Source organism: Catenulispora sp. EB89, assembly GCF_041261445.1.
GTDB lineage: Bacteria > Actinomycetota > Actinomycetes > Streptomycetales > Catenulisporaceae > Catenulispora.
The window spans coordinates 173,015-230,685 of the sequence record NZ_JBGCCU010000018.1 but is presented as its reverse complement, the minus strand read 5'-3'; the positions used below and the strand labels follow the sequence as shown (position 1 = coordinate 230,685).

General features: G+C 70.1%; 39 protein-coding genes (2 of these 39 running past the window's edge). 16 read left to right on the top strand and 23 right to left on the bottom strand.

All coding sequences use genetic code 11. From position 1 onward, the window contains the following. Together ABH920_RS32645 and ABH920_RS32640 are read left to right on the top strand one after the other, a co-directional pair. Positions 1-60: the 3' portion of a hypothetical protein gene (locus ABH920_RS32645; protein ID WP_370353071.1), read on the top strand. 1,158 nt of this gene lie to the left of the window's left edge; 60 of the gene's 1,218 nt are visible here — the last part of the coding sequence; its start codon lies beyond the left edge, outside the window; its stop codon occupies positions 58-60. A 107-nt stretch (positions 61-167) separates the two neighbouring features. Then, a complete protein-coding gene (locus ABH920_RS32640) occupies positions 168-707 on the top strand; it encodes a hypothetical protein (RefSeq protein WP_370353070.1) in 540 nt (179 codons plus the stop codon). Between the two features lie 37 nt (positions 708-744). Here ABH920_RS32640 and ABH920_RS32635 read toward each other — a convergent pair whose 3' ends face one another. Both ABH920_RS32635 and ABH920_RS32630 read right to left on the bottom strand, forming a co-directional pair. Then, entirely contained in the window at positions 745-1,578 is an 834-nt protein-coding gene (locus ABH920_RS32635) for a response regulator (RefSeq protein ID WP_370353069.1), read from the bottom strand. Positions 1,579-1,990: 412 nt separating this feature from the next. Next, complete coding sequence (locus ABH920_RS32630) at positions 1,991-8,428, bottom strand: RHS repeat-associated core domain-containing protein (RefSeq protein ID WP_370353068.1); 6,438 nt, start codon at positions 8,426-8,428, stop codon at positions 1,991-1,993. Between the two features lie 351 nt (positions 8,429-8,779). Between ABH920_RS32630 and ABH920_RS32625 the strand changes: the two genes are divergently transcribed. From ABH920_RS32625 to ABH920_RS32600, 6 genes are all read left to right on the top strand, one after another. Further along, positions 8,780-13,006 (top strand): ricin-type beta-trefoil lectin domain protein, encoded by a 4,227-nt coding sequence (locus tag ABH920_RS32625; RefSeq protein WP_370353067.1) that lies wholly within the window; start codon positions 8,780-8,782, stop codon positions 13,004-13,006. Between the two features lie 95 nt (positions 13,007-13,101). Further along, positions 13,102-13,383 carry a hypothetical protein gene (locus ABH920_RS32620; protein ID WP_370353066.1) on the top strand — a complete coding sequence of 94 codons (282 nt, stop codon included), beginning with the start codon at positions 13,102-13,104 and terminating at the stop codon, positions 13,381-13,383. A gap of 589 nt (positions 13,384-13,972) precedes the next feature. Further along, a complete protein-coding gene (locus ABH920_RS32615; RefSeq protein ID WP_370353065.1) occupies positions 13,973-14,158 on the top strand; it encodes a DUF3761 domain-containing protein in 186 nt (61 codons plus the stop codon). A gap of 235 nt (positions 14,159-14,393) precedes the next feature. Next, positions 14,394-14,768: a DUF485 domain-containing protein gene (locus tag ABH920_RS32610; RefSeq protein ID WP_370353064.1), complete on the top strand. Its 375-nt coding sequence runs from the start codon at positions 14,394-14,396 to the stop codon at positions 14,766-14,768. 47 nt (positions 14,769-14,815) lie between these two features. Then, positions 14,816-16,519 (top strand): cation acetate symporter, encoded by a 1,704-nt coding sequence (locus ABH920_RS32605; protein ID WP_370353087.1) that lies wholly within the window; start codon positions 14,816-14,818, stop codon positions 16,517-16,519. 252 nt (positions 16,520-16,771) lie between these two features. After that, positions 16,772-19,804 carry a BTAD domain-containing putative transcriptional regulator gene (locus ABH920_RS32600; RefSeq protein ID WP_370353063.1) on the top strand — a complete coding sequence of 1,011 codons (3,033 nt, stop codon included), beginning with the start codon at positions 16,772-16,774 and terminating at the stop codon, positions 19,802-19,804. Between the two features lie 24 nt (positions 19,805-19,828). On the opposite strand, the gene ABH920_RS32595 is transcribed toward ABH920_RS32600, so the two are convergent. Genes ABH920_RS32595 through ABH920_RS32580 form a run of 4 tightly spaced genes read right to left on the bottom strand, consistent with a single transcriptional unit; the run spans position 19,829 to position 24,233 of the window. Next, positions 19,829-21,016, bottom strand: a complete 1,188-nt coding sequence (locus ABH920_RS32595; RefSeq protein ID WP_370353062.1) for an acetyl-CoA carboxylase biotin carboxylase subunit family protein — start codon at positions 21,014-21,016, stop codon at positions 19,829-19,831. Beyond that, positions 21,013-22,263, bottom strand: a complete 1,251-nt coding sequence (locus tag ABH920_RS32590) for an MFS transporter (RefSeq protein WP_370353060.1) — start codon at positions 22,261-22,263, stop codon at positions 21,013-21,015. Before ABH920_RS32590 ends, ABH920_RS32595 begins: the two co-directional genes overlap by 4 nt. After that, entirely contained in the window at positions 22,250-23,599 is a 1,350-nt protein-coding gene (locus ABH920_RS32585) for an acetyl-CoA carboxylase biotin carboxylase subunit family protein (protein ID WP_370353059.1), read from the bottom strand. Before ABH920_RS32585 ends, ABH920_RS32590 begins: the two co-directional genes overlap by 14 nt. Before the next feature lie 34 nt (positions 23,600-23,633). Beyond that, positions 23,634-24,233, bottom strand: a complete 600-nt coding sequence (locus tag ABH920_RS32580) for a hypothetical protein (RefSeq protein ID WP_370353058.1) — start codon at positions 24,231-24,233, stop codon at positions 23,634-23,636. 93 nt (positions 24,234-24,326) lie between these two features. Between ABH920_RS32580 and ABH920_RS32575 the strand changes: the two genes are divergently transcribed. Then, on the top strand, positions 24,327-25,700 hold the full coding sequence (locus ABH920_RS32575; RefSeq protein WP_370353057.1) for an FAD-binding oxidoreductase: 1,374 nt from the start codon (positions 24,327-24,329) through the stop codon (positions 25,698-25,700). Here ABH920_RS32575 and ABH920_RS32570 read toward each other — a convergent pair. Both ABH920_RS32570 and ABH920_RS32565 read right to left on the bottom strand, forming a co-directional pair. Then, complete coding sequence (locus ABH920_RS32570; RefSeq protein ID WP_370353056.1) at positions 25,682-28,438, bottom strand: BTAD domain-containing putative transcriptional regulator; 2,757 nt, start codon at positions 28,436-28,438, stop codon at positions 25,682-25,684. The genes ABH920_RS32575 and ABH920_RS32570 overlap by 19 nt on opposite strands. A 186-nt stretch (positions 28,439-28,624) precedes the next feature. Beyond that, positions 28,625-30,637, bottom strand: coding sequence for a protein kinase (locus ABH920_RS32565; protein ID WP_370353055.1), 2,013 nt, complete (start codon positions 30,635-30,637; stop codon positions 28,625-28,627). Between the two features lie 163 nt (positions 30,638-30,800). Here ABH920_RS32565 and eccD point away from each other — a divergent pair, with 163 nt between their 5' ends. Genes eccD through ABH920_RS32540 form a run of 5 tightly spaced genes read left to right on the top strand, consistent with a single transcriptional unit; the run spans position 30,801 to position 38,483 of the window. Beyond that, complete coding sequence (gene eccD, locus ABH920_RS32560) at positions 30,801-32,357, top strand: type VII secretion integral membrane protein EccD (RefSeq protein WP_370353054.1); 1,557 nt, start codon at positions 30,801-30,803, stop codon at positions 32,355-32,357. A gap of 52 nt (positions 32,358-32,409) precedes the next feature. Then, on the top strand, positions 32,410-33,759 hold the full coding sequence (eccB, locus tag ABH920_RS32555; RefSeq protein WP_370353053.1) for a type VII secretion protein EccB: 1,350 nt from the start codon (positions 32,410-32,412) through the stop codon (positions 33,757-33,759). Continuing rightward, entirely contained in the window at positions 33,756-37,631 is a 3,876-nt protein-coding gene (gene eccCa, locus ABH920_RS32550; RefSeq protein WP_370353052.1) for a type VII secretion protein EccCa, read from the top strand. Before eccB ends, eccCa begins: the two co-directional genes overlap by 4 nt. 5 nt (positions 37,632-37,636) lie before the next feature. After that, on the top strand, positions 37,637-38,188 hold the full coding sequence (locus ABH920_RS32545; RefSeq protein WP_370353051.1) for a YbaB/EbfC family nucleoid-associated protein: 552 nt from the start codon (positions 37,637-37,639) through the stop codon (positions 38,186-38,188). Continuing rightward, positions 38,181-38,483, top strand: a complete 303-nt coding sequence (locus tag ABH920_RS32540) for a YbaB/EbfC family nucleoid-associated protein (RefSeq protein WP_370353050.1) — start codon at positions 38,181-38,183, stop codon at positions 38,481-38,483. The genes ABH920_RS32545 and ABH920_RS32540 overlap by 8 nt, the downstream gene beginning before the upstream one ends. Positions 38,484-38,543: 60 nt before the next feature. On the opposite strand, the gene mycP is transcribed toward ABH920_RS32540, so the two are convergent. From mycP to ABH920_RS32485, 11 genes are all read right to left on the bottom strand, one after another. Beyond that, the gene (gene mycP / locus ABH920_RS32535) at positions 38,544-39,851 is read right to left on the bottom strand and encodes a type VII secretion-associated serine protease mycosin (RefSeq protein ID WP_370353048.1); all 1,308 of its coding nucleotides are present in this window, start codon (positions 39,849-39,851) and stop codon (positions 38,544-38,546) included. Continuing rightward, positions 39,848-40,783: a hypothetical protein gene (locus ABH920_RS32530; RefSeq protein ID WP_370353047.1), complete on the bottom strand. Its 936-nt coding sequence runs from the start codon at positions 40,781-40,783 to the stop codon at positions 39,848-39,850. The genes mycP and ABH920_RS32530 overlap by 4 nt, the downstream gene beginning before the upstream one ends. Further along, the gene (locus tag ABH920_RS32525) at positions 40,773-41,246 is read right to left on the bottom strand and encodes a hypothetical protein (protein ID WP_370353046.1); all 474 of its coding nucleotides are present in this window, start codon (positions 41,244-41,246) and stop codon (positions 40,773-40,775) included. The genes ABH920_RS32530 and ABH920_RS32525 overlap by 11 nt, the downstream gene beginning before the upstream one ends. Beyond that, positions 41,243-48,208: a hypothetical protein gene (locus tag ABH920_RS32520; RefSeq protein ID WP_370353045.1), complete on the bottom strand. Its 6,966-nt coding sequence runs from the start codon at positions 48,206-48,208 to the stop codon at positions 41,243-41,245. Before ABH920_RS32520 ends, ABH920_RS32525 begins: the two co-directional genes overlap by 4 nt. Next, positions 48,205-48,597 carry a WXG100 family type VII secretion target gene (locus ABH920_RS32515; RefSeq protein WP_370353044.1) on the bottom strand — a complete coding sequence of 131 codons (393 nt, stop codon included), beginning with the start codon at positions 48,595-48,597 and terminating at the stop codon, positions 48,205-48,207. Before ABH920_RS32515 ends, ABH920_RS32520 begins: the two co-directional genes overlap by 4 nt. Before the next feature lie 82 nt (positions 48,598-48,679). Continuing rightward, complete coding sequence (locus tag ABH920_RS32510; protein WP_370353043.1) at positions 48,680-49,984, bottom strand: WXG100 family type VII secretion target; 1,305 nt, start codon at positions 49,982-49,984, stop codon at positions 48,680-48,682. Between the two features lie 23 nt (positions 49,985-50,007). After that, positions 50,008-50,406: a hypothetical protein gene (locus tag ABH920_RS32505; protein WP_370353042.1), complete on the bottom strand. Its 399-nt coding sequence runs from the start codon at positions 50,404-50,406 to the stop codon at positions 50,008-50,010. Next, positions 50,407-50,715 carry a WXG100 family type VII secretion target gene (locus ABH920_RS32500; protein ID WP_370353041.1) on the bottom strand — a complete coding sequence of 103 codons (309 nt, stop codon included), beginning with the start codon at positions 50,713-50,715 and terminating at the stop codon, positions 50,407-50,409. It abuts the gene before it with no gap. Positions 50,716-50,770: 55 nt separating this feature from the next. Next, complete coding sequence (locus ABH920_RS32495; RefSeq protein WP_370353040.1) at positions 50,771-51,103, bottom strand: WXG100 family type VII secretion target; 333 nt, start codon at positions 51,101-51,103, stop codon at positions 50,771-50,773. Positions 51,104-51,226: 123 nt separating this feature from the next. After that, positions 51,227-51,760: a LuxR C-terminal-related transcriptional regulator gene (locus ABH920_RS32490; protein ID WP_370353039.1), complete on the bottom strand. Its 534-nt coding sequence runs from the start codon at positions 51,758-51,760 to the stop codon at positions 51,227-51,229. Positions 51,761-51,818: 58 nt separating this feature from the next. Next, entirely contained in the window at positions 51,819-52,703 is an 885-nt protein-coding gene (locus ABH920_RS32485) for a response regulator transcription factor (RefSeq protein ID WP_370353038.1), read from the bottom strand. A 711-nt stretch (positions 52,704-53,414) separates the two neighbouring features. On the opposite strand from ABH920_RS32485, the gene ABH920_RS32480 reads away from it, so the two are divergent. After that, a complete protein-coding gene (locus ABH920_RS32480) occupies positions 53,415-53,720 on the top strand; it encodes a hypothetical protein (protein WP_370353037.1) in 306 nt (101 codons plus the stop codon). 95 nt (positions 53,721-53,815) lie between these two features. Here ABH920_RS32480 and ABH920_RS32475 read toward each other — a convergent pair whose 3' ends face one another. From ABH920_RS32475 to ABH920_RS32465, 3 genes are all read right to left on the bottom strand, one after another. Then, positions 53,816-53,950 carry a hypothetical protein gene (locus ABH920_RS32475; RefSeq protein ID WP_370353036.1) on the bottom strand — a complete coding sequence of 45 codons (135 nt, stop codon included), beginning with the start codon at positions 53,948-53,950 and terminating at the stop codon, positions 53,816-53,818. 48 nt (positions 53,951-53,998) lie between these two features. After that, a complete protein-coding gene (locus ABH920_RS32470; RefSeq protein ID WP_370353035.1) occupies positions 53,999-54,700 on the bottom strand; it encodes a hypothetical protein in 702 nt (233 codons plus the stop codon). Between the two features lie 315 nt (positions 54,701-55,015). Next, positions 55,016-56,311, bottom strand: a complete 1,296-nt coding sequence (locus ABH920_RS32465; protein ID WP_370353034.1) for a M23 family metallopeptidase — start codon at positions 56,309-56,311, stop codon at positions 55,016-55,018. 223 nt (positions 56,312-56,534) lie between these two features. On the opposite strand from ABH920_RS32465, the gene ABH920_RS32460 reads away from it, so the two are divergent. After that, positions 56,535-56,981 (top strand): hypothetical protein, encoded by a 447-nt coding sequence (locus ABH920_RS32460; protein WP_370353033.1) that lies wholly within the window; start codon positions 56,535-56,537, stop codon positions 56,979-56,981. Here ABH920_RS32460 and ABH920_RS32455 read toward each other — a convergent pair. Then, on the bottom strand, positions 56,978-57,671 hold the end of the coding sequence (locus ABH920_RS32455; RefSeq protein ID WP_370353032.1) for an iron-containing redox enzyme family protein. Its footprint extends 1,601 nt past the window's final position; 694 of the gene's 2,295 nt are visible here — the last part of the coding sequence; the start codon falls outside the window, past its right edge; the stop codon is at positions 56,978-56,980. The genes ABH920_RS32460 and ABH920_RS32455 overlap by 4 nt on opposite strands.

The window sequence follows — 57,671 nt, the reverse complement described above, 5'->3', positions numbered from 1 at the left end:
ACAGAGGCGACACCTGGCCTCATCGACTGCGACCAACCCGCCGCACTCACCGTCGGCTGACCCCACAGCCTTGACGGAAAAACGATGACCAGCGGTCGTGGCGTCGGCGGTAATGTCGCGGGTGGAGCAAGGTGTCTCGTCACCGGCGTTGCATGAAAGGAGTCCGCGTGAAGACTCCACTCACAGTCGAATTCGTCAATGTTTCAGACCGCGCGTGCCTGGCCCGTGCTCGGCGCGCTGACGCAGCCATGATCGAGACGACGGCCACGACCAAGGGCGGCGTGCCTCACGATCTCGAGCACCTGATTGTCGAGGCGGCGCTCGATTGCCATCAGGGATTCTGGGGGAGGGTGTGGCGTGGCGCCGAGTTCGCGAACATCGACGTCACCCGCAACGGCCCGCGGCGGCGCCCACGGTCGCACAATCGGGAGTTGACCAAGGGATACACTGGTTGGAATGAGGACCTGGTGACCAAGGTCGCCGCCGTACTCGACGAGGCGACGGCGCGGGGGTGGTCCCCTCCGGATCGACTCCCCGACGTGCCGGCCTTGGCAGTCCTGCTCGACGCTCGCCGCCGTCCCCCCGTGGACGCGACCATCGACCGGGGCCGCGTAACCACCGCGGTCACCGAACTGGTCGAGGCACGCCGGGCCTGGTTGAAGCTGCCCGTCGGCAGATCGCTCACCCGCACGTGGCGACGCTGTTGATGCGCGCTGACTAGCCGGACGAGGCGTTGGATCGCGTTCACACCGCACGAGCGCGGCCCAGTCGCTGCCCTCCGTGAAGACGGCTGCGGTCAACACCGTCAGAACGGCCATGGCTACCGTGTGCGCCATCGCAGTCGCCAGAGATCTGGGAGTCCTCCCGATCGGCAGGCACATGAGCGCGCTGGTCGACTGCCTCAGGCCCAGGAGCGATCAGGCCGGTCTCGTAGGCGACCACCACGGCTTGAGCCCTTGTCGTGACTCCGAGTTTGGCCAGCGTGCGGCTCAGATGAGTCTTGACGGTGGACTCGCTGATCATGAAGTACTCGGCGATTTCGGTGTTGGTCGCGCCACGGCCGACGTGCCGAAGGACATCCAGCTCCCGGGGTGTCAACGCGGCCAGGGCGGCGGACGCTCGGCGAGCGGATACCGGTCGGCCGATGTAAGCCTCGACCAGTCGTCCGGCGACAGCCGGGGAGAACACCTTGTCGCCCGAGGCGACGGCGCGGATAGCGGCGAGCAGCCGGTCGGGGTGGGTCTGTTTGTGCAGGAAACCGGATGCGCCGGCACCGAGCGCGGCTCGGACGTACTCGTCCATGTCGGACGCGGTGAGAATAAGGACCCTGGAGCGCTCTCCCCTGGAGGCGGCGGCGGTCAGAATCAGTTCCGTGGCGACGGCGCCGTCGACGCCGGGCATATGGATATCCATCAGGACAACATCCGGATGGAGGGCGGCGGCCTGGGCCACCGCTTCCTGTCCGGTCGAGGCTTGTCCGACCGCCCGCAGTCCGGGCGCGGCGTCGATAAGCGCGGCCAGACCGGCTCGGATCAGGTCCTGCTCGTCGACGAGCAGGACGCCGGTGGCCTCGGTCATGCGGCCTTCCCCTGCCCCCGAGGCGTCCGCGAACGGTGCGTGGTCGTGTCGATCGGGACCGCTGTCGGGCCATCGCACGCAACTATACCGCGGCGTCGATCTTGCTTCCCCATGGTTTCCTCCGTTGGTCGGACCCGCGGGTACAGGTCACTCGGCCCGTTGTACTGCCGGAGGGTTGTCAGGGGTCGGTGCCCAGACGCCTGACAACAAAGGCCTGACAACGGCCGGGAAGCAACGGATCAGATCTGGGCACGAGTGGAGCGGCCAGCCCTTGGCCGGCCGCTCCATGACGACCTGAGGCAACAGAAGCCTGTGGTCCGAACCGACGCCTCAGGGCTTTGAATCCGGGAGGCGGTTCACATCAGCTTCGATCCATGCTCGTGACACACTTGGATTGGAATCGGGCCCTGGATCAGAACGCGTACCAGTCGTTCTTGATGCTGTATATGCTCTGCGCGATCCCGATCGATCCCGAAACAACGACATTAACGGTGAAATCCGCCATTTTGGCAGCATACCTGTCGATACTTTCGTCGACAGTCATCCGCTCGGACTCCTCCGCTATCTCCGGCACAGTGCGACTAAGACCCAACGTGAGGAGTCCGGCGACGTCGGATGCCGTACTGGTAGTGTCGAAATGCCCGTTGAGCCCTTGGTTGGCCAGGTCTGCCAGAGATCCGTCGAGTGCTGCGCTACCGGATACCTCCCCGAACGCCGCACTGCACTCAGGGCCGACGACTATGCAGCCTCCTGCTATCAATGCTGTGACAGTGGAGATGTATCCATCCCACTGCGAGATGTCGTGCGTCGCACGCTTGGCGAAATTCAGCAGGTTCTTCGACGTCACGAACTTCGGCAGCAGGCTCATCGGCTTCACCGGCACCAGATCGCAGTACGCGCCGCCGACCCTGCCGCAGAGGACGGGATTCTCCTCCAGGTAGCCGGTATTGGCCTTCGCGGCGGGCGGTGGCGGCGCAGGTGCCACTAGTGCGAAGCACAGCACGCAGGTGCGGTAGTTGTTCACGATGCCGCCGAAATAGTAGCCCGGGTAGCCGGCCGAGTAGCCGCTTTCGCCCATGCCGCGGTAGCCGCCGTTCGAGTGCAGGCCGTTGAGGTAGGACGTTTCGCAGGCACCGTAGCAGTCGGCGGGACGCAGGCCGGTGGGGTCGCTCTTGGCTATGGGATTGTCGCCGGAGTAGGTGTAGCCGTTCTCCTCCTGCGACGAGTCGGCTTCGAACAGCGGGTCGACGGAGAGGAATCGGCCGGTGGCCGGGTCGTACCATCGGGCACCGATGTTGGTAAGGCCGGTGGACGTATCGTCGGGGTCGTTGAGGAAGCCCTTGTTGTCCGGCCAGGTAGCCGACAGGGCACCGCGGGGCGCGCCGTAGGCGGTGAACTGTCGCCAGGTCGGCACGGTCAGGGTGCTGTCGAGAACCAGCAACCCGGTGCCCTGGGAGTTGGTGATCTCGAAGCTGTAGTTCGGGCCGGCACCGCTGCGCACGGCTTGGCCGCCGCCAGGTAGGGCGTAGTAGCGGTTGCCGGTGATCGCGCCGGTGCTGGTGTCGAGTTGGAGTTCTTCCTGCGGCAGGTAGAGCGTGGTCCGGCCGAGATCCTTCTGGAGCAGCAGAGTGCCGCTGGCGCCATAAATGTAGCTGGAGGCGCCCGACGTGGTGGCCACGGAGGTGAGTTGTCCGGCATCGGACCAGGTGAGGCTCTGATCACCGTTGGCGGATGTGTCGCGGGTCGTGGTGTTGCCTGCGGAGTCGGCGCCGTAGCTCGTGGCCGATGTGCCCGCTGGGCCGGTCGTGGTGGTGGCGGTAAGAGTGTTGGGTTGGGTTGTGCCGTAGGTGTAGGTGGTAACGGCGTCCTGGGCGCCGGCGATGCCGTGGTTGACCTGCTTGGTGGGCTGGCCCAGGGGGTCGAAGGTCCAACTGGTCCAGTACGCGCTGCCGGTGATGCCGTCGCCGATGGTGGCCCCGTCGTTTGTGGTGGGGTCGGCGGCGCAACTGTCGGTGGCGGTCCAGGCCTGGGTGAGTCGGTCGAGGCTGTCGTAACCGAAACACTGGGTTTCGGCGGTGACCGTGCCGGCGGTGAGGCGTTTGTCGGTCTGGTCGGTGGGGTTTCCTGCCGGGTCGTAGAAGTAGCTGGTGTCGTCCAGCGGTGTCGCGGACACCGTGATGTTGGTGACCTGTGCGTCGGTGAGCGAGCGGGTGTGCGGGTCGTAGGTGTTGGTCAGGTCGGCGTGAGCTCCCTGGTTGAGGCCGAGTTCGAGCTCGGCGACCTGCCTGTCGGGGGTGTAGTCGGCATTGTCGCTGTAGCTGGCCAGTCCGCCTGGCCCGACGGGTAGGTCAAGTGAGGTCTCGTAGGCGTGGGTGACGGTTTCGGCGGGCAGTGCCCCGCCACCGGGCGATGCCGGATAGCTGTCGTGGTCGGGCAGGGCGGTGCCGCTGGTATAGGTGTGGGTGAACGCGTAGGACCCGGCCAGCGCGCCTTCGGCGGCGGGAATCGTGATGGTCTCGCCGAGGGATTCCCCGTTGGCGTTGAATCCGCTTTGCTGGTCGACGTAGGCGTTTGCACCGACATAGCTGGTCGCGGTCGTGAGCTTGCCGATCGGATCGCTCATCCCGGCGACGGCGTTGTTGGCGTTGTCGTAGACCCAGCCGATGAGTTGGTTGTCAGGCACCTGACCGGGCACCGGCGCGTCGAACTCACCGGTCTTGCGGTTCAGGCCGTCGTAGGTGAACGAGATCGTCTTGTTCCGCGAGTCGGTTGTCTGGAGTACGTTGCCGGCCGGGTCGTACGCCATCGTGGATGTGCCGGCGTCGGGGTCCGTCTTGGTGACCGTCTGGCCCAGCAGGTTGTAGCCGGAGCTCCAGTCCTCGCCGGTCGTGACGTCCTTGACGTCGGTCTGCTGTCCTACTGTGTTGTACACATACTGCGTCGCCTGCGTGCTGCCGCCGGTGATCGCGACAGTGGTGATCGCGCTGGCCGTGACCGTGACGGTGGGGAGCGTGGTGTAGTCGTCCTTCTCCACAGTGCGGCCCAGCGCGTCGGTGACGGTGGCGGTCGCGGCACCCCCGGCGAACGGCTGGCCGGTGGCGTTCAGCGGCACAGTGACTGTTTTGTCGCCTGTGTATGCCGTCGCGGTTTGCGATCGGATGGCAGACCTGTCGTACGAAGTGTCCAGGACGGGTTGTCCCGAGCCGTTGAACGCGGTCACGTCCTGGTCGTCCACCTGGGAGTCCGGCACGGTGACCAGCGTGGCGCCCGGTGTGGTCGTCGGATCCCACCAGTTGGTGTTCTTCTTGCCCACCCAGCCACGGCTGTCGTAGAACGTGTCGGTGACCAGGCGTCCGCCCTGCGGGGTGGGCTGCTGAGTCTGGCGAACGCGCAGCAGCCCGTCGTACAGCGTGGTCGCCGCGTTGTACTGCTCTTGGTCGTTCATAACCTTCCTGGTGACCACCGTCGGGGCAGTCTGCGAGACCTGGTAACCGAATAGCGAGTTCGCCGGAGCGGTGGTCGGCCGGCCGTACTCCCAGACCGCGATCAGCCGGCCCAGTCCGTCGTAGTGCGTGGTGGTGGTGATGCCGTTCGGGTCGGTACTGGCGGTGGCCGCACCGCGTAGTGGATCGAGGGTCTGGCTGGTGGTCTGGCCGAGCGGGTTGGTGGTCTTGACGGCGGTGGTCAGGCCGTTGGTCGTCGTGTAGCTGGTCTGGGTGTCGCGCCCCAGCGGGTCAAACGAGTCCAACGGGCGCCCGATGGTGTCGTAGGTGTCGGCCTTGTTGACCTGATAGGTGAACGCGCCCGCGGTGTAACCGTTGGCCTGCAGGACTTCGGACACGTCACCCTTGGTGGGGACAGCTTTGGTGGGCAGGGTCGACGGTTGCGGCCAGGTTTGCGCGAGCGCCGGGTCGTCGTAGATGGTGCGGGTGTCGGACACCACGTCAGTGGGTCGGTTCACCGATGCCGGCGCGGTGAGCGCGTTCAGTTGCGTCGCGGTGGGAACCGTGGCGCCGGCCGGATTCGTGCCACCGCAGGGATCGGCGTCGACTTCGACCTCGGATGCCAGGCCAACGAGGTTCGCGGTCGTGTCGGCCGGTGCGTACGTGGTGGTCGTGCAGCGTTGCTGGGTGGGGTCGGCCAGGTCGCCATGCGCGAACTGGACCAGCGGTTCGCCAAAGGTGGCGTCAGACGTGCCGGTGTCGTAGGCGGTGTCGCTTTCGGTCTTGCGCCACGTGGTCGGGCCGTCGGTGATCGCGGTGCGGGTCCACTGCTCGACCTGGCCGGTAGCGTTGGCCGTCAACGTCGGCAGCCCGGTTCGGGCGCGGGTGGCGACGGCCGCGGACACCCAGTAGGAATCGATGGTCGAGCCGAGAATCGAACCGCCGGCGAAATCGTAGTCAGTGGTCTCCAAGGTCTTCCCGGCCAGCCGGTCGAGGTCGTCGTGTTTGCCGCCCTGTGAGTCGGTCAACGTCACGTCGTTGGTGTCGTTGTCGTCGGACATGCCTCGGTAGTAGGTGGTCTCGGCCTCGGTCTGGGCGTCGTTGCCCTGGCCGGTGAAGGTCTGCACATCACCGAAGCCACGCCACTGCCCGTAGGTGCGGTACTTGGCCTTGACGACCTCGTTGTCGTCGTAGTGCCATCCGCCACCACCGAGGTACTTGTACACAGTGGACATCACGGGGGCGCCACCGGTCGGGTCGGCCACGGTGACCTGCTGGACCTGGTACTTGATGAACCAGTCCTGCATCGGTTTGGGGTAGCCGAACGGCGTCCAGTACACCGGGTAGCACGACGACGTGTTCGACGACGCTGTGATCGACACTGGCGAGGAACAGGCGGTGACTTGTTCGTACCCGACGCCGATCACCGCGCCGCTCTCGTTGGTGATCGCGGCGATCCGGTTTCGGGTCAGGATGGGCAGTCCGTCGTGGGTGGCCACCCGGTTCTGCAGGTCGATCGGCGTGAAGCTGACGCTCGGCAACGTGACCGAGGAGCCGCCCGCGGTGGTGTCCGCGCCGGTGTGGGTGATCGACGACAGCCACAGCGTCGGCGACGTGCCGTCCCCGGTCGCCGGCATGGACTGATCGAGCCTCCACGAATCCACCTGCGCGTATGCCGACCCGGTCCACTGCCGGGTTGTGATGCCGACCAGGCGCACGGTCGAGTAGAACGACGGGCCGTTCACCTTGCACGTGGCCTTCGCCGTGCACTGCAGGTCTTCCGGCACGTCCGGCCAGTTCTTCGCGTTCGCGGAGTTCAGCGGGTCACAAGTGCCCGACAGGCAGCGGTCGGCGGTGGCATACACCACCTGGTCCGGCGCGTGGCCGCCGTTGACCGAATAGGCGTTGGTCGCGGTCAGTCCGTAGTCGATGCGGCTGAGGTGGGAGTCCCGCACGTAGCTGGTGGCGCTGGTGGTGTCACCGTTCTCGCCGTAGGCGTTGGTGTCCTGAGTGTAGTAGTAGGCCATCGCGTTCTCATGGATGTCGGTGACGAAGTCCAGGTTCCACCGGTAGGCCATCGTGCAGACCGAATTCGCCCAGTCAGCGTCGTAGCACGGATCGCCGGCATGGGCGGAGAACACCGGTACCGAGTCCACCGAGTCGGTCGCGGCGTCCGACGCGGACCAGCCGGGCAGGTGATTGAGCCCGAAGTAGTAGCTCGTACCGGTGCGGTCGGTGATCTTCCAGTAGTCCATGTCGTGCGTTCCCGATCCGTTGTCCGAACCGGTTATTCGGGTGACCACATCGCCGTTGTCTTTCTCGGTCTTGTAGGTCTTCTTCCCCGAATCCCACACCAGCGCGGTGGACGTGCCGTTCATTGAGAGCGTCAGGATCGGTCCGTCGTAGCACTCGTCGCTGGTTGACTGGGGCGCGGCGGAGCCCTCCGGGCTGTCGGAGCAAGCGGCGAAGGACTGCTCGATGAACGACTGTCCGGTGGACCAGCCGTCGCCGGCCCACGAAGCCTGCGCCTGGGTCGCCGCGGTCTGGCCGTCCACGGTGCCTGAGTCATAGGACAGCCCGACCGTCGGGGTCAGCTTCGAGGCGGCTGGCGGGACGCTGATGGGGTAGTCGTAGGTGAAGGAGCCAGTCGATCCGCCCGCTGCCCACGAGCCGGACGGCTTGAGAGTGGTGGCCGAGTACGTGCCGGCCGACCCGCCGCCGTCGCCGCCGGCGGCCGTGCTGGTCGCCGCGACCACCATCGGCGAGCTGCTCACACGGCCGGCAGGCATCAGGGCCGATACGCTGCGGGCGCTGACATCGTTGAGCGCACCGGCCAACGGGGTCGCAGTGCGGCAGGCTTGCACCTGTGGGGTGGTCAGCGCGCAGCCCGGCAGCTCGACCAGCCGCAACCGGGATCCATAGTTCCCGCCGTAGGCGTCTTCGAAGCCGGCGTAGTTCACGCCGATCCTCAGCGCGCCCCGCGATGCTGCCGGGACGGGACCGTCCGGTGTGACGGTGAACGCCACACCGGTGACACCGGCGGCAATCGCGGCCTGATGGCTGGTCATCCGCACGGTCAGCTTGGCAGGGTTCTGAGCAGGATTCTGAACACTGTCGTCTGAGCTGCCGGCCTGCTGCACCCACACCGGCATGCCGGTGACAGGAACCGCCCGGGCCTGGCTTCGGGTCAGATCAGCCACTCCGACGGACGCAGCCGGCCATGACACCGTCGTGGCCTGATAGGGCTGCTCGACGGAGTGAGCAGACAGCCGAGGGGCTTGGTAGGCGAACGCACGCACGCCCTGCGAGGCCGACATCGTCGGCACCGAAGGCAAACGCGGCGCGGCGGCGGCAGCCGGATGCCCGGCAGACACCAGCGTGGCGCCGACGGTTGCCAGCGCAATCATCCCGATCACGGGACGGGATCGGCTGATCCGCCCGATCCTTCTTTCCATCCAGCCTGTTCCGCGCACCACGACCACCTTCATGTGTCGTCCGAATACCTGCGAACAGATGCGCAACAAAGGCTATGAGTGTCGATATCCGAAGTCGTCCCACCACGGATGCACATCAGAGGTCGACCACAGCGGCAGCGCCCCGTCCTGTATATCGCTCAGGTCGACCCTGACCTCCTGTCCTGGTCCGACGACATATAGCGAGCGCTTTTCTAGTCTTTGTGCGGTCACACGCGGTGAGAATTCAGATCTCCGCAGGACTCGGCAATGAAGGGAACCACCCTGATGCGCCAGCGTTCACCCATGTTCCCCTGGGCACGCGCCCGGGCCCGGATCATCCTGGCAGTCGCGGTGGCGGCTGCGTGTGCCCTCGCTATCAGTGCGCCTTCGCAAGCCACAGCGACGCAGCCGAGCGCCGGGACGTCCACTGGCGCTCAATCCTCGGGGGCGGCACAGCAGGCATCGCTCACCGAGCGAGCCGAGTCGGCGGCGTCGGCGCGAGCCCGAAGCAGCGGCGCACGGGTCACCGTGGACGCGCTGACCACGCCTACCTCGATGGTGGCCGCAAACCCGAGCGGCACCTTCACGCTGACACAGTCCCTCCAGCCGACGCGCACCAAGCGAGACGGGGCTTGGGTGAACCTTGATGCCACGCTGCACCGCGACGCCGACGGGACTGTGTCGCCGAACGCGACCGAAAACGCCGTGACGCTGTCCGGTGGTGGAAGCTCGCCGCTCGCGGTGCTGACCGATGCTGGCTACAGCCTGTCCATCATTTGGCCGGCCGCCCTGCCGCGACCCACCCTCTCCGGTGCGCGCGCCGACTATGCCAACGTGCTACCGGGGGTCGACCTGGAGGTCACCGCGACGGATCAGGGCGGGCTGGCCGAGGTTCTGATCGTGCGCAACGCCAGCGCAGCCGCGGACCCGGCGCTCGGGACGTTGCGCATGCGGTTGCGTACCAAGGGGATAACCGTGTCTCAGGACGCCGAGGGCAACCTGACCGCGAGGGCCGGCGCCGGCGGGCTGCCAGTGTTCTCCGCAGCCGCACCCATCATGTGGGACTCCGCCACCAACGCGCTGCCGACCCCAACGAGCGCACGCGCTACCACCGTCTCCAGCGAATCCGGGCCCGGCCGCGCGGCACACACCGCACCTGTCACCGGTTCGCTGTCCCCCGCGCCGCCCACCACTCGTGCTAACCAGAGCGTCGAGAGCGATACGACGCTCGCCCTGGCGCCCAATCGGGTGATGCTGACCGGCAAGGCCACGGTGTTCCCGATCTATATCGACCCCACCTGGAATCCGCTTCCGTCCGGCGGTGCCCGGCAGGCGTGGGGCTCGGTGTCCACGCTGTACCCAGGCAACAACGAATACGACAACTCCACCGATCCGGACGCCAACATCCTGCAGGTCGGCAACAGCAGCTACTACACCGCCCGCTCGTTCATCCGGTTCGGCGTCTCCTCGGTCCTCAGCGGCGCGACGATCTTCTCCTCCGACGTGAAGTTCACCTCGGCCGGCGACGTCTGCAAGTCCTCGGCCACCGAGGTGGATCTGTACTGGACCGGCCCGATCAGAAACCCCCTCACCTGGAACAACATGCCGGCCATGAGCAACAAGGTCGCGTCGGCAAACGGTACCGACTGTCCGAACACCAGCGTCGACTTCAACGTCACCACTTTCATGCGGGCACACGTCGGCGCCACCGACATGACCTTCGGACTGCGCGCACCGGACGAGTCCGACAACGCGCAGTGGAAGGAGTTCCTGAGCAACAATGGCGCCGCGAGCATGTCCACTGAGTACAAGCACGCCCCGAGCCTGCCCCGCCTGCCGTCCACCTCGCCCGGCGGGATCTGCAACACCGGCAGCCCTTCGGCGGTCACCATCGGCAATGACGACGTCACGTTCTCCGTCATTCCCAATGACGTCGACGGCGGACAACTCGGCACCCAGCTCGTCATCAAGGATTACGGCAGCGGAACGACGGTCTACGACTCAGGGCCGGCGGCCAGCGCGATCTCGGCGCTCACCACCACCTCGGGCTCCCCGCAGCCGATCGTCATCCCCCGCACCAAGATCCAGGGATGGAATCCGAACGGCGCCACTCAGGCGTATCAATACTCGTGGTACGTCATCACCAGCGACGGCAAGCTCTACAACCCCACCAACGGCCCCGGAACCAGCGGCCAACCGTGCACCTTCACCTACAATCCCGCCCAGCCTTCGGCGCCCGGGGTCGCCGTGCCCTCGACCATCCCCGACCTCGGGCAGTCGATAGCCATCACCCTGGGCCCGTGTGCCGGCTCGCTCGCCACCCCTCCCACCGCCTGCACCGGACCTGCGCCGACCCGCTACGTCTACCAACTGAACGAATCCGCACCGGCCTCGGTCACCGCCGTCACCGGCGCCGAGACGGTCGCCCTGCCGCTGCATCACGCGGGCGCCAACATCCTCACCGTCTACGCCCTGTCAGCCGGCGCAAACCCGGGCAGCGTCACCTCCACAACCTTCGACGTCGGCATCCCCGGCGCGAGCTACGCCGACGGTGACATCAACGGGGACGGAAATCCCGACTTCCTGCACAACGGCGCCGGCGGGAACGCCGGGCTGTGGCTCGGAACCAGCGACGGCCACGGGAACCTCGCCACCCCGATCGACATCGGCGCGCTCGGTACCGGCGCCAGCTCCACCCCCAGCCCCGCCGAATGGACCGGGGCCGACATCCTGCACGGCGACTTCACCGGCGACCACGTCCAGGACATCGCCGCCTACTATCCGACCGGCACCGCGGCAGGCAACGCCGACCTGCTGTTCGGCAACGGCGACGCCACCGCGCTGAGCCCATACGCCTACGCGCAGCAGGAGATCACCGCGCCGAACCTCGCCGACACCGCCCTCAACGCCGCCGGCGACAATCCGGCCGACCTGGTGGCCGCCGGCAACGCCACGCTGGCCGGCAACCCCGTCCCGGACCTGATCGGCATCGTCGGCGACGCGACGAACGGCTACCAGCTCGACATGTACACCAGCCCGGACGGGAGATTCGGCGACTACACCTACGGCCAGACCATTGCCACTCCCGGCCAAAGTCCTGACGGCACGAACGACTGGCACAACTACACGCTGGCCGCCACCCAGACCCCCGGCATGACGGTGTTGTTCGCCCTCAACACCCTCAGCGGAACGCTGTACGAGTCCGCCAACCCCGATCAGAGCACTACGACACCCATAGGCAGCCCCGGCACCTGGACAGCGATCACCCAGTGGCAGTCGGCGGGCAACGTGGCCGGCCTCCCGGTACTTGTCAGCGCCGACGTCACCACCGCACCCGGCACCCCGACCATCGAAATCTGGACCACAGACTCCAGCAACGCCACAGCCACCGACTACTTCCTGACCGGCGGCACCCTCACCGCGCAGCACACCACCAGTCTGCTCGCTCCCGGCCACTCCTGGCCCCTGTCCGACGGCGGAAACGCCACCACCGCCGCCGACACCAGTGGCGCCACCCCGGCCACGCTGGAAGGCGGGGCGACCTGGACCACCGACCCGCTTCTCAAACGGCCGGTCCTGGCCCTGGACGGCAGCACCGGCTACCTGGGCCTGCCGACGGGCCTGGTCAAATCCTCCGACACCCTGACGATCTCGCTGTCGTTCAAGGCGTCACCCGGCACCACGGGGATCCTGGTCAGCACCGGCAATGACGTACCCGCCAACCTCAACCCCGCCACCATGCCGGTGATGTACATCGGCACCGACGGCCGGCTGTACGCCCAGTTCTGGAACGGCTCCGTCCGCCCGATGGTCTCCGCCGCGCCCGTCAACGACGGCCAGTGGCACAAGGCCACCCTGGCCAGCGACGGCACCAACCAGAGCCTGTTCGTCGACAACGACCTGCGCGTCGGCATGGCCGGCAGCCCGCCGGTCACCAACGAGGATCCGTTCAACTACATCGGCGCCGGCGTCTTCCCTGCCAACACCAGCACCAAGAGCTGGATCAACGCGCCCGGCAACAGCACCGTGGCTCGGGCCAGCTACTTCACCGGCCAGATCTCCGACGTCTCCTACTACGCGGCCTATCTGACCCCCGACGAAGTCACACCATTCCACAACCCCCAGCCGATCACCGGGGCGATCACCTCGGCCCTGTCCAATGCCCTGTGCATTGACGACCGCTCCGGCAACACCGCCGACGGCAACCCCATCCAGATCTACACCTGCAACAACAGCGCGGCGCAGCAATGGACCATCACGCCCCAGCCCGGTGGCGTCCTCAACACCATCACCACGAGCGGCAAATGCCTCACGGTAGCCGGCAGCGGCACCGCGAGCGGGACCGGCATCGACCTCTACACCTGCAACGGGACTCCGGCGGACTACTGGACCATCGACTCCGACGGCCAGCTGTGGAACCCGCACTCGCAGATGTGCCTGGCCGACCCGGCCAGCACCACCATCCCGGGGACCCAACTCATCATCTACGCGTGCGACTACGGCAATGAGCAGAACTGGCACCGTCCCTGAGACACGCCAGGGGGCCATCGCGCCGGCCGGGCTTCCTCCTCCCGGCTCGGCGCGACGGCGCTTCAACCGCGCGGCTGCCGGTGCGGAGCCCGGGGATGTACCGCTGCCGCTGCCAGCCACACGCGCTACTTCCGGGACTTCGGCTGCACCTGCTGTGCACGCTGGGCGGGCTGCCGATCGCGTTCACTCCGACCTGGGCGAAGGCCGACGAACGCAAGACTCCCCTCGATATCTTCGCCACCGAACCCACGCTCGTCCCAGACCGACCACCTGGACAGACGCTGATCGGCGACAAGAACTACTCCGGCTGCGAGTTCGAGTCGCAGCCGGCCGACCTGAACATCGAACTAACCGATACACCACTTCCCACGACGTGACCGAGACCGTCAAAGTCGCCACATGGCGGCTCTGACGGAGTTCGACCACCATTGAAGCGTGATCACGACAGAGATTCCTTGCCCGCCTGCAAGCCCCACGTTTGGGGGCCACTTGGGAGCCACACGGGATGCGCCATCATGAACGACCTGCGGGTGGGTACTCGCGACGCCCGGCCGACGGGAGGGGCATTGCGTGCATGACGTGCAGCAACAGTTACCACATAGACCTGGGGGTCAAGGGGTCGCAGGTTCAAATCCTGTCAGCCCGACGGTAACGTCGCAGGTCAGGGCCTCAATCCGAAGGATCGGATTGAGGCCCTTGATATGTTTTGGGGGCCAATTCGTGGCCCCCAGCGGCGCCATGGCGCGCATCTGGAGCTGCCTCAGCTCCCGCACCAATGCCATGACCTGTACCTTCTGTACAACGGCGCTAACCTCGTTGACCGAAGGTCAAGTGCGGCAATGGCGTCGCGTTCCTTGAGCAATTCGTGTAGCGCTTGACCTGTCGGAACCGTGGGGTCGCGACGTTGAGGTCATGGAAGCTGCGCTGGATTCATGGGCGGCTGTCCTGTTCGGGTAGGACGCCGATGTGGTGCTGGCTGGACTCCCGCCGCGGGGCGTCCACGGCCTGCCAGTCGGCGAAGACCGGACCTGTGGCAGCGAGCCGCATCCAGATGGCACCACAGCCCCCTGCCACGGTGGCACCTACAGCTCCAGCACGACGTGGCAGGGTACCTGCTCGCAGTACAGCGGTGTTGAAGTCTGGTCCTCCTGACGCCGCAGCGACCCGTCGGGCCGTCATCCATCGACGTAAATCACTGTTCGATCCGCCGTTGATCGCGCGTCCATCCTGAAGACCGAGAGTTTTGCCGTCCCCGCCGGGGACCAGATGTCCCGCCCCGCCGCCGTACCCCCAGGCAAGTCCCCGATCACGGCGGGAGGGGCGGGACATTCCCTTGTGCGCCTGAGCCCCTTGCGACGGCCATCAACTCTCGACTTGAAGGAGTACCGTGTCCGACCCTGCCCGGATCGCTGACGATCCGCGCTTCGCCGAACTCAGAGGCGCCTACCGGCGTTTCGTGTTCCCGGTGACCGTCGCTTTCCTCGTCTGGTTCCTCACCTACGTGATCTGCTCCGCCTACGCACGCGGCTTCATGGCGCACGAGCTGGTCGGGAACATCAACGTGGCCCTCGTGTTCGGGCTGCTGCAGTTCGTCTCCACCTTCGGCATCGCCGCGGCCTACGCGCGCTACGCCGGCCGCCGGCTCGACCCGCTGGCCGCAGCGCTGCGGGCGGAGGCTGAAACCGGTCTCAGGGTCCCGGCCCCCCGCCACGCCGCCGGGGGTCCGCTGCCCGACGTCCGACTCGCTGAGGAAACCGCATGAACCACCACGACCTGCTGCTCGCCGCGGTCGAGCCGACGTTGCATTCGATGAAGACCCCGGCCTCGAACAAGGCGCTGACCGTCGGGATCTTCGCGGTTCTGGTGCTCGCCACCCTCGGCATCACCTTCTGGGCCCGGCGCAGCGCTAAGGGCACCGGCGGCTTCTACACCGCCTCCGGCGAGTTCTCCGCGCTGCAGAACGGCATCGCCCTGTCCGGCGACTATCTGTCCGCGGCCTCGTTCCTTGGCATCGCCGGGATCATCGCGCTGTCCGGCTACGACGGATTCCTGTACTCGATCGGTTTCCTGGTCGCGTGGCTGGTCGCGCTGCTGCTGGTCGCCGAATTGCTGCGCAATACCGGCCGCTTCACCATGGCCGATGTGCTTGCCGCACGGCTGCGCAGCGGGCCGATGCGCACTGCGGCCGGCGTGTCCACCATCGTCGTGTCGATCTTCTACCTGGTCGCGCAGATGGTCGGCGCCTCGACCATCGTCGGGCAGCTGCTCGACGTCCAGGGCACCGGTGCGCAGATCTGGACCATCGTCGGCGTCGGCGTCTTGATGATCGTTTACGTCGTGGTCGGCGGGATGAAGGGCACCACCTGGGTACAGATCGTCAAGGCCGGCCTGCTGATCGTCGGCACCCTGACCATGACCGTGTGGGTGCTCGCCAAGTACGGGTTCAACGTCAGCCACCTGCTCGGCGATGCCGCCGCGCAGTCCGGTAAGAAGGACGCGTTCCTGCAGCCCGGCCAGAAGTACGGCGCCACCGACGGCTGGTCCAAGCTCGACCTGATCAGCCTGGGCGTGGCGCTGGTGCTCGGCACCGCGGCGCTCCCGCACGTGCTGGTCCGCTTCTACACCGTCCCGACCGGCCGCGACGCCCGCAAGTCGGTGAACTGGGCCATCGGCATCATCGGCGTGTTCTACCTGATGACGCTGGTCCTGGGCTTCGGCGCGGCGGCGATCGTGCACACCGCGGTCATCAAGGAGAAGGACCCGTCCGGCAACACCGCTGCCACGATGCTGGCCGAGCACCTGGGCGGCGGGGCCGGCAGTACCGGCGGCTCGATGATGCTGGCGTTCATCGCCGCCGTCGCGTTCGCCACCATCCTGGCGGTGGTGGCGGGCCTGACGCTGACGTCGTCCTCCTCGTTCGCGCACGACCTGTACGCGAACGTCATCAAGAAGGGCCGGGCCACCGAGAAGCAGGAGCTGTTCACGGCGAAGCTCGCCGCCATCGTGATCGGCGCGGTCGCGATCGTGCTGTCCATCCTGGCCCGGGAGCAGAACGTCGCCTTCCTGGTGGCCCTGGCCTTCGCCATCGCCGCCTCGGCGAACCTGCCGGCGATCCTGTTCACGCTGTTCTGGAAGCGCTTCACCACTTTCGGCGCCAAGTGCGGTATCTACGCCGGGCTGATCGCCTCGGTCGGCCTGGTGCTGCTGTCGCCGATCTGCTGGGGCGGCGCCACGGGCACCGTGCACGCCAGCAAGCTCACCGCCAAGCAGGCCGCGGACTGCGGGGTGTCGGAGAAGAGCAAGGAGGTCGGAAACGCCACCGCACTGTTCTCCTGCACCGTCAAGGCACCGGTACCGCTGCAGAACCCGGGTCTGATCTCGATCCCGGTCGGCTTCGCCGCCGCGGTCGTCGGTACGCTGATCGGCGGCCGGCGCCGGGACGAGGAGCAGCGGGACGCTGAGAACTTCGAGGCGCTGGAGGTGCGGGCGCTGACCGGGATCGGGGCGGTCTGAGGACAGGATCCTGATCGACGTGTAGTGCGACGGGGCGTACGGCCGGCAAGCGCCGGCCGTACGCCCCGTCGGCCTTCGCAGCACGAACCGCAGCTTGCTTTCGAACGGACCGCGCAGACCATGGCCGAGATGGTGCCGCCGAGATGATGGCGCGGATGGCCTGGCCGGCTCCCAGCTCCCAGCCCTTGAAACCTTGATCCTTCGACCCTTCGATCCGGTTAGCATGAACCGTGGGCAAGGGGGATGTTGATCATGGGTGACGGGCTGCGCTTCGGCGTCCTGGGGCCGGTGGAGGCGTGGCGAGGTGACAGCGAGCCGGTGGCGCTCGGCTCTCCTCAGCAGGTCGCGGTATTGGTTCGGTTGTTGCTGGCCGGTTCGTGGGCGGTGACCGCCGACGAGATCATCCACGCGGTATGGGGCGAGGAGCCCGCCGACGGCGCCCTGGGCATCGTGCGCACCTACGTCGCCCGGCTACGCAAACGCTTGGAGCCCGAGCGGGCCCGTGGAGCGACCGGCGGGCTGCTGGCCTCGGTCGGCTCCGGATACGTCCTGAAGGCAGATGCCGATGCGCTCGACCTGGCCGTCTTCAACGACCTGACCACGCGGGCAGCCGAGGTGCGGGGCGCCGGCAGCGTCGGCGAGGCAGCCGAATTGTATCGGCGCGGACTCGCGCTTTGGCGGGGTGTCCCGCTCGCCGGCGTCCCGGGGCCGTACGCGGAGACGCAGCGAACCTGGCTGGTCGAGGCCAGTCTGAACGCCAGGCAAGCGCTGCTGGAGTGCGAGCTGGAGCTCGGCCGGCACCGCGACGTCGTGGCGGAGGCGTCGGTGATGATCGCCGAGCATCCGCTGCGCGAGCAGCTGTATGAAGCGTTGATGCTCGCTCTTTACCGGTCCGGACGGCAGGCTGAGGCGCTGGCCGCCTACGCGGACGCCCGACGGCTCCTGGACGAGGAACTCGGCGTCGAGCCCGGGCTCGGGCTCCGGGAGATGCACCGGAAGATCCTCTGCGCCGACCCGGCGCTCGCGGCCCCCGTGTGGCCCGGAGTGGTGGACATCAGAACGGCCTGGGCCGCTGGGCCGCCGCCGACCGCCGCGCAGGAACAAGCACTCGCGAAACACAGCCAGGCGCCCCGAATACCCGTTCCCGCACAGCTCCCGGCCGATCTGCCCGACTTCTCCGGCCGCCGCGCCGCCATCGAGAAGATCCGTGACGCGCTCACGCACGCCTCGGTGTCCGATTCCGCGGTGATCGTGACGGTGTCCGGCATGGGCGGCGTCGGGAAGTCGACGCTGGCCACGCACGCGGCGCACGCCGTCGCCGACCGGTTCCCGGACGGCTGCCTGTACGTCGACCTGCGCGGCGCGGACGACCGGCCCGCCGACCCGGCCGACGTCCTCGGACGGTTCCTCACAGCACTCGGTACCGCCCCGAACACCGTGCCCACGACGCTCGAAGAGCGTGCCGCGCTGTTCCGCACGATCCTCACCTCTCGCCGAGTCCTGATCCTGCTCGACAACGCCTCCGACGCCGCGCAGGTCCGGCCGCTGCTGCCCGGCGCGCCGGGCAACGCCGCTCTGGTCACCAGCCGGCCGCACCTGGTCGGCCTGCCGACCGCCGCGAGCGTCGACCTGGAGGTCATGGACGGCGCGGAGGCCGCCGAGCTGCTGGGCCGGATCGTCGGCCCGGAGCGGACCGGCATCGCCGGCCCGGCGGCGGCCGAGCTGGTCGCCGCCTGCGGGTACCTGCCGTTGGCAGTCCGCATCGTCGGCGCGCGGCTGGCCGCGCGGCCGAACTGGACCGTCCAGGACATCGCCCGGCGGCTGGCCGACGAACAGCGGCGGCTCCGGGAGCTGCGGACCGGCGACCTGTCCATCGAAGGGTGCTTCGCCCTGAGCTACCACCAGCTGGATCCCGACGCCGCCCAAGCGTTCCGGCTGCTGGCCACCGTGTCCTTCCCCGACATGGGGTTGGCGGGCGCGGCGTCGATCATCGGCCTGGACCCGCTGGACGCCGGCGAGACCGAGGATCTGCTGGAATCGCTGGTGGACCTGGGGCTGCTGGAGTCCCCGCTCCCCGGCCGCTACCGCTACCACGACCTGGTGCACGTCTACGCCCGCGATCTGGCCCTGGCGATCGACGGCCCGCAGGAGGCCGACGCCTGTCTGGCCAGGCTGCTGGACATGATCCAGGCCACGGCGCTCAACGGGTTCCGGCTCGCACAGCCGGGCAGCATGATCCCGGACAGCCTGGAACCGGCGCGGTCGCCGGGCCAGACGTTCGCCGATGCCGCCGAGACCCGCGCCATCCTGGCCGTGCGACTGCCGGCGACCCTGGCCGTGCTCCGCCAGGCCATCGCCGGCACCGCCGAGCATCTGAGCGCCGCGGCGCGGGCCCTGGTACTGCTGCCCGTGGACCCGCAGTGGCAGCGCAACATGGTGACATCCGTGGCCGAAGCGCTCGTCGACGCTGCCGCCCGCACCGGCGACCGGCAGTCGGAGGCGCGCGCCCGCTACATGCTCGACTACCACCGGCTGGGTTCGGCGGAGTTCCTCGAGTCGGTCATCGACGGCGGCCCGGACAACCGGACCGTCGAGCTGTGCCGGGCGGTCGGGGACCGGATCCTGCTGACTTACGTGCTGGACACCTTGGGCTGCATGTGGGCCGCGGTACGACGGCGCGAGGAAGCGCTGGCCTGCCTGGACGAAGCGCGCGAACTGGCCCTGGCCACCGGGAACCGGCAGGCGCAGGCCGGGGTGGACTCGTCGATGGCGTACACCTTGGTGTCGTGCGGCGGGGACCTCGAGGCGGCCGTCGAGCACGGACGGCGGTGTGTCGAGCTGTCCCGTGAACTGGCCGACACCGAGAACGTGATGGTCGGCTTGTACCTGACCGGCTGGGCGTTGCAGGGGCTGGGGCGGTACGACGAGGCCGAGGCGCTCTACGACGAGTGCATCCGGTTGTGCCAGGCGGGGAACACCCCGAACCGGGAGGCCAGCGCCCGGTTCCGGATCGCGACACTGCGGGCCGCCGCCGGCCGGCACCAGGAGGCCGTGGCGATCGCCGAGCACGTCCTGGCCGGCGGCGAGGCGTTTCACGACGACTGGCTCCGGGCGCACGCGCTGGGCGTGCTGGCCGGGTCGCTGCCCCGGTTGGGGCAGGGCGAGCGGGCCGAGGCCGTGCTCCGGGAGGCGGTCGAGATCTTCACCGGTCTCGGCCTGGAGGCCGAAGCCGAGGCGCTGCGGCCCGGCGCCGTGAACGCCCCCGCGTCGCTGCCAAGCTCCTGAGCCACCGCGGCCGAGACCGCCGCCTCACCGCACCCGGACCCGGTCGCCGACCTCGTGCCACCGCTGGAGCGCGTGCGCCGGAGAGTCGGCCTCGAAGCGCACCGCGGCCACCCGGCTGCGGAAGTCGCCGGGATCCGACACCGGCGCGCCGCTGGGCAGGAAGACCTCGGTTTCGGCGGTCCACGGCTCGCCTTCGAGGTCGTCGAAGCCGTCCAGGCCGGTGAAAGCAGCACCAGCGGCCGTCAGGAAACGGATACCGGCGGCCCGGGCCCGCGGGACCCGGAAGGCGCCGAGTTCGGCCGGGTCCCCTCCGGTGGCCGCCGCCAGGGCGACGGTCGGCAGGTCCACCCCCTCGGTGGCGGCGAGCAGGTCGACGATGCGGTCACCGGGCAGGCGGGCCGCGATCTCCATGAGGACCGGCTCGTCGCCGGCCAGCCGGAGTTCACAGTGGAAGGGACCACGGGTGATGCCGACCGCGGCGACGACCGCGCGGGCGTACTCGCCGATCCGCGCGCGGACCGCCGCCGGCAGGTCGGCCGGGGTGAGGTGGCCGAGCTCGACGAAGTACGGCTCCGGGCCCAGCAGTTTGCGGGTCACCGCGACCACGACGGTCTCGCCGTCCAGGACGTAGCCGTCCGCGCTGAACTCGGGGCCCTGAATGTAGCGTTCGATGATGACCCGCCGGCCGAGCGGCACTCCGAGATCCAGGCGCGTCTCGGCATGGATCGCGGCCACCGCCGCGCGTGCCTGGGCCGGGTCGGCCACCTTGCGCACGCCCATGCTGCCGCAGCTGTCGACGGGTTTGACGACCGCCGGGAAGCCGATTCGGGCGCAGCCGAGGTCGAGCTCGCGCACGTCCTGGAGCTCGAGGTAGCCGGGACCGGCGAGCCCGGCCGCCGCGACGGCGGCGCGCATCAGAGCCTTGTCACGTGCGCGGTCCACGGTCGCCGGATCGGTGCCGGGCAGGCCGAGCGCGGCGGCGATGCGGGCGGCCGCCGGCACGTAGTATTCGCAGCCCGCCAGGATGCCGGCCAGGGGCGCGCGCCGATGCTCGGCGCGCAGGGCGTCGGCCAGCGCGGCTTCGTCGTTGGGGTCGACGTCGACCGGCTGGCCGGCGCCGACGACCACGGCTTGCCAGCCGAGGGCGTGGGCGCGGTCGACCAGGGCCAGGCCGGAGGAGACGGGTTCGATGACTGCGACACGGATGGTCACTGGGGCTCCAGGATCGGGACGGTGGTTCGGGTGAGGCCGCGCAGAGCGGCGGCATCGGCCGCGCCGGCCAGCAGCGCGGCGGCGATGATCAGGATGCTGAGGTGGCCCGGAGCGGCGGCGACGAGCAGGCCGGCGGCGGCGTTGGGCATCAGCCCGGCCAGGACGACGGCCGCGGTGGCCGTCCCGTAGGCGTCGGACGGGGTTGCCGCGCTCCGTACTGTGCGCAGTAGGAGTTGGACCGCACCGAGCGTGCCGAGGACCAAGACGGTGCACAGCAGTCGCAGGACGAGCGTGTTCGACACTCCGGCCGCCAGGCCCGCCAGGAACAGTGCGGTGAAGGCGATCGCACCGGTCCGGGCCGGGCCGTACCGTTCCAGGGCGGCCCGCGCCGGAGCCACCCCGGCCACCGACAGGCAGAAGCCGGCCGCCCACACGCCGCCGATCGCCGCCTCGGAGCAGCCGAACCGGTGGATGAGGATCGGCGGGGTGGCGACGATCATCAGGGCGTACAACAGATTCGAGGCGCTGTACAAGACGGTGACGCGGCGCAGTACCGGCGAGTCGCGGACTATGCGCGCGCCGCGGGCCATCTCGCGAAGCCGGTGGTGCGCTTCTTGGCCGCCCTCTTGCCGTCCGCGCGTCGCGCCGAAGCGGATCGGCCAGGCGAGCAGTGCCGCGGCTGCCGAAAGTAGGGTGATCGCGCCGATGGGGGCAGCGGTGCCGAGCAGCAGCAGGAGTGAGGCGAGCAAGGGGCCGGCCATGCGGGTCGATTCGTCGATGACGACCTGGACGGCTTGCACGCGGCTCAGGCGTTCCGGTGCGGATTCGGCGAGTCCGGCGCCGAGTTGTTCGGCGGCGATGTACGTGGTCTCGCACAGCACGCCCGAGGCGATGCCGAAGATCACCGCGGCCCACCACGCGGCCGGGCTCACGGTCAGCGCCGCGACCACCGAGCATCCGAAGAGCGTGCGAAGGGCCCCGGCGGCTCTGTAGACGGCGCCGGCACCGACGCGGTCGACCAGGACGCCGGCCTGCGGGATGGCGGCCAGGCGCAGGATCCATTCGGCGGCGAAGCTGGCTCCGGACCACGCCGCGCTGCCGGTGGTACGCAGGACGATGAGCGGGACCGCGGTCTCCACTGTGGTCGAGGCGAGGGTGTCGGCGGCGCGCAGGGAGTAGCAGCGCAGAGGGCTGAGGGTGCGGCGTGAGCGGTGGCGACCTGGAGAGCTCGGCTCAGAGCTGAACACTCGAGCCCGCTTCGATGTCAGCCACGTCGCTGCCGACCGCTTCGCCTCCGGCCGCATCAGGGTGAACCGCATCGGCGACCCCGGCCTCGTCGAGATCCGCCGCATCATCAACCGCGCGCCGAGGACCGGGCACCGCCAAAAGTGCCGCGCCGCCGACGTCGGCGCCGTCGTCGAACTCGGCCGCCAACAGCTCGACCGCCTCGGCCATCGCCGCCCGCACCCGCTCCGGGTCGTCGCCGGCGAATCGCAGTCCGGCCAACAGTTCCTCGTCGGCGCCCAGGACCGTCCCGGGTGCGGCCAGCACCTCCTCGTAGAGCCCTTCGACCCGGCCGAGCAGGCTCTCGACCCGACGCACCCGGTGGCCGGCCGGGCCCGGTATCAACAGCGCGCCGCCGACCCGGTCCGTGAACGGCGCCGGCGCCGCGGGCTCCTCCCCCAGCTGCACCCGGATCCAGGCCTCGACCAAGTCGATGCCATGGATGTCCCGCACGGTCCAGGCGATGTGGCCGCCGCCGACCCGGGCGCCGACCTCGAGGAACACCGGCCCACCGGGGGCGTCGATGACCTCCAGGTGGAAGGCGCCGTCGGTCAGCCCGAGCGCGTCCAGGCACCGCAGGGCGAACTCGCGGACCCGGGCACCGTCGGGGCCGTGGTCGCAAACGCTCGCGGTCGGTTCGCCGAGGGAGAAGCCCAGGGGCGTGCCGATGTAGCGCGAGGCGCAGGCGAACCACGGTTCGGCCCGCCACATCAACCCGTCGACGTGCCAGATGGTGCCGGGGATGAACTCCTCAGCGTGCAGATCGTCGAAGTCCACGCCGTCCAGGTGCCCAGTGGCGTCGGCGCCGTGCGGAATGATCCGGACCCCGCGCGCGGCGGCACCGGCCCGCGGTTTGACCACGACGGCGCCCGGTGCCTCGGCCACGAAGTCCGCCACTTCGGCTGGGTTCCGTACGACTGCGAGGAACGGAACCCGAAGACCCGCGCGGGCTACCGTCTCCTTCATGAGCGGCTTGTCGCGGAAACGCAGCAAATCGTCCGCTCCGGGGCCCGGGACGCCGAACTCGTCACGGATCCGGCCTCCGACGTGCAGGTTGAACTCCGACAAGGCCAGGACCCGGTCGATGCCGCCGAGCTGGTCACGACACCGGCGGGCGGCGGCGAGGATCGTCTCGTCGTCCGCGTCCGCGGCCACCACCTCGACCGCCTTGGCGGTGAGCGGCACCCGCGGCACGTGCGCCGGCACCGTCACGTAGCCGACCTCGTGCTCGCCGTGGTCGAGGTAGGCCCCGTAGTCGGAGAAGCCGTCGTCCCAGCGATTGATGATCAGGATGTGCATGCCGCCAGGGAACAGCCGGCCGATAGACGGCGGATCAGCTGTGGATTGATTCACGGCGGCTGTGCGTGTCCCGCCAACTCACGAGCGCCGCTCCGGCAGGTGGTATCGAGACCACAGCCTGTCCGAAGACCCGATTGATCGAGCTGCCGCCGTTGTCGGAGATGTCGGCGCCGTAGATGTGCAGCGACACCGCGCGGCCGGTTCCGCCGTTCGACACGCGGTGGATGTCCTCATCCGGTGGGACGAGGAGTTGGACACGGCCCGGTGTGAAGGTGGTACGGCCGGCCGGTGCCAGGACCTTGCGTCCGGAGCCGGCCGGCCGCCACAGCCGGAACGACTCGTCCACCTCCACGCCTTCGACGACACCTGACACGCACCAGGCGATGTGGTCGTGGACCGGGGTCCGCTGTCCGGGCAGCCAGGTGAGCACCACCACCGAGTGCGAGGGCGAGGCGTGGAGCAGCCGCTGCGAGTAGCCTCCTGTCTCACCCGCGCACAGATCCTCGGGGACGATCAGGCCGCCCTTCAGGTATTTGCGCAGGGTGTCGGCGGTGAGCTGGGGCGTCAGGACGCCGATCGCGGCGTAGCGGTCGAGATCGGACAGAAACTCGCGGAGATTGGAACCGTGGATCATGTGCGCCATGGTTTCCGCGGGCGATTGACGCCGGGTCGGCATGGAATTGATCTGGTTGATCACGCGTCAATCGGCCCGATGTCCACTGGCGCCATGCACATCTTGCACCCCGGTGACGCCGGATTCGACGCCGAGCTCTCCGTCTACAACCTGGGCGTGGCCCACCATCCGAAGGCGGTGGTCTTGCCGCGGGACAGTGCCGAGGTCGCCGAGGCGGTCCGGTGGGCCGTTTCGCTCAACCTGCCGGTCGCCGTCCAGACCACCGGACACGGCATCGGCGTGCCCGCGGACGACGCCGTGCTCCTCACCATGCGGCGGATGAGCGGGGTACGGATCGACCCCGGACGGCGCACGGCCTGGTTCGAGGGCGGAACACGGTGGCGGGACGTCATCGCCGCCGCCGCGGACTTCGGCCTCGCGCCGTTGTGCGGGACCGCGCCGGACGTCGGCGCGGTCGGCTACCACGTCGGCGGCGGCTTGCCGGTGCTGGCCCGCACGTTCGGGTACGCCGCCGATCACGTCCGCGCCTTCGACCTGATCACCGCCGACGGCGTCCGGCGGCGCGTGACGCCGGAAAACGAACCCGACCTGTTCTGGGCGGTACGCGGCGGCAAAAGCAACCTCGGTGTGGTCACCGCCATGGAGATCGATCTGTTCCCGATCACGAGTGTCTACGCCGGACGCCTGGTGTTCCCCGGTGCGGTATCGGCGACGGTGTTCCGGGCCTGGCACGACTGGTCGCGCCAGATGCCGGAGGCGATGAACTCCACCGTGTCCTTCGTGCGGTTCCCCGACAACGAGAAGATGCCGCCCGAGAAGCGGGGACAGTACCTGTTCAACGTCGTCGTGGTGTGGAACGGCGATCCGGAAACGGGTGCGGCCGCGCTTCGGCCACTGCGCGATATGGGGCCCACCGTGGACACCGTCGCTGAACTTCCCTACGCGCGAATCGGTGAGGTCTACGCGGACCCGACCGAGCCCGCCGCCTACGTCGATGCCAGCGGCCTGATCGCAGACCTCGACGACAGCGCGGTCGAGCGGGTGCTGACCGTGGCCGGTCCGGATGCCCTGGAGCCGCCGTTCGCCCTCCAGATCCGCCGGCTCGGAGGTGCCTTGGAGCGCCGGCCCGCCACCGGCGGTGCCATCGGCCACCGCACCGCTTCCGACGCGGTGATCGCCTTCGGCGTGGCGCCGGAACGCGAAGCGGTCCCGGCCGTCCGGGCCCGGTTGGACGCCTCGCTGGCCGTCCTGAAGCCTTCGCTCACCGGCGGAACGCTCCCGAACTTCCTCGGCACCGCCGACACCGCACCCGACGCGGTGCGCACGGCCTACGAAGAAGACGACTTCGCTCGGCTCGTCACGGTCAAGCGCGCCTTCGACCCCGGGAACGTCTTCCGGATCAATCACAACATCCCGGCGTGGGCGAACGCCGGCGGCACCGATGCCGATCAGTCGGCAGCGATCTGAGCGGCCAGAACCTCGTCGAGCATTTCGCGTAGCCGGGACTCCTCGCTCGCCAGATGCGCGTCCTCGGCGACAGCCAGGGCCCGCTGTATCTGCTCGACGGCTTCCTCGCGACGTTCGAGGCGGTGCAGCTGGGCCGCCAGCTCGCGCCGTGCCACGACCTCACGTTCCCGGTGCCCGAACTCGACGGTCAGCTCGATCGTCCGGCGGTAGGCGTGATCGGCCTCGGCCACGTCTGCGAGGGCGTCGTGGACGCGGGCAAGCATGTGCCAGGCGCCCATGAGGTTGAGACGGTTGCCCGCGCGCTGGTCGAGGTCGAACGCGCTCTGCGCGAGCCGCAGCGTCTCGGCGGTGATCTCGCCGCCGGGGCTCATCGCGGTGGTGAAGATCAGCCACTTGGTGGCCGTGCTGACCAGGCTGGTGTCGTCCAGGGCGATCCCGGTGTCGCGGCACAGGCGCAGCATGGCCTCGGCCACGTCGCGCCGCCCGAGATGGTGCGCACTGGTTCCGGCGATGTGGGCGAGCCAGCCCACGAGGACGTCCTCGCCGGCCGCCCGGCACTGCTCGATCAGCGGAAGGCTGGCGTCCAGCGCCTCAGGAAGATCGCGGGCGATGTATCGGTTGTGGACGTGGAGCATCCCCGCGATGCGGCCGGTCCGCTCGTCGCCGCGCGCAGCGGCTTCCCGACGCAGGCCGCCGATGACGTCCACTTCCAGCGAAAGCAAGTCCCCGGCTTCCTCACCGTGGTCCAGCACGGCCATCACCAGCACGGCGGTCCGCAACTGGTCGTCGGTCCCGCCGCCGGCTTGCCGCGCCAGGAGGGTCAGACCTCGTACTTCCTCGGCCATCCAGCGCCGGGCCTCCCCGAAATCGGCGAAGTCCGTGCCGGCGGCGCGCGGCGCGGGAAAAGCGTCCAGGAACTTGCTGTCGGGATCACCGAGTCGGCGTTGGACATGGCCGCTCGCGTATCCGTGGTCCAGGACGCCGGTGAGAGCCGCGGACACACCGTCCGGATCGCCGGCGGCCACCGAGCGCGCGTAGACCCGCACCAGGTCGTGGTACCGATAGCGGCCGGGCCTCGGCGTCTCCAGAAGAGCCGCGTCGACCAGCGCCTCCAGCACGTCCTCGGCCGGCAGCTCGGCCAGGCCGAGTGCGGCGGCGGCGAACTCCGCGCTCAGTTCGGGCAGGTCCAGGGCGGCCAGCAGCCGGAAAGCCCGAGCCGTCTCGGTCCCCAGCTGTTGGTACCCGATCGCAAAACACGCCGGGACGGACAGGTCACCGGTGCGCAGCGCGGCGAGCGCGCGGCGTTCGTCGCCGAGTCTGGCCACCATGTCAGCCAGGGTCCAGACCATCCGGGTGGCCAGGCGGGTACCGACGATCCGCAGCGCCAGAGGCAGATGGCCACAGGCGTCGGCGAGCTGGGCGAGGGCTTCCGGCTCGGCGTCGGCGCGGGCGGCACCCACGATGCGCCGCAGCAGCTGCCCCGCCTCCGCCGGAGGCATCACCTTCAGGTCGACGGTGTGGACGGCGGGCAGCCCGACGAGCCGGGCCCGGCAGGTGATGAGCGCGGCGCACGTCGAGGAGCCCGGCAGCAGCGGGCCGACCTGTGCGGCGTCGGCGGCGTTGTCCAGCAGAACCAGGATCCTGCGATCGGTGGTGAGCGTGCGGAACAACGCGGAGCGTTCGGGCAGTCCGTCCGGGACGTCCTCCGAGGCCACACCGAGCGCGGTCAGGAACCCCCGCAGCACCGCCTGCGGATCGGCCGGTACGCCGTCGGCGCCGCGCAGATCCGCGTACAGCCGGCCATCGGAGAAACGGTCCGAGACCGAGTGCGCGACGTACAGGGCCAGCGTGGTCTTGCCGACGCCGCCCATGCCGGCCAACGCCGCGACGGGCAACGCGGCCCCGGAGTCGGCCAGCAGCGCCGCCCGCAGCTCGGCAGCCTGGCTGACCCGGCCTGTGAAGTCGGGAAGCGCGGCGGGTAGTTGCGCCGGCACATCCGGGCCATGGGCCGCCGACGTCGAACCGGCTGTAGCGGCTGTAGCGGCTGTAGCGGCCAGAACATCGCCGTGGGCCCTGCTGACGGTCTGCTCTCGGATCCGATCGTGGATCGCCTGGATCTCCGGGCCGGGGACCAGACCGAGCCCGTCGTCCAAACGCTGGAGGAGGTCTTCGAAGCCGGCCAGGGCTTCGGCGCTGTGACCGCTGCCGTGCAACGCGAGCATGAAGGACCCGCGCAGCGCCTCGTGCAGGGGAAACTCGGCCACCAGCGGCTTCAGCTCCAGGACCGCCTCGGCGTGTCGGCCCAGGGCCAACAGCGCGTCGCTGTGTTCCGAGGCCAGCGCCACCCGCAGCTCGGCCAACCGTGCCCGCTGCGCGGCGAACACCGAGCCGGGCAGGCCGAGCAGCGGCGTTCCGTGCCACAGCGCGAGCGCCCGGCGACACAGGTCCTCCGCCTCGGCCGGCTCGCCGGCCGCGCGCGCCTGCCGGACGCGCCGCATCGTCCTGTGAACGTCCTGCACATCGGTCGAGCACGCGGACGCGTCCACCAGATACGTGTCGCCGACGGTGCGGATCGGATCGCTGTCCGTCGCCGCGACGATGACCTTGCGCAAGCGGGATATATAGGTGCGTACGGTGCCCAAGGCGTTCCGCGGCGGCTCCGGTCCCCACAGCGCGCCGACCAGATCGGCCACCGGCACCGCGTCGCCCAGGTCGAGCAACAGCGAGGCGAGCACCATTTGCTGGCCTCGCGCTCCCAGTTCGAGCGGCCTTCCCCGATGCCACCCCCGGAGCGGCCCCAGAAGGGCGAAACGCAGCGAATCGTCGATGATCAGTTCCCCGCCACTCATAGCCGATGATCTTAACCAATCACGGACGATCTGCCGGTCGGCCGGCCGGCCGCGGCGGCCGCGGTCAGGACAGCGTCAGGGTGTCTCCCAGAGCTGTGCCCGGTTCCCGGTGGTGCAGGGTTCGACGGTGAGCTGCGCGTCGCGGCCGTTGTCGGTCAGACAGGCGTCGAAGTAGCCGTTGTGGATGTAGACGGCGCCGTTGATGCTCGACGCGGCGTACCACCACACCTGGTTGTTCGCGCAAGGGCTGCCGCAGTGCTGCATGATCACGCCGTGTGAGGACGGGTCCATGGTCATGACCTGGTAGGTGTTCAGGTAGGTCAAGAACGCCCACGCCTGGCTGCCGTTGGGCCCCCGGTACTGCTGCACCTGCCAGTACTGGCCGCTGTTGGTGGTGTGCTGGTCCCACGCGACGATCTTGCTGCCGTCGCCGGCGTCCTCGCCGGTCACGTCCACGGACAGGCCGTCGCCGACGTTGGTCATCATGTGGGCCGGGTGCGACGGCAGCGTCGCCGGCGCGTTGCTCGTCGCCGGCGTACCCGGCGGCGAGGAGTTGGACGCCGGCGGGTTGCCGGTCGGGGGCGGCGGGGCTCCGGTACTGGTGGAAGTGGAACCGGCCGTGGGCCCCGACGGCCGTGATCCGCTGGGAGCGGCGCGCCGGGAGGAGGACGGAGGGTTCGTCGGCGCGGTCTTCCCGGAGGCGGTGCCGGTCGGTTGTGGACCGCTGGGGACGCCGGCGGGAGTGCCGGAGCTCGACGGGCCCGCCGAGCCGGACGCGGAGGTCCGGCCGGGCGTGGCGGCCGGAGACGGGAGCGAGCCGTCGGAGACGAGCACGCCCGAGGAGGTGGCGGCCGAAGTCGTCACGCCGGCGTCGGCGACGGTGGTGGTGCCCTTGGCCTTGGATCCACCAGTGCCGACACTCACCGCGACCGCCACGGCGATCGCCACGACCGCGGCCACGACCGCGAACACCGGCGCGGGGCGGCGGGTCGACCGGTCGGGGCGCGGGGTCGAAGGCTGCTTCGCGGCCGCTTCGGATTCACGCGGCGATTCTTCGTCGTCGTCCTGCGAGCCCCGCGGATCAGCACTCGGGTCCTGCTCGACGGCCGGTGTCTCGGGCACCTCGCGCCGATAAGCCGACGTCCACGCGACGTACCCCTCGGGTTCTTCGGGTTCCTCGGACTCTTCGTCAGCATCAGAATCACCATCAACAGACCCAGACAGCGCGGTGGAGGCCGCCGCAGCTGCCGCGTCGGCGCATGCCCGGGCGGCCCGCGCCATCTCCCCCGCGTCCGCCCAGCGCCGCGCCGGATCCTTCGCCAGCGCGCGCCCGACCAGCTCCCGCACGTCGGCCGGAATCGAGTCCGGCAAGGGCGGCGGAGGCTCGTGGACGTGCGCGTAGAGGATGGCGGCCGAGGATCCCCGGTCGAACGGCAGCTCCCCGGTCAGACACTGGTAGGCCACGACGCCGAGGGAGTACAGGTCGGACAACGGGGTGACAGCGCCCTGCGATATCTGCTCGGGCGCCAGGTACGGCGCCGTCCCGAGCACCGTGTCGGTGGCGGTGAGGCCGCTGCCCTCGCCCTCGCGGGCGATCCCGAAGTCGCCCAGCGCGATCCCGCCTTCGGAGCGCACGATCAGGTTCGACGGCTTGACGTCCCGGTGCACGATCCCGCGCTCGTGCGCGGCTTGCAACGCCGCAGCGGCCTGCGCCGTGTAGTCCAGCGCGGTCGCCAACGGCAGCGCGCCCTGTTCCTCGATCAGGCTCGCGAGGTCGCGGCCTTCGAGGAGTTCCATCACCAGGTAGGCCGGGAGCCCGTCCGGGTGTTCCCCGGACGGCGGCGCGGCCTCGCCGTAGTCGTAGACCTTGAGCACTCCGGGGTGCCGGATGGCGGCCATCACCCGCGCCTCGGTGCGGAACCGCTGCGCGAACCCGCGCGCTCCGACCAGCGCGGGCAACAACAGCTTCACCGCGACCTCTCGCGCCAGCACGACGTCCTCGGCACGCCACACGTCGCCCATCGAGCCGCCGCTGATGCGGCTGACGAGCCGGTAGCGTCCGGCAAGCACAGTTCCGGTTCCCCACATGGTCTCCGATGGTGACAGGGCGGAACGGCTGCCAAGGACCGGATCAGCCGGGGCGGGCGCAACTGTGCCCGATCGTCTCCCGCACACCGCCGCGGAGACTGCCCGGAAGTCTCTGGGCCGGCCGGCGGCGCGCCCGGGAGACTCGATGCTCACCATGCCTATCGTGAACACCGATGACGAGCTGTGCCGGCTGACACTGCTCACTCCCAGCGGCCGGGTCGAGGTCGCGGCCCCGGCGGCGCCGCCGCTGGCCGACCTGCTGCCCGATCTGCTGCGACACGTGCCCGGCGCGGCCGGGGCGGCCAGCGCGGCCGGCACGGCCCGGGCGGCGGAGACGGCCGGAACCGCGTCGCGCCGTGGCGGCACCACCGATTCCCGGACCGGGGTACGGCCGGGCGCCATCTGGGTCCTGCAACGCCTCGGCGGCGCGCCGCTGGATCCCGGCAAGAGCCTGGCCGCGCTGGGTGTGCTCGACGGAGACGTCCTGCATGTCCGTCCCGTCGGCGACGCGCTGCCGCCCTCGGTGTTCGACGACGTGGCGGACGCCGCGGCGACGGCGACCCGGGACCGGACGAATCGCTGGCGACGTGCCGACAGCCGGACGGCGTGCCTCGCCGCGGCGTGCACGGTACTCATGATCGGGGCGGCGGCTCTGGCAGCGAGCGGTTCGAGCGGCACACGGGGCCGGGCACTGCCGCAGGGCACTGCCGCATCGGCGTCCGCAGGCACCTCGTGGCCGGTCGTGAGCGCGGTCGCCGCGGCGATCTCGGTTCTGCTCATCGGATGCGCGGCCTACCTGGCACGCGGGTTGCGCGACGCGGTCGGCGGTGCGGTGATCGGCTGCTGCGCGCTGCCGTTCGCGGCGGTCGCCGGGGCCGCGGGATCAGCCGGTACCAGAACCCTGAGTCACTTCGGAGCACAGCAAGTCCTGACCGGCGGCGCGGCGATGGTGATCGCGGCGGCCCTGGCCGGATCGGCTGCGGCAAGCCCGAACCGCACCTCGACCGCGCCGGTGTTCGTCGGCGCCGGCGTCCTGGCATTCCTCCTGGCGCTCGGCGGCGGGATCGCCGGCTGGTGGCCGACCGGCGGCCGGGCCGGTGCGTCGGCGGCTGTGGTGTGTCTGGGTTTGCTGCTCGCGGCCCTGGCACCGGCGGCGGCGCTGCGGCTGGCCGGCTTGTCGCCGCTCGGGGTCCCCGGGGACGCCGAGCACATGCGCCGCGACGACGAGCGCGTCGACGGGCAGCGGGTCCGCCGGCAGAGCACGGTCGCCGACTCCGCGTTGTCGGCGCTGCTCGTGAGCGTCGGCATCGCGGACATCGGGGCGTTCGCCCAACTCACCACGCCACGGTCCGGCGACAGCCTTTCCGTGTACTGCGCACTTGCGCTCGTCGCCTGCGCAGCGCTCGTCACGGTCCTGCGGTCCCGGTCCTTCGCGGGCCGTACGCAGCGGCTCGCACTGTTCGTCCCGGCTCTGGCCGCCGCGGCTCTGCTGGCCCGCTACGCGACAGCGCACGGCGGAACCGTCGGCGGATTGAGCGTGGCCGGATGCGCCGCGACCGCCGCGCTCGGCCTGATCGCCGCCGCCACCTCCGACCACAAGCCGGGCTCGCATCCGTACCGGGACCGGGCCGCGGATCTGGTCGAGACCGTCGCCGCCCTCGCGACGCTCCCGCTCGCCTTCGAAGTGCTCGCCGTGTTCAGCCAGGCCCGGAGCAGCTGATGAAGACACCGGAACGCACCACCGCACCGGCCGACGCGAACACAGGACTCTGATGTCGGTATCCCGCCGCGACCTCGCCCAAGCCCACGCGTTCGGCGTCGGCCGCCTGCTGTCCGCGCTGCTGCGCGGCGATCCGGACGAAGCACATCCCGCCACCCGCCGCATGATCGGCGGCACCGTGGGCAGCCTCGGCCTGGCTCTTCTGGGCACCCTGGGGATCGGAGTCTACGGCGCCTCCCACCCCCAGGACAGCGCCGCCTGGCGCACTCCCGGCGCGATCATCCAGGTCCGCGAGACCGGTGAACGCCTTGTGCTGATCGGCGGCGTCCTGCATCCCGTCCTCAACTTCACCTCGGCGCGGCTGCTGGCCGGGAGTACGCCTTCGATCGTGGCCGTCGGCCGATCAGCACTCGACGGTACGCCGCGCGGCCTGCCGGTCGGCCTGCCCGGCGCTCCGGACGGAGTCCCGGCCCCGGATCAGCTGGTCACCGGGCCCTGGAGCGTGTGCGCTGAACCCGGCGCGGGCGGCGTTCCGGCGGCGACCATGTTCGTCGGCGCGCAGCCCGGCGGCCTCACCGTCGACGCCGGCCACGCGCTCGTGGTCTCGGCTCCCGACGGCACGCTCTACCTGGTGTGGAACGGGACACGGCTGCGCGTCCCGGCCCCGCACGCCCTCATCGCCCTGGGCTATCCGGCCGGCCTGGCACCACGGCCGGTGGAGGCGACCTGGCTGGACTCGGTGCCGCAGGGTCCTGACCTGTCGGCGCCGTCGTCGCCGTCCGGCACCGTCGCGGTCCTCGGACGCAAAGGCGTCGCCGTCGGCACCGTCTTCGCCATCGCCGGAACCGGCGCCACCCCGGACTACTACGTCGCGCGCCACGACGGCCTGGCCCCGATCAGCCAGACGGACGCGCTGCTGACGGCGTTCCAGAACAACACGCGCATCGACGACTCCGCGACCCGCGCACAGCTCGCCGCCGAACCGCGCATCATCGCCGGCGTTTCGGTCCCCGGCCATCCGCCGACGCCGGTGCCGCTCCAGGACGGCCCGGTCGCCACGTGCTCCGAGGTCTGGGCCGCCGACTCGCCGCCGGCGGTCGTCCTCGCCGCGTCGCAGGGATCCGCTTCCCAGCCGCGGATCCGGGTCACGGGCGGCCACGGCGCCCTCGTCCGGGCCGAACCGGCGCCGGGCGTCACGACCGGCACGCTGTACCTGATCACCGACACCGGCCTGAAGTACCCGCTGCCGGACCTGGACGTCGCGGGCCGGCTCGGCTACGCCGGCGTGACCCCGACCGCGGTGCCCACGCGGATCCTGGCCCTGATCCCGACCGGCACGACGCTGGACCCGGCCGCGGCGGCCGCCTACCATGACCCCTCCTCGACCGGGACCACACAGTGACCACCATCTTGTTCCGACGCCCCGCACGGCTGCCCGCGCCGCCGATCCCGGCCGGCGACATCGCGCTGGTTCCGCCGCCGGCCGTGGCCGAGAACGACGGCGACGCGATGGGCTCCGCGCTCCAGTTCCTGCCGATGGGCTTGGGCTCTCTGGGCTCGGTGATGATGTTCACCAGCCGCGGCGCCAGCCCGCAAGGCATGCTCGGCGGCGGCATGCTGGGTTTGTCGTCGATCGGCATGGGCGTGGCACAGTTCGGCCAGCGCGGCGGCCAGCGCAAGCGCAAAGTCGCCGGCGAGCGCCGCGACTATCTCCGCTACCTGGACCAGTTGCGCAAGCAGGTCGGGCAGGCGGCGGCCGCGCAGCGTGCGGCGCTGTGCTGGACGCTGCCCGATCCGGCCACGCTGTGGCAGATCGCTGATTCACCGCGGCTGTGGGAGCGGCAGGCCGGGGACGAGGACTTCGGCGACGTGCGGGTGGCCACCGGCCGGCAGCGGCTCGCGGTCCGGTTGGAGCCGCCGGAGACCAAGCCGTTCGAGGATCTGGATCCGCTGTGTTCGGTGGCGCTCCGGCGGTTCATCCGCGCGCATTCGTCGGTCGGGGACCTGCCGCTGGGCATCTCCACGACCGCGTTCGGCCGGATCGCGCTGACCGGTGACCGGGACGCCGCGCGGGGTCTGGCGCGGGCGATGGTCGCGCATCTGGCGACGTTGCAGGGTCCTGATGATCTGGTGGTCGCCGCGGGCTTTCCTGCGGGGTCGCTCCCGGAGTGGGACTGGATCAAGTGGCTCCCGCACTCGGCACACCCTGAATCGCGCGACGCGGCCGGACCGCTGCGGCTCATCACGGACGGCGCCGGCCTGGACCATCTGGTCTCCGGGTTTCTGCGCGGTCGTGGCGGCTGGGGTTCGGCGTACACCGGGCCGCACGTGCTGATCGTGGTCGACGGCGACAGCCCCGCGGCCGGTGCGCTGCGCGGATTCGCGGGCGTGACAGTGCTCGACGTCTCCGGCACGGTTCCGGACTCCGGCGTGCCCTCGTTGCGTTTGGACGTTTCGACGGACGCCCTGTGCACGGTCGGTACCGACCCCTCCGGCGAACCGGTGCGGACGAAGATCGGTGCGCCCGACAGCCTGACCCGCACCGAAGCCCGCGCCGTCGCGCGCACGCTGGCCCGGTTCCGCCTGCCCGCCGCGGGCGGCCCGCCGGCCGCGGCCGGGCCGGTGGGATTCAGTGCCCTGCTGGGCATCGGGGACCCGCGCCGGCTGGACCCGCTGCGCGCCTGGCGGCCCCGGCCGCCGGCCGACCGGTTGCGGGTACCGATCGGCGTGGACGAGCACGGCGCCGCGGTCTGTCTGGACATCAAGGAGTCGGCGCAGGGCGGCTTCGGACCGCACGGCCTGGTCGTCGGCGCTACCGGTTCGGGCAAGAGCGAGCTGCTGCGCACGCTGGTCCTGGGGTTGGCCGCGACACATTCCTCGGCCGAGTTGAACCTGGTGCTCGTCGACTTCAAGGGCGGCGCGACGTTCGCCGGGCTCGCCGACCTCCCGCACACCGCCGCGGTCATCACGAACCTGGCCGACGAGCTGACGCTGGTGGACCGGATGCGCGACGCGCTGCACGGCGAGATGGTACGGCGCCAGGAACTGCTCCGGGCCGCCGGGAACTTCGCCTCGCTGCTCGACTACGAGCAGGCGCGGGCGCGCGGCGCGGCGCTGGAGGCGTTGCCGTCGTTGTTCATCGTGGTCGACGAGTTCAGCGAGCTGCTGTCGAGCCGGCCGGACTTCTCCGAGCTGTTCGTGATGATCGGGCGACTTGGACGGTCGCTCGGGGTGCACCTGCTGTTGGCGTCGCAGAGGCTTGAGGAAGGACGGCTGCGCGGCCTGGAGACCCACCTGTCCTACCGGATCGGGCTGCGCACGTTCTCCGCCTCGGAGAGTCGGCTGGTGCTCGGCGTCGGCGACGCCTACGAGCTGCCGCGCGACCCGGGGCACGGGTATCTGAAGTTCGACACGCAGTCCATGGTCCGGTTCAGGGCGGCGTACGTGTCAGGGCCCTACACCGCGCAGACCGTCACCTCCGGCGGTCCGGCGACGACGCGGGCCCGGGTCGTGACGTTCTCGGCACGCAACGGCGCGCCGACGGCCGAAGCCGACCCGGTCCGCGAATCCCCAGTACATCAGGACTCTGATGGAACGACCGTCCTGGACCTGGTGGTGGCCGCGCTCAAGGGCAAGGGCCCGGCGCCGCACCGGGTGTGGCTGCCGCCGCTGGACGCGCCGTACGCGCTGGACACCCTGCTGCAGTCCGCCACCGGGGACCTGACCGGGCTGCGGGCGCCGGTCGGCGTCGTGGACCTGCCGTTCGAACAACGGCGGGATCTGTTGTGGGCGGATCTGTCCGCGCACGCCGGGCACGTGGGGATCGCCGGCGCGCCGCAGACCGGCAAGAGCACGCTTGTCCGTACCCTGATGGCGGCGCTGGCCGCGACACACTCGCCCCGGGACGTCCAGTTCTACTGTCTGGACCTGGGTGGCTCGCTCGCGTCGCTGAGCGGCCTGCCGCACGTCGGCGGCATCGCGGGCCGGCTGGACGGCGACCGGGTGCGGCGGACCGTCGCGGAGGTCGGCGCCGTCCTCACGGCACGCGAGGCAGCCTTCGCCCGCGCCGGCGTGGACTCGATCGCGACCTACCGTGCCCGCCGGGCGGCCGGTGAGTTCGCCGACGACGCGTTCGGCGACGTGTTCCTTGTCGTGGACGGATGGTTGACGCTGCGGCAGGAGTACGAGGATCTGGAGCAGACGGTGACGAATCTGGCGGCGCGCGGCCTCGGGTACGGCGTGCACGTGGTCGTCACCGCCGCAAAATGGTCCGAGCTGCGGCCGTCGTTGCGGGACGTCCTCGGAACGCGGTTCGAGCTGCGGCTCGGCGACCCCATGGATTCGACGGTGGGCCGCCAGGCTGCGGCCGCCGTGCCCGCCGGGCGTCCCGGCCGCGGTCTGACCGCGGAGGGCCGGCACTTCCTCGCGGCGCTGCCTCGACTGGACGGTGTCGGCGGAGTCGACGCCCTGGCCGAGGGCACCGCGAAGCTGGTCGCCGAGATCGGCGGGATCTGGCCCGCGGCGGCGGCGCCGGAAGTCAGGATGCTGCCGGACCGGCTGCCCTGGCGGGTGCTGCCGCCGGCCACGGCGCTCGGCCGGATACCGTTCGCGGTGAGCGAGGAGACGCTGGCGCCGCTGGAGCTGGCGTTCGACCGCGATCCGCACCTGTTGGTCATCGGCGACACCGAAGCCGGCAAGACCAATCTCCTGCGCCTGATCATCGGCGAGATCTGCCGGACGTACTCGCCGGAGCAGGCCCGGCTGGTCGTCGCCGACTACCGCCGGGGCCTGACGGACGCGGCAACGCCGGCGCACCTGCTCGGACACGCGGCGTCCGGGAAGGCGCTGGCGGGCTTCGTGCCGCAGATCGCGCAGGCGATGCGGGAGCGGCTCGACGACCCCGGCGCCGGCAGCGGTCCGGGCCGGCGGCCGGACCTGTTCGTGATCGTCGACGACCACGACCTGACGGCCACCGGCGCCGACAACCCGCTGGCGGCGCTGGCCGACCTGCTGCCGCAGGCCCGCGACACCGGGCTGCACCTGATCGTGGCCCGGCGGGCCGGCGGCGCGGCCCGGGCGATGTTCGAGCCGGTGATCGCGCGGCTGAAGGAGACCGGGAGCCCGCTGGTGCTGATGTCGTGCCCGAAGGAGGAGGGCGCGATGTTCACCGGGATCAAGCCGCGGCCGCTGCCGGCGGGCCGGGCGCAGTACGTGACGCGCGGTGCCGGGCTGCGGCTGGTGCAGACGGCGGTTCACGAGGGGGCTGGACAGTGAGGCCGGTGAGCGCGGCGGACGTGGTCGGGACCGGCTTGGCGGGTGCCGCGGGCATGGACGACCTGTTGGACGAGCGGTCCGCGCTCCGGGACCAGTCCGTGGTCTCGGCGGCGGCGAGGCTGCGGGCGGCGCTTGCGGACGAGGTCGTGACGGGTGCCGCCGAGGCGGCACCGGAGCCGGGCGGGATGACGGACGCGCAGACTCCGGCAGGCGGGTTCACCGCGTCGGCTTCGAGCGGGACCCTGGCCGGCGGCGCGGGCTCGGGGGGATGGAGCCGCGCGGCGTCGTCAGGCGGTGCGGGACCGGGCGGCGCGCCGGCGACGGTGACCGCGTCCGTCTCCGGGACCGGCGAGCTGCGGGACGTCGCCATCTCGCCGGAGGCGCACGCGTTGCCCGCGCAGCGGCTCAGCTCTCTGATCAAGGCGGCGATCGCGGACGCCCGGCGGAACGCGGCACTGCGGTGGCGCGACCGGCTGGAGGCGGAGCTCGGCACGGATCTGCCCGCTGTCGGCGGCGACGCCATCGGCGGCCTGCTCCGGGAGGACGGGAATGGCTGAGCCCACGACGCCGATCGACGACGCGTCAGCCCGGCTGCTGATGACGATGCTGGAGTCGGCAGCCCGGAACATGCGGTCCTGGCTGGCCGAACGCCACCGCGGCAGCAGCAGCGACGGCGAGGTCACTGTGGAGGTCGGGCCGACCGGCGTGCTGCTGGCGCTGACGATCGACGAACAGGCCCGGCGGCGGCTGGACGCGCGGACGCTGGGCGACCGGGTGGTGGCGGCGGTGCGAGCGGCGGAGGCTGCCGAGCGAATGGCTTATGCGCGGCGCTTTCCGGGGCGGTCGAGGTAAAAGCCGGCGGCAGGTCGGCCAAAGTATCGCCGCACCTTCCGCCCCAGCCCAGTCGCCGAATCAGCGCCGTACCAAAAGCTCCTTCGTCCGCCCGTCCCTCGCGGGTCGCTGATTGCGCGGCGGTCGGCGACGACCGGTCCGCCGTGGCCGTTTCAGCTCGACCGTCCCGAGCTGAAGTTCGCCGCCCTCGCCCTCGTGCCCCCTCGCGCGCCGGGCCTTCCGCCCGGCCGCAGCCGCCGCCCACGCCCCGAGCACGATCCCGCCCGCCGCCGCGGCGAACCCCGCCGCGCCCGACGAGATCGCCGCGGGCCGCCGTGCGAACGCTCCAGCCGGCGCCGATCCGGGGCTCACGACGGCCGTTCGCACCGCCTTCCCCTCCTCCGGCAGCACCGCCGTCACCGCCGAATAGGGGTCCACGATCCCCCACCCGAGCGCCGCCCCCGGGAGTGCTCCGGCCGGATGGTCCGCCGTCGCCTCGATCCGGTGCCGCACCTGTTCCGGCGACAGCCCCGGGTGGTAGGCCCGCACCAGCGCCACCACCCCGCTCACGAACGGCGCGGCGAAGCTCGTACCGTCGACGAGCACGTCCCCCGAGCCCCTGGCCAGGCTCGCCACCTGCACCCCGGGCGCCGCGACCCCGACATAGTCGCCGGTCTCGGAGAACTGCGCGACCGCGTCGTCCGGCCCCGTCGCCGCGACCGCGATGACACCGGGATACGCGGCCGGGTAGGTCCGCGGATCGCCGCCCTGCTGCTGGTTCCCCGCCGCGGCCACGATGACCGCGCCGCGCGCCTGCGCGTACTCGACGGCGGCGCGCAGCTCGGGGGTGGACGTGAGGGAGACCAGCGAGGTGTTGATGACCCCGGCCCCGAGGTCGGCCGCCCGGCGGATCGCGGTCGCGAGCGTCCCGGCGGTGCCGTCGCTGTCGCCGATGCTCTGCCGCACCGGGATGATGCGAGCGCCCGGCGCGACGCCGGCGAAGCCGGTCCCGGCGGCGGGCTGTGCCGCGATGATGCCGGCGACCGCCGTGCCGTGGCCGTGGCAGTCGAGCGTGCCCACCCCGGCCGTGCCGATCACGTCCGCGCCGGCGTCCACGTGCCCGGACAGCTGCGGGACGCTCGCGTCGACTCCGGTGTCGATCACCGCGACCTTGACTCCGTCGCCGCGGGTCAGAGGCCAGACCCGGGAGAAGTCGAGCCTGGTCTGGGCCCAGGGAACGGCGGCCGAGGCGGAGACGGCGGTAAGCGCGGAAGCGGCGTCCGGGCAGGTCTGCGGCGTGGGGGTGGCGGCGCCGGCGGAAGTGGCGGCCGCCGCGTACGGCAGGGTGCTGAGTATCAGGACGCCGGCGGCGGATGCGGCGCGCCTCACGACGGCATCAGGATGCCGAGTGCCGTGCGCGTCATCGCATCGGAGACCTTCGGGCAGGTGAATCCGAGCCCTGCCATGTGCGCGACGAACTCCGGTTCCGGCGCGAGGCCGTAGTTCCGGACGTAGTAGGTGAGCGCGTCGTTCCAGATCCAGGTGCCGTCGGTCCGGAAGCCGATCGGCACCACGGGCCCGAGGTCCGGGTCCCGGACGTCGGCGTGCTGTTCGGTGGTGGACATCAGCGAGGCTCCGCCGTCGAGATGGCGGAGCAGGAGTTCGCGGGTTTCCGCGTCGACCGTCGGGTGCCCGGGGTCGAAGATCCCGGCGCCGGCCGCGTCGGCACCGTCGAAGACGCGGGCGATGCGGATGGTCGGGCCGGTGGCGTCGGCACCAGCCTCGGCGTCGGTATCAGCGTCGGTATCAGCGTCGGCGTCCCGGTCGCCGCCGCCGTCTTCGGCCCGACCGGCGCCGGCGAGCAGCCACGCGGGTGCCTGACCGCCGGATTCCTCGAAGATCTCCACTTCTCGCTGGTAGTCCCCGGTAGACGACGCCTCCGGGAACACCGGCTCGTCGTGCCCGAACGTCGCTTCGAACGGCCCGTCCGCCCACAACCGGAAGTCCACGCCGAACCACGAGACCAGCGGCGGCACGTCTCCCAGCTCGCGCAGCTCGCGGAAGAGCCGCAGGACGTCGTCGGTCAGCGTCCACGGCCGCATGGCACCGTCCAGGTGCACGACGCGCGCGACCCCCTCCAGCCGGTCGCCCAGCGCGGCACAGCGCACCATGACCGCCGACCAGTCGGCCGGCAGGGTCGCGACCAGCACGTCCGCGATCCGGCCCAGCACCAGGCGGCGGTTCTCGGCCAGCTCGAAGGCGTCGAGCGGCTGTGGTGCGGCATCCGCCATGGCGCTGCTCCCGGCATCGTCAATGATCATCGGTCACTCCCAGTATCGCAGCGAGCCATCGCGGCACCCGCGGCTCGGCGGCGCCGAACACGGCGCCGACGTCGTCCAGATAGACCTCGGGCGGCAGCGGCGGCGTCCAGCCCGGGTCGGCTTCGAAGTTCTCGGCGTAGAGGAAGCCGGGTCCGTCCCACTGCGAGTCCAGCGTCAGCCGGGCGGAGTACCAGGTACCGATCCCGGGCTCGAAGGCCTGCCGCCGCAGCGCGCGGAACAGCGGCGCCAGCCCCGGCGGCGGGTCCACGGCCGGGGTGGAGCCGTCGGGCATGATCACCGTGAGCTGGTACTCCTCGACCTGGCGCACCATCCGGACGACCAGGTCGAGCCGGCGCCAGCCGAGGATGGGCACTCCGGCGCGGAGCAGGTCCACCGCCTTCTCGGGCGAGGCTTCCCCGGCGGTGACAGGGGACTGATGCAGGTTGTCCGCACCGATGGTCATTCGTCGTCCTCCTGCTCCTGCTCGCGCCGCCGCTTGGTCCCGAGCACCGGCGCCGGGCCGGGATCCGGCCGGGGTCCGACAGGAGCGGGCAGGTTCGGGAACGTGCGGATCAGCACGGCGTTCTTCGGCGAAGTACCCTCATCCTTGAACTCCAGCACCGTCCGGGTCGTCAGATAGCTCGGGGTCGTCGGGTGCGACGCGGGTCCGTAGTCGGACCGCCAGTTGGCGAGCACCTCGTAGCTGAGCACTTTCACTTTGGGTAGGCCTTGCAAGGCTGCGAGGTGGTTCTCCTGATGGAACCACGCGCCGGTGCTGTTCTCCAGGCCGAATTGCGGGTGGTAGTTCACGAGTTCCTTCGGCCCGCCGGACTTCGCGTCGACGATGTGTCCGCCTGCGTACCCCGCGCCCGGGAAGCGCTGGTGCAGGCCGATGTCGAAGAGCTCGCCCACGCCGAAGGGCTTCGGTTCGACGGTGAAGTCGACTTTGCCCATCGTCCGTTCGGTGAGGACGTCCAGGTCTTCGGCGGAGACCGGAGGTTCGCGTTTGCTGAGAACGTCGCGAATCTCCCGTTCCGCCGCGCTCTTGTACTCCTCCGCAGTGAGATTCTTCGCGTCGGCGGCCGTCTGCGCGTCAGCGATGACGGCCTTCACTTGATCGTCAGAAACGTTGCGAATCTGCAGTTTGGCCGACTTCGCATTGGCCTTCTTCGCCGGCGGTGCCGTTTCGGCGTCCCCCTCAGCCTCCGCCTCCCCCAGCGAGAGCTTCCTGATGAGAGCAGCCATGTTCGTCTCGTTGATCTTCGCCGGGAGAGACTCCTTGATCACGCTCGTCGCAACACTCTTCTTGGCATCATAGGAGGCGAGATAGACGGTCGCCTGCGCGGCTTTGCGGGCACGTTCCAGTATCTCCGGGAGGGATTCGTCCCGGTAAGGCGTCCGCAACCGCTGCCTGGCACCTTCCACCGCGGTCCTCGATTTCGCCAGACCGATGTGGCCGGCGTGCAATTGAAGAACGGAGTGGCGCTCCCCCGCTTCCTTGGGCAGGCCGCCGCGTTCGTCCCTGACGTAGGACGGTGAGCCATACGCGTTCGTGTGGTAGGTGATCCGATTGTTGACCCGGTAGACCGTGTCGGGCTTGACCGCGGTGTAGAAGCGATTCAGTCCTGCGTCCTTTATCCCGAGTTCGGGGTTGACGCGGGTCTTCGACTTGATGTCGCTCCAGGTGTCGACGTGGGTGATCCGGACCGGTTCCGCGGAGGTCCAGAACTTCGACGTGGACTTCTTGTTGTCCTTCGTGGTGGTCTGCTCGACGATGTAGCAGGTGTTGGGCCGAAGCGATTCCGGAGACTTGTGTTGCAGGTCTATGAAAGCCTTGACATCGTGGATCTCTTTCTTCTCCCCCGGGGTCCCCCGCACCGGATCTATGGTGAGTTTCTCGTCCTCGCCGCTCCAGCGAGCTGTGACTACCTCGTCGTGCGCGGGTACGTTCCAGGTGCGCTCAGGGATCGGCTTGCCTTCGGCGTCCGTCCGGAAATCATGGTCGCCGAATTCGTCGTGGAAGCGGTAATGGACGCCGCCGAGGAGATAGTGCGCGTCGGGCAGGGTGGCGATTTCCGCCTCCGCTCCCGCCGCATCCCTTTTGATGGGGATCTTGGGGGTGTGGATCCGGGCGTGGGTGACATTCCCGTCGGCACCCGTCCAGAACTCGTCGGTCTCCGTACGACCTTCCCGGGTGACCTTGTAGTGCGTGAAGGGGTGGAGCGGGCCGGCCTTTTCTTCGAACTTGTCGGTGGGCTCGAAGTCTTTGACGACGGTCTGCCCGGACCGGGGTGCCTGCCAGCCGTCGGCCGTGGGTGGCGCGGCGATCCGGACGGCGCCGGGCGCCCCGGCCATCTGGATGACACCGTGCGCCGTAAGGGGGGTGTCAGGGGCGGAGGCCGCCGGGCCCGATCGTGCCGGGTCGGCGGGAAAGAGCGGGGCCAGCTCCTTGATCGCCTGATGCAGTTCACTGCCGGGGTGTGTGCCGTTGACGACGTCTTCGAGGGCTCCCCTGGCCCGGAGCATCTTCACGAGCTCCACACCGACTTCGATGTGCCTGCCCGCACGATCGGTGTCGGTGGCTCCCGTGTTCCGTCCGGGGTTGAGGCGGTCGTGGTTCTTCGAGACGTGCTGACGCAGCCGCTTGACGGCATGGCGCGCAGTCTCGGAGGCGTCGGGAAGAAGGGCCTTGACCCCGTTGTCGCCGCGAGCACCCCGAACAGCCGCGGCGGCCCAGGCCACCGGGCCGGCGTGCGGATCGTCGGCGAGACCGATCGGGGCGTCGTCGGGCTCGAAGGTGCGCCAGGTGCCGTCCACGGACGTGCGGACCACCATGGTGCCGTCCCGTGCGACGTGCACGCTGGTGACGTAGACATCGCCGGTGGAAGTGGACACGGCGGTGTCGCTCGGTGCGACGACCCGGACGCGGAGCTCGCGGGCGAGCTGCCGGCCGAAGCCGTCGTCGCTCGCCCCGGTCTTGCACGAGTGCAGACGGATCGCCTGCTTGCCGTCCCAGCCGGAGGCGCGGATGACGAGCGCGAGCTCCTTGGGCGACATATCGTCGTGCCCGGCCCGGACGAAGTCGGGGTTGCCGTGCAGGGCGACCAGGAACTGGTCGCGGGGGGCGCCGGTCTTGGAGTACTTGGTGAGGTCCGCGAAGATGCTGCTCTCGTGCTTGTCGGCGGGGTCGCCCAGCAGGAGCCCGGTCTCGATCTTGTGCACGTAGCTCTTGCCGAACGCGGCGAGCTCGGCCTCGGAGCCGAACGCCTGATCGCGGCGGACGGCGTCCTGCGGCAACCGCGGCTCGTTCATTCTCTCCCGCACGCTGTTCTCGAGGTATTCCAGCCGGGTGGCCGCGGTCCGCCGGAACCGGGATTCTGTGAACGCTCGGCGCGTAGCGGGGTCGGCCTCGCCGAGGAAGTGGTCCAGCGTCGCGTTGAGGCGCAGGATCAGGGCGGCGTGGAGCGCCGTGTCGCGCAGGAGCTCCACGTTCACGTCCAGCGAGACGAGGATCGAGTCGACTTCGTCGGGCAGCTCACGGGCGCCGCCGCCGGGTTCCACGTCCTTGAGCAACCGCCAGCCACGACGCAAGTCCTCGACCTCCTGCTTGAGGTCCTTGGCGGCAAGTCGGAACCCGGATCCGGCCACCCGCTTGCGGTAGGCGTCGGTCGCGCGGTCGAGGTGCTCCAGCGGGTCCGTGGACTCGAGGGTCTCCTCGGTCGGTTCCGACAGGCGCAGCAGTTCATCGGTGAGGCCACGGGCCGGGCCGTCGCGGAGCGCGCCGAGGGTACGGTCGAAGGGGGCGGCCAGATCGTGGAGCGGGCCCAGGGCCTGGATGTCGGCGCGGGGGACGATCGTGCGCAGGGCGGCGCCGAGTTCGGGGTTCTCGCGGAGGGTCAGGCCGGTGTCGGATTGGAACCCGGCCAGCTCGTCAAGGAGGTCGGGGAGGGGGATCTTGTCCTTGAGCACCCGGTTCGCGAGCGCGTCCCAGGCCTCGGCCCGACGGGTGGTGGCTTCGGGGGGTTGGTCGGCGCCGCCGGGACGGCGGACTGCTCTGCCTGCGGCTTCGAAGGCTTCGAGTTGTTGTGCGGTGAGCGAATGGCCCAAGAAGGTGGGTGCGGCAGCCGGGCGGGCGGCGGGATCGGCGGACGGGGCGGCGACGGGGTCGGTAGTGGGGGTGTCGGTGGCCTCCGCGGTCGGGGTGTCGGTGGCCTCCGCGACCGGGGTGTCGATGGCCTCCGCGACCGGGGTGTCGATGGCCTCCGCGACCGGGGTGTCGATGGCCTCCGCGGTCGGCGTGTCGGTGGCCTCGGCGGTCGGTGCCTCCGCAGGAGGGCGCGAGGCTTCATCGGCGGGGGCAGGCAGAGCCGGTTCAGGCACCGCACGCGGCACTTCCTCGGCAACCGTGTGCGGCGCGTCTTCGGCGGCCGGGGCCGTTGCGAGAACCGGTGCGCGGTCGGTGTTCGCCGGTCCGGCGGTCTTGTCTGTCTTGACAGTCGTGTCCGTGTCGGCAAGCGGCCGGCCGAACCCTGACAATCGATCCCGCTGATCCTTGCTCAGCGTCCCGGAACCCCCCTCGTCCAGCTCGCTCCGCACCAGCCCCGCCAGATGCTCCGGTCTGAGCTCGTACCGCAGTGACACGTTCTTGCGCAGCTGTGCCGCGATCGCGGCCGCCTTGGCGACGCGTCGTTCGTTCCAGCCGCGCGCCGGGTTGTCCGGGTACAGCATCTTGAGGACCGCCTGGACGTCCGCCGCCGACGGCTTCGGCGTCTCCGTCACCGGAGCGGCAGGCACCACCAGCTCGCGGCGTGCGGCCTGTTCCGCCAGATCGGCGCGCAGTCGCGCGATCTGCTCCGGGCTCAGGCCGTGGTCGGCGAGGTCGTCGTCCGTGACGCGGTCCAGTGCCTTGCCCAGCATGCCGCGGAAGACATCCTTCTCCTCGGCGGGATTGATGCCGTCGAGGACGAATGCGTCGTCGCCACGCTCGGCGAAGACGGCATGCACGTCTGCGAGTTGCTTGGCGAGCTTGGTCATGCCGTCCGGTTCCGGATCACCGGCCGCCGCCTTGAACGCGCCGTACTTCATCCGAACGGCGTCGTTCGCCGAGACCATGCGCAGGCCCCCGACCTCCACCGGCGGCTCGTACGTGGGCAGCAGCGGTGTGGACGTCATGTCGACCTTCGTCGAGAAGCCGCCGCGGCGCACGGTGAGTTCGGCGCCGGACTGGCTCGGCTTCACCGTCACGGTGTAGCCGGCTTCTGTCAGGGCTCTGCGGACATCGTTCACCGCGTCGTCGCTGAAGTCGTGAGTGACCTCGTGGCCGCCGGTCGCGATCAGGTCGATGTCGTCGGTGCGGCGGTAGATGAGCCCGTACCGGGCCATCGCGCGGCTGCCGCCCAAGACCAGGCCGTGGCGGGCCGCGACGGCGCCCAGGGCACGTTCGGCGATGTCGTCCTTGGCGGACTCGATGACGTCTTGCGGGTCGGTGTGTTCGGGGTCGATGTGTTCGGGCTCGGTCAGCGTGTCAGAACGCGGCTCGGGGCCCATTGCGGTGCGCGGCTCGGGGCGCGGGCTGGTCTGCGGCTCGCGGCGTGAGGCATTCTCGCGATTCGGCGGGGAAGCCACAGGATTCTGATTCGCCCCGCGAGGCGCTTCGATGATCGGCGGCTGCACGACCGGCTCCGGCAGCCGTTCGTCACCGAGCACGGCGCGGGTCGGTACGTCCGGCCGCAGAGCCTGGTCCACGGGCCGGTTCTCAGGTGTTTGCGACGTGACGCCGGCGGCCGAGGGCTGCGACGAATCGTCCTGGAGCAAGGTGCCCGGTGTCCGGCCACGCAGCTGGTCGACGAGGCCCACGACACCGTCGCGAGCGCCGGTCTGAGCCTTCCGCTGCTCAAGGGCCGCCTCGAATCGCGCCTTCTGATCGGCGGTGAGCGGCGTGTTGTCGTCGACGCCGAAGAGCGCGCGGGCGGCTGCCTCGTGCGACATGCGGGGGCCGGTCGGCATGTCGCCGGATCGGTCGGGAGACGGTGCCGGCGCATGGGTGGCTTCGGCGGCCGGTTCGTGCTCAGGCGCTGTCGAGCCGGTCGGCGGCGAAGTGGCCGGGGAAGGCTCGGCGCGCTGTTCGTGAACCGGCTGTGTAACAGGTTCGTGGCCGGAATCATCGCCGACTGGCAATGGCCGCGACAGCGGGTCGCCCAGGAAATGGCCCGCGGGCCGATAGTGTGCGCCGCCGTTGAGGGCACTGAGAATGTCCGGCGCCGATGCCGCCGGCGCGATCGGTTCCGCCGACGGCTCGCCATCCGTTTCCCGCGGCTGATGTCCGGATTCCACCGGTCCGCCGCCCACTGCCGGCCGGTCCACAACCGGTTCGCCCGACGGCTCCGTCGGACCGCCGCCCGCCGCGGGCGGCTGCCCATCCGGTTCGTCCCGCCGATCCGGCCCATCCGGCCCGTCCGGCCGCGGTGCCTCGCCCCGCGCTGCATCGACCGCCGGTACCTCGGCCCCCGGTACCTCGCCCGCCCCGGGAATCCGATCGTCCGCAACGTGCACCGTCCGCTGACTGAAGCGCTCGTGCGCCGCGCCGCCGATCCCGCCCAGCGCGGCGTCCAGCAGCCCGTGCCCGTCGATCGCCTGCCCCGTTGCGACATCCGTCAGCAGCGTGGACCCCACACCGATCGCCGCGTTGCTCGCGACCTTCCCGAACGGCTTGTTCAGCGCGCTGCGCAACGCCGGAGTGTGCTCCGCCGCCTTGCCGAGCACGCCGCCGAGCGCGCCGGCGAACGCCCCGGATATCGCGGCGCCCTCGGCCGTCTTGCCGACTTCGCCCCAGTCGATCGACGTCCGATGTCCCTGAGCCTCCTCGATCCCCTGCGCGAGCAGGTCCAGAGCTGTCATCTGCACGGTCATCTTCAACGCCGCCTTGAACGCGGCCTTCAGCACCGCCTCCAGCAGTTCGCGGACGACCAGCCGGGTCGCCGCGACCTCCCCGGCGATCGACAGCTCCGACAGGCCGAAGGTCAGCGGCGCCAGCGACTGCGCGATCGCGATCTCCACCGCGAGGATCACCAGCTGGCCGATGATCTCGATCCGCGAGGTCTCGACCTCGTCGGCGAAGCCGTCCAGTTCCTGGCCGATGTCCTGGCACTGCTTCACCAGACCATCGAGAATGGCCGGCTGGTCACCCTGCGGCTGGGTGAACATGTTCCAGAACTTGGTGAACGCCTCTGAGGCGGTGCCGCCGTACGACGATGCCGCCTTCTTCGCCGCGGTGTCCGCGTCGGCGAACGCCGGCTGCAGGGCCGTCGCAGCATCGGTCCACGCCTGGCCCGCCGCCCGCAGCGCCTGCTCGTCGCCGTCCGGCCACTCCTGCCCGCACACGATCGCCAGCAGCCACTGGACGGGGGCGGGAACCTCGGTCGTCACGCGCCAGCCTCCTCGCCGACCCCCACCGAGCGCGCACGCCTGATCGCCTGGGTCTCCGCACCGCCGTAGTTGCCGGTCACCGAACGCAGGCTCTTGGCGATCTCGTCGAACCGGTCGCCGATGGTCTTCAGCTGCTCGAACATCCCGTCCCGCTGTGCCTTGTAGCCGTTCGCGCCTTCGGCGAAGCCCTTGCCGAGGGAGTCCGTCCCCCATGGTTCGCCCGATGCTTCGAGCGTCGTCTGCAGTGTCTGCGCGGCCTTGCGGACGGCGTCCACGGCGCTGTCGAAGCCACCCGCCGCCGTCGTCAGCCCGGCCGGATCGACGACGTACCCGCCCGAGCCGTCAGTACCCTGATGGGGCGCGGGGGCCGTCGGGCCGGTCGTCGGCACCGACGGTGCGGACGGCGGAGGGGTCGGCGCTACGTGCGGCGGCGCGGTGGGAGCGTGGGAGCCCGGCGGCTCCTCCGCCGGCCTAGCCACGGCCGATGACCGGCGGCGGCGCGCTGGTGTCGGCGCCCCAGATGTCCTGGTCCTCCGGGATCCACGACTGGCGCTGACGCTCCTCGCCGTCCTTGCCCGCGCCGTGCCCCATGCCGCCCATCCCGCCGGGGTACCCCATGCCCGCGGCACCGTTCGCCCCGCCGTTCGCCCCGGCCGCGTCCCGGGGGGTGATCGCACCCGATGACGCGCCGCCCGGCCCCGCACCGAGCGCACCGAGCGCACCGGCCGCGCCGGCGCCGCCGAGCGGGCCCAACCCGTCCGGGCCGCCGAACGCCGACGAGCCGCCGCCGAGCCCGGTCCCGGACGCGGGCTGGAAGTCGGCGAGCTTCGTGGACGGGTCGAGGCCGAAGGGCAGCCCGGTGCTTGGGTCGATCCCCGTGTAGCCAGGCAGTTTCGGGTCGACGCCCGAGGCCGGCACGGTAACGCCCGGGGCACCCGGTATATCGACTCCGGGTACTGCGATCCCGGGGCCGCCGGACACGTCGATTCCGGGCATCCCCATCCCCGGCACGTCCGCACCGGGACCGCCCGGCACGTCCACCCCGCCGATCGGCCCGACCGGGCTGATCGGCATGCTCCTCGGGTCGATCCCGGCTCCCGGCGGAACGGCCCCGTCGGGCAGCTTGCCGAACGCGTCGGCCGGGGCGATCGGCAGGTCTGCGGGGGTCCCGCCGAAGGTGTCCTTGCCCTCCATCCGGAGCGGGCTGGAAGGCTGGCCGTCGGCGGGACCCGCCGGGCCCTGGGCCGGCGCCGGCGGATTCGGCAGTCCGTCCTTGATGTCCCGGTAGTCCCGCGCCAGCTTGGTGAAGATCGCGCGCACCCCGGCGTCGTCCCCGCCGAACTTGTACTCATCCGGCCCGCCGCCGCCGTCCCGATAGTTGCTCGCCTCGATCTTCGACATCTGCGGCGGAGGCTTGCTCGGGACCTCTTTGAACTTGCCGTCGTAGGCGCTCAGCGCCGCCTTGACCACGTCCTTCACCGAGGCGAAGGACTGCCAGAAACTGCGGTACGTCGGGTCCTTGGCCTGCTTGGCGATGTTGTCCAGCTCGGTCGCGAGGTTTTCCAGCTGCTGCCCGTAGGTGTCGGAGCCGGGCCCGGTCCACACGGTCTTCAGCTGGTCCCGCTGCTTGCGCAGGTCGGCGGCGAGGTTGGTGAACCCCTGGAACACCGAGTCCCACAGGTTCTGCGCCGTGGCCACAGACCCGAGATCGATGCTCTGTAGCCGGTCGTGCACGTCCTGGTAGCTGTAGTTCGCGTACGCGGGATTGTCAGCCATGCCCCGGGAATCCTTCTCTCATCTCACCAGACCGACGCCTTGCCGGCGTCCTTCGGAATCAGGGCACTGTTGTCGGTGAGCCCCTTCGTGATGTCGTCGGCCTTGGCCGAGTCGGCGTCGGCCAGGCTCTCGTAGTTCTGGCCGATCTTCAGCGTCGCCTTGCGCAGCGCGTCGAACTGGCCGTGCACGACCTGAATGTTCTTCACGAACGTGTCGCGCTCGCCCTCATAGGCCTTAACCAAGTCCGTGGCCTCGCTGAAGTCGCCGATCTTCGGCTCGTACTTCGCGTCCTTCAGATCGGCGACCATCTTGTCCAGCACGCCGTTCAGGTCGTCGAGGTAGTCCGCGACGTCCTTGAACGTCTGCTCCGGCGGCACCGTGAGCTCGTTATAGCCCGGCACGGCGGGCGGCGTGGCAGCCATCTACGCGGTCAGGTTCTCCCAGTGCATGGTGTTGGCGTGCTCGGTGAGCTTGTGGTCGTTCGTGATGTTCTGCAACGTGGTGATGGCGTTGCCGAGGATGTCGTGCATCCGGTTCACCGCGGTGTCCCACTTGAGCTGCGCCACCTGGTAGGCGGTGCGCGCGTTGCCCTCCCACTCCGCCAGCGAGCCGCCGACGTTGGTGTTCAGGGACTCGATGGAGGCGCGCAGCTTCGCCAGCGCCTGCTCCATGTCCGCCGCGGCCTGCTCCATGCCGTGGAAGTTGACGTAGACCGAGCCGTCGCCGCTCATGTCAGGGTTCTCCGTATCTTTGCTGGGATCGAGGGTTGATATGGCTCAGTACGGCTCAGCCGTTGAGCTGCGCGGCGAACCCGCCGACGCTGTCGGTGGTGACGGAGACGTTGACGTTGTAGCGCTTCAGCGTCGCCGCCAGCGTCTCCTCGATCTCGCGCAGGGCGGACAGGACGGTGGCGAACTCGGTGTCCCACTGGCCCATGGCGGTCATGAAGACGTTCGCGGCGTCGCTGCGCCAGGAGGGGGCGAGTTCGTTCATCTGGTTCTGGAGCGTGCCGCGGATGGACTCCGCGGACGCGGCGGCGTTCGCGAGCTCCGTCACCGCGTGGGCCATCGCCGCGCTGTTGACGGCGGAGACGCCCGGGTTGCCGGCCGGTGTCGACATCGAGTGGTCCTTTCAGTGCTTCGGTCGGACGACCATCCTGGGGTTGCGGCACCCGACGTGTCAGGAGCCTTATGGGCACGGTTGGAGCCGGGCAGGTGCCCGAACTTCCCGCCGCCGCCAGGTCTAGATGAGGCCTTCGCGGATCGCGAGGGCGACGGCGTGCGTCCGATTGCGGACGTCGAGGCGCACGGTGAGGTCGTAGACGATGTTCTTCACGGTGCGTTCGGAGTAGGCGAGCCGGACGGCGACCTCGGCCGTGCTCAGCCCCTCGGCGAGAAGCCGCAGAACCGCGGCCTCGCGCGGGGTCAGGCGTCCGCGCCCGGGCTCCACCGGCAGGGCCGGTCCGTGTTCGATGATCTCGGAGAGCTCCCGGGCGAGGTCGTCGAAGTCCGCGTCGGACCCGCCGACCACCGCCACGCCGCGCCGGGCGGCGACAGTGCGCAACGCCGGCCGGACGCGGCCGGTCGCCAGCACCACCGGAACGGCACCGGCGACCAGGGCGTCGACCCCGACGAGCACGCCCTCGTCGGCGTCACCGACCGCGATCACCACCACCACACCGGGCCCGACCCGGTCGACCAGCCCGGCGCGCGGGACGGCACGCAGCAGTTCCACGACGCCGGCCCGGGTGATCGGGTCGGCGGTGTGGATCGCCACGGGCGTCGAGTCAGGCGTTCTCGACGACTCAGGAACAGTGCTCTGCGATCCCGGCATCTCAGATCAGCCCTTCGCGCAGCGCGTAGGCCACCGCGTGCGTCCGGTTGCGCAGCCGCATCCGGATCGTCAGCTCGTGCAGGATGTTCTTGACCGTCCGATCCGAGTAGGCCAGCGCGGTCGCGGCCTGCGCGGTGTCGAACCCGTCGGCGAGCAGCCGTAGCACGTCCGACTCCCGCGCCGTGAGAGCCGGCTGGTCCACGGACCGATCCACGGCCACGCCCCGCTTCGGCCGCGGCTCACCCCTCCGAAGGGTCTTGATGTAGTCGAGGAGATCACGCACCACTTCCGGCGGCATCAGCACGCCGGCCCCGCGGTCGACCGCCCGCACCGCCCTGGCAACCGCCTCCCCGGTCGCCTGGCGCCGCCACACCAGCGCACCCACCCCGAGATCCACCAGCGAAGGCAGCACCCCAGGCGCCATCCGCCCCACGACCGCGACAATCCCGACCCGCCCCTTCGGCGACAATCCCGACAACGCGCCCCGGGCCAAGGACACGGCGGCATCGTCGAACACGTCAGCGACCAACAGCAGTACCGCCGCCGAAGCGGCACCATCGCCGCCGGCCGGCACCACACTGATCCCGGGCTGTGCCCACAGCAACGCCTCAGCACCCGACCGAGAGATCCCGTCGGCCGCGACCACCCGTACCCCGACGCCCTCCACCAATGCCTCCCCATCGTCATGACCAGCGGTGACGAACCTAGGAAGCACCTGTTGACGCGCGATCGACGCTCGATGACGCAGCCACCGCGAGGCCGGCCCGGGCAAGATCTGATCGATGGGCTCACAGCGCCGCATCCGGCAGGCGCCGAAGGAGATGCAGCCGGCATCACCCGCAGGGTGAAGGGCGTCAACCAACGCGACGGGCCCGGCGACGAGCACCTCGACGCACCACCCACCGTAGGTCGAAGATTGGCCGACCAGGGCTGAGGACAGTGTTTCCGCAGATCGCAGGTTCTCACATGCATAACTTCGACATCTGGACTAGCGAGGATCGTCAAAGCGCTCGACGACAAGCCCGTCGGCCAGGCGTGGAAGTGGCAGCAGTACAGGGACAAGACGATGCATGCCAGCCGCCACGACAATGTGACGCGGCGGCTCGGCGAAGGCACGGATAACCCGGGCGACGATCTACAGCAGCCGGTAGCGCAGCAAAGTCGTCCAGGATGAACACGACGATCACGGCGGCTCGGCCCAGCAAGTCCACCCTGACGGTGGCCTCGTGGTGTTCCACTCCGGCACCGGGGGTGAGAGCGACCCCGGTGATCAGTCCGGTCCCCGGCTGCCCGGTCGCATCCCGGGGAGTACATCCAAAAGCCGCCAATAACCGGCTGCTACGGGCAAGCACTCCCGACAGCCCAGCGATCTTCATCGCCGGAGCCATCGTCGCCGGGTTGCCGACGTCAGCCTGGGGCGGCGCTTTGGGGGCCACACGGGATACGCGATCACGAACGGCCTGCTGATGGACACTCGTCATGCTCGGCTCGCCGTGCAGGCACCGCGCGTGTGACGTTCGGAAACGACTACCCCACGGACCCGAAGGTCAAGTGGGGTAGTGGTAACGGGCGATTCGTCAGGTTATGCACCCCCGTCGTGGGACCAAGTCGCTGGGCCTGGGACCCGGACCGGCTGGACGAACTCATCCGCGCCGCGGCGCCGGCAACGCTGGACGTCTGCGGCGGCGCGGACAACCAGCAAGAGGTGGCCGACGGCTTCACCCAGGTGTTCGTGCCGGAGATCGACGAGCCCACGATGCTGACACGGCTGGGCGCACGGCGTGGATTCCACGACTGGGGCCATATCGGCGGCACCGGGAGTACCTGCGCCGCAAGCTGCCCGTACTACAGGAGTACCTGCGGGCGTCCGGTGCGACACCCATCGACGCCCGACGGCCTCTGAAGCAGGTGGTGGACGCAGTACTCTTCCATACCCCGCGCTGACAACGGCGACGCCCCGGTCCGTCCTGGTGACAGGCGGGGCACTTTTCGCCGACGTCAGCTGACCGCCTCGGCGGCGTCGAGGACGAGCCTGGCGACGATCTTGGGCTGGCTGATCATCACGAGGTGGGACGAGGTCAGGATCTCGACAACCTTGCGGGCGTTTGGCGCGACTGTACATCCAGCGCTCACAGTCCGGCGGATCTCCTGGCCCGGGGCGGGCTTGATCGTAGCGGGGCCTCAGCCACCACAAACAGCGTCCAACTCTTGGGCCGGCGAGGATATTGGCATAGCCGCAATCGGCGGCGGGCTGCCTGAGCACGCCAGTCGCCCGCTCCAACTTAGGAGAGCCGGTCCGTCTGGTCCGCCCAGCGAGGAGACCGGTTTTCCAGCCGCGATCTCGTGGAACGGCTCGAGCTGCGCCGGCGCGGTCTCGGAATCCCGGAACGCGCCCGGGGTGCGTGCACAGGCCGCGAGTTCTCGCTGCGTGAGGTTCCGGACGACAAGCGCGGCGCCGGTCTTGACCATCAGCACCGATCCGACCTGGATGACGGCGTTGGGGGGCTTCTCCAGCGACACGATGAGCTTGGCCACGACATCGCCCTGGCTGGCGTCGATCTGCACCTGCGCCGTCAGGTTGATCCGCACGTCCACGGCTCGCTCGATCTTCGCCAGTTGCTCGCGCGCCTCGGCCGAGCCCTTGGCCCGGATCAGGTATCTGCGGAACCACGATCCGTGCTCCGGACGGCTCATCAACTCGACGTCCAGGCCGACCGAGTCGAGCACGGCGAAGAGCGCCTGCTCGATCTCGTCCTGGCCTCCCTCCTCGGTGAGATACGTCCGGACGAGCAAACACTGCTTCGTCGCAGTGGGATCGTCGTCGAGCCCATGTCCGTCCGGATGCGGCGGCCACGGACGGGCAGCGCTCGCGGGCAGACTCATGTCGATTGCACGCACAGGGCAGGCAAGTCCAGATCCCGCTGGACGGTGGCCAGATCAGGGGTCTCAAGGGACGAGTAGAGCCCTTCCACGGTGAACGACCGGATCATGCGCGTGTCAGCCGGGCCACGCCCAGAACACGCAGCCGGGAACACCGCCCGCGCCATGCCGACCGTCGCGACTCGGACCGGCGGGGACGGAAGTGGAAGAGTCGTCACAACGGGCAACAGAGTCCCACAGGGCCGGCGGATTCATCTCGGCAACACAAGAGGCTCGCGCTGGATTTGTAATCCGACGCGAGCCCCTGATATCTCGGCTCTACTTCCCCTTCACCACATGTGGCTGCACGTGCGCCGAAGCGCGGTGCTCATGCCCTGCTTCATGCGCCGGGGGAAAGTCCACAAGATCCGTGTACAGCGGCAGTCGGCGGTGCAGCCATTGCGGTTGGAATCCGCTCTGGAACGGAACGACGTCTCCGTCGAGTGCCGCCTCGACTGAGCTGTCTCCCTCGCCGCGGGCGGCTAGCTTGAACTGCTCGAACTCGTAGGGCAGGCCCTGGGCGTCCAGGAACGAGGGGCCGTCCATCACCTGGAAGTGCAGGTGGGGGGCTCCGGAGTTGCCCGAGTTGCCGAGGTTGCCGATCTGCTGGCCGACGCGGACGTGTTGTCCGACGTGGACGAAGGAGCTCGGGCTGCCCGGCTTCATGTGCGCGTAGCCGGCGTAGAAGGTGTGGTGCTGGTAGACGAACTTCTCGATGATGTGGTTGCCGGCGAAGTCCTTCAGGGGTAGCTGGCCCAGCGGGGGTTCCTCGGTCGGGACCTGGTTGGGGAGTCCGTCCACCACGGCGACGATCTCGCCGTCGGCTACGGCGTGGATCGGGGTGCCGTAGTAGGCGTAGCTGGACAGGGATGTCGCGGGGCCCTCGAAGACCCGGCCGTGTTCGTCCAGCCTCAGCCAGTCGATCGCGGTGCGCTCGGGGAAGTTCGTGGTGCCGTCCAGGGGGTTCACCGCGGCGCGGTGGGCTGTGACCTCCGAGCAGCAGCCGTTCGCGTTGAACCAGCGCGGGCCGGCCAGCGGGGACTCGATGACCGGGGTGGGGAGGTCGGAGACGGGGGCCTGGCCGACCTTCACCGTGACGTCGTCCGGGATGAGTCCCCCGGCCTGCGGCTGGGCGAAGGTGATCCGGACACGGTGGATGATCTTCGCCGGGACCGGGCTGCCCAGGGGGACGGAGGCGTCCATCCAGACGATGGCCTGCTCGCCGGCGGCGATGACGGCCGGGCCGGTGATCGGGGAGGCAAGCTGGGAGATATCGAAGTGCGAGGCGACCGTCGGCCCGCTGAGCGTCTGCAGCACCCGCGACGGGTGGTCGGCGTCCAGCGCCTGGACCGACGCCACGGTCGCCGGATCGGGCGCGTAGTTGACCATCAGCAGCTCGTAGACCAGGTGGATCCGGCCGTCGGTGGCCGCCACCGGCGTCGGCTCGATGGTCGGGATGACAGTGACCGCCGTGACCTGATCGGCCGGAAGCAGCTGACTGGCCCGCGCGCTGGAGGGCACGGCCAGCAGGGCCAGCGCTCCGGCGAGGAGGCAGGAGCCGAGAGTTCTCCGCATGTTGTTCCCTGAAGTCGAATGGGCCTGCATCGCCGTCGCCCGCCAGGGTGCGTCGGGGGATGGTCGGAGCACGGTCCGGCGATCCTATGTCCCGTGGCGCCAGAGAACTGATGATTGGTCCGACTCCGGGAGTGTCGGAAGGGCTGGGAGGACGCACGGGGCAGGCGCGTGGGCGAACGCGGCTCCAGAAAGGCCGTCGATGCCCCTGCGTAACGTCGACGTCGTGATCGACCTGGTCGGCGACGCCCACGACAAGACGTCACCGCGCTCGCTGGAAGAGGCCGCGGCGGTGTTCCCGCTGGAGCAGGTCGCTCGGGCGCACATCCAGGGCGAGGGTGGCCGGACTCGGTCGAAGACACGCCACGACGCGGACGGGCCCGGCCATCGCCGCCAGCCACGGAACGTCTTCACCGCATCGGAATCGGAGCCCCGAGTGAAACGTGGCCGTTCATGGACCCGATGTGGCATGTGCCTGGTGCTCGTGTCGGACCACCGTCGTGAACCCCCCCACCCTGCGGATCGCCTCGATCCCGCAGAGGCCCTAGGCGAGATGTTCAGTTCAGCGGGTAGCGATCCGGCCGGGTACGACGGCGGTGACCTGCCCAACCAGGTCCGCTACCGCAACGCCTCCTCCCACGGCAGTCGTGGCTCAGGCTCGGCCACTGACTAGATCAACAGGTCCCCGTCGTCCTCATCCTCGTTCTCCGCATCGGTTGCGGCGATCGCCTTGAGCAGCGCGGGCTCGACGATGTACGCGTACGCCGCGTAGCCGCGCCAGATGCGGCGCCATTCGGTTTGGACGGCTGCGGCACCGATGGTGTTCTCGACCTCGTCGAGGTAGGCGACGATGATGTCGGCCGCCTGCTTGGTGTGGCCGGCGGAGATGTTGTCGATGGTCAGGTGAGCGTCCTCGTAGCAGGTGTCGAAGCCGTGGTGGCGCAGCTTCTGGATTTCGTGGAGGCGCAGTTCGCCGAGGCCGAACATCTCGATGGCGAGGTTGTAGCCGAGGATCTCGTTGTAGAAGCGGTCCGGGAACATGGCCAGGGAGAGCTGGTACAGCGAGAAGCCGTACAGCTCGTCGGGCAGCTCGCCCTGGTCGCGGAAGGCGTCGTCCCTGATGTGTGGGAGCTTGATGTCCATGCTGGCCAGGGCCGTGTGGATCAGGGTGAGGTGGTTCTTGCGGAGCTCGCCTTGGCCCATCTCGTCGGCGTAGATCGACCACAGCATCGCATCGCTCGGGCGGGCGGCGTGGCCGAGGTTGGCCAGGCGGTGCAGCCAGGTGCCGTCGATCAGGGCGCCGAGGGCGTAGGTGGTCTGCAGGAAGACCACCTCGTCGCGGCCCGGGATGGTCGTCAGCGGC

What these genes read in the sequence shown, in the direction of transcription:
- ABH920_RS32540 (WP_370353050.1), top strand. Translation starts at nt 38,181, where the DNA reads ATGGCTGAGCCCACGACGCCGATCGACGACGCGTCAGCCCGGCTGCTG.
- ABH920_RS32565 (WP_370353055.1), bottom strand. Translation starts at nt 30,637, where the DNA reads ATGTGGGGAACCGGAACTGTGCTTGCCGGACGCTACCGGCTCGTCAGC.
- ABH920_RS32605 (WP_370353087.1), top strand. Translation starts at nt 14,816, where the DNA reads ATGAAGACCCCGGCCTCGAACAAGGCGCTGACCGTCGGGATCTTCGCG.
- ABH920_RS32465 (WP_370353034.1), bottom strand. Translation starts at nt 56,311, where the DNA reads ATGCGGAGAACTCTCGGCTCCTGCCTCCTCGCCGGAGCGCTGGCCCTG.
- ABH920_RS32625 (WP_370353067.1), top strand. Translation starts at nt 8,780, where the DNA reads ATGTTCCCCTGGGCACGCGCCCGGGCCCGGATCATCCTGGCAGTCGCG.
- ABH920_RS32570 (WP_370353056.1), bottom strand. Translation starts at nt 28,438, where the DNA reads ATGGTGCTCGCCTCGCTGTTGCTCGACCTGGGCGACGCGGTGCCGGTG.
- ABH920_RS32630 (WP_370353068.1), bottom strand. Translation starts at nt 8,428, where the DNA reads ATGATTGCGCTGGCAACCGTCGGCGCCACGCTGGTGTCTGCCGGGCAT.
- ABH920_RS32500 (WP_370353041.1), bottom strand. Translation starts at nt 50,715, where the DNA reads ATGAGCGGCGACGGCTCGGTCTACGTCAACTTCCACGGCATGGAGCAG.
- ABH920_RS32575 (WP_370353057.1), top strand. Translation starts at nt 24,327, where the DNA reads ATGCACATCTTGCACCCCGGTGACGCCGGATTCGACGCCGAGCTCTCC.
- ABH920_RS32525 (WP_370353046.1), bottom strand. Translation starts at nt 41,246, where the DNA reads ATGACCATCGGTGCGGACAACCTGCATCAGTCCCCTGTCACCGCCGGG.
- ABH920_RS32620 (WP_370353066.1), top strand. Translation starts at nt 13,102, where the DNA reads ATGTACCGCTGCCGCTGCCAGCCACACGCGCTACTTCCGGGACTTCGG.
- ABH920_RS32470 (WP_370353035.1), bottom strand. Translation starts at nt 54,700, where the DNA reads ATGAGTCTGCCCGCGAGCGCTGCCCGTCCGTGGCCGCCGCATCCGGAC.
- ABH920_RS32635 (WP_370353069.1), bottom strand. Translation starts at nt 1,578, where the DNA reads ATGACCGAGGCCACCGGCGTCCTGCTCGTCGACGAGCAGGACCTGATC.
- ABH920_RS32510 (WP_370353043.1), bottom strand. Translation starts at nt 49,984, where the DNA reads ATGGCTGACAATCCCGCGTACGCGAACTACAGCTACCAGGACGTGCAC.
- eccB (WP_370353053.1), top strand. Translation starts at nt 32,410, where the DNA reads ATGTCGGTATCCCGCCGCGACCTCGCCCAAGCCCACGCGTTCGGCGTC.
- ABH920_RS32530 (WP_370353047.1), bottom strand. Translation starts at nt 40,783, where the DNA reads ATGATCATTGACGATGCCGGGAGCAGCGCCATGGCGGATGCCGCACCA.
- ABH920_RS32600 (WP_370353063.1), top strand. Translation starts at nt 16,772, where the DNA reads ATGGGTGACGGGCTGCGCTTCGGCGTCCTGGGGCCGGTGGAGGCGTGG.
- ABH920_RS32585 (WP_370353059.1), bottom strand. Translation starts at nt 23,599, where the DNA reads ATGCACATCCTGATCATCAATCGCTGGGACGACGGCTTCTCCGACTAC.
- ABH920_RS32580 (WP_370353058.1), bottom strand. Translation starts at nt 24,233, where the DNA reads ATGATCCACGGTTCCAATCTCCGCGAGTTTCTGTCCGATCTCGACCGC.
- ABH920_RS32505 (WP_370353042.1), bottom strand. Translation starts at nt 50,406, where the DNA reads ATGGCTGCCACGCCGCCCGCCGTGCCGGGCTATAACGAGCTCACGGTG.
- ABH920_RS32495 (WP_370353040.1), bottom strand. Translation starts at nt 51,103, where the DNA reads ATGTCGACACCGGCCGGCAACCCGGGCGTCTCCGCCGTCAACAGCGCG.